Genomic DNA, 43,354 nt, shown 5'->3' on the forward strand with positions numbered 1-43,354 from the left:
GAGCGGGGGCGGGACGCCCGGCGCGGTCGGTGAGCGCCTTTTCCATCCGGCTGAGCGCCCGCTCGATGCGGCCGATGGCGAGGCTGGCTTCGTCGAGTTCCATGAAGCAAGGCGTAGCAGCGCAATATTGCGCCCTCAAGCGCGCATTTCTTGCCCCCAAAGGTTTGACTCCGGTTGACTCTGCGGCATCCCCCCGCAAAGGGCTGTCCCCACCGAATCCGGCCACCCACCCATGTTTTTCCGGGGGACTTATGACATTGCCCGAACGTCAGCTCGCCAACGCGATCCGCGCGCTTGCGATGGACGCCGTACAAGCCGCGAACAGCGGCCATCCGGGGATGCCGATGGGCATGGCCGACGTCGCGACGGTCCTCTATTCGGACTATCTGCGCTTCGACCCGACCGACCCGCACTGGCCCGATCGCGACCGATTCGTCCTGTCGGCGGGCCATGGTTCGATGCTCGCTTATGCGACGCTGCACCTCGCGGGCTATGCGCGCCCGACGATCGACGACATCCGCAATTTCCGCCAGCTCACCAGCCCGTGCGCCGGCCACCCCGAGAATTTCGAGCTCGAAGGCGTCGAGACGACGACCGGCCCGCTGGGACAGGGGCTCGCGACCGCGGTCGGCATGGCGATCGCCGAGCGCCACCTCAATTCGCTCTATGGCGACGATCTGGTCAATCACCGCACCTGGGTGATCGCGGGCGACGGCTGCCTGATGGAGGGCATCAATCATGAGGCCATCGGGCTTGCGGGCCACCTCGGCCTCGGCCGCATGATCGTGCTGTGGGATGACAACAAGATCACCATCGACGGCTCGACCGACCTCTCGACCAGCGAGGACGTCAAGGCGCGCTACGAGGCGACCGGTTGGCACGTCGAAAGCTGCGACGGGCATGACCCCGCCGACATCCGTCGCGCGATCGACGCCGCGCTTGCCGACGACCGCCCGTCGCTGATCGCGTGCCGCACGCTGATCGGCTTCGGCGCGCCGAACAAGCAGGGGACCTCGGCCACCCACGGCTCACCGCTCGGCGCCGACGAAGTTGCGGCGGCGCGCGAAAATCTGGGCTGGACCTACGAACCCTTCGACATTCCCGCTGACATCGCTGCTGCATGGGCGGCGTTCGGCGAGGAGGGCAAGAAGTGTCACAATCTGTGGAAGCTTCGCCTTGCAAATGACGAAAAGAAAGATGAATTTGCGGCGCGCGTCGCGGGCGATGTGACCCCGGGCGCGGCGTTCGATGCTTACCTCAAGGGCCTCGTTGCCGAGCCGCCGAAGGTCGCGACGCGCAAGGCGTCGGAGAACACGCTCACTGCGCTCACCGCCGATATCGCCGCGATGTTGGGCGGCAGCGCCGACCTGACCGGTTCGAATAACACCAAAACATCGTCGACCAAGCCGCTGACCAAGAACGATTATTCCGGCCGCTATATCTATTACGGCATCCGCGAGTTCGGCATGGCGGCGGCGATGAACGGCATGGCGCTGCACGGCGGGGTGATCCCCTATGGCGGCACCTTCCTGGTCTTCGCCGACTATTGCCGCGCCGCGATCCGCCTGTCGGCGCTGCAGCAGCAGCGCGTCGTCTATGTGATGACGCACGACAGCATCGGGCTCGGCGAGGACGGCCCGACGCACCAGCCGATCGAGCATCTCCAGTCGCTGCGCGCGATGCCCAACCTGCTTGTCATGCGCCCCGCCGACGCGGTCGAGACCGCCGAATGCTGGGCGCTGGCGCTGGCGCAGACGGATCGCCCGTCGCTGCTCGCGCTGACCCGCCAGAACCTGCCGCCGCTGCGTCATGACGTCACGGAAAATCTTTGTGCCAAAGGCGGTTATCGTCTTCGCGAGGCTTCGGCCGCGCGCAAGGTCGTGCTCGTCGCGACGGGCTCCGAAGTGTCGCTCGCGGTCGAGATCGCCGACAAGCTCGAGGCCGCCGGCCATGGCGCAGACGTCGTCTCGATGGTCTCGACCGAGCTGTTCGACGAACAGGATGGCGCCTATCAGGACGCGATCCTGCCGCGCGATGCGCTGATCGTCTCGATCGAGGCGGGAACGACCTTCGGCTGGGAACGCTATACCGGCCGCGACGGCCTGCGCTTCGGCATCGACAGCTTCGGCGCCTCGGCCCCGATTGAAGACCTATTCAAGCATTTCGGCCTTACCGCCGATGCTATCACCCCCCAGATCCTGGCAAAGCTCGGCAATTAAGGACCGGCTTACCCCACGCAGAAAGGACTTTTCGACATGGCAGTGAAGGTTGCAATCAACGGTTTCGGGCGCATCGGCCGCAATGTGGCCCGCGCCATCCTCGAACGGACCGACCACGACCTCGAACTGGTGTCGATCAACGATCTCGCCGACGCCAAGGCGAACGCCCGCCTGTTCCAGCGCGATTCGGTCCATGGCCCGTTCAACGGCAGTGTCGAAGTCGACGGCAACGACCTGATCGTCAACGGCAAGCGCATCCAGGTGACCGCCGAGCGCGACCCCGCCAAGCTGCCGCATGCCGTCAACGGCATCGACATCGCGCTCGAATGCACGGGCTTTTTCACCGATCGCAAGGGCGGCCAGGCGCATCTCGACGCCGGCGCCAAGCGCGTCCTGATCTCGGCCCCGGCCAAGGAAGTCGACCTGACCGTCGTCTATGGCGTGAACCACGACAAGATCGGCGCCGAGCATGTGATCGTCTCGAACGCGTCGTGCACCACCAACTGCCTCGCGCCGATGGCGAAGGTGCTGCACGAAAAGATCGGCATCGAGCGGGGCCTGATGACCACGATCCACGCCTACACCAACGACCAGAAGATCCTCGACCAGATCCACTCGGATCCGCGCCGTGCCCGCGCAGCCGCGATGTCGATGATCCCGACCAGCACCGGTGCGGCGGTTGCCGTCGGCCTCGTCCTGCCCGAACTCAAGGGCAAGCTGGACGGTTCGTCGATCCGCGTCCCGACCCCGAACGTCTCGGTCGTCGACCTGACCTTCACGCCCAGCCGCGACACGACCGCGGAAGAAGTCAACAAGCTGCTGAAGGAAGCCGCAGAGGGCGAGCTCAAGGGCGTGCTCGGCTTCACCGACGAGCCGCTGGTCTCGATCGATTTCAACCACGACGCGCACAGCTCGACGATCGACAGCCTCGAAACCGCCGTCATCGACGGCAAGCTGGTGCGCGTGCTCAGCTGGTACGACAATGAATGGGGCTTCTCGAACCGCATGATCGACACCGCGGGCGTGATCGCCAAGTTCCTCTGAACCAAAGGAAAGCAGCGATGACCGCGTTCAAGACCCTCGACGACATCGGCGACGTCACCGGCAAGAAGGTGCTGGTGCGCGTCGACCTCAATGTCCCGATGATCGACGGCGCGGTCGGCGACAAGACGCGGATCGAGGCGGCGATGCCGACGATCCGCGAATTGTCCGACAAGGGCGCGATCGTCCTGCTGCTCGCGCATTTCGGCCGACCGAGGGGCGCGAAGAACCCGACGCAATCGCTCAGCCTCGTCATGGGCGGGGTCGAGGATGTGCTGGGCCATTCGGTGATGTTCATCCCCGAAGCGATCGGCGAGGGCGCCAAGGCGGGCGTCGCGGTGCTTGCTGCGGGCGACGTCGCGGTGCTCGAAAACACCCGCTTCTACCCCGGCGAGGAAAAGAACGACCCGGCCTTTGCCGACGCGCTCGCCGAAGTCGGCGACCTCTATGTCAACGACGCCTTTTCGGCCGCGCACCGCGCGCATGGCTCGACCGAGGGCATCGCGCACCGCCTGCCCGCCTATGCCGGCCGCGCGATGGAGGCCGAACTCAAGGCGCTCGACGCCGCGCTCGGCAATCCGGTGCATCCGGTCGCCGCGGTGGTCGGCGGCGCCAAGGTTTCGTCGAAGATCGACGTACTCCGCAATCTCGTCGGCCAGGTCGATCATCTGATCATCGGCGGCGGTATGGCGAACACCTTCCTCGCCGCGCGCGGGGTCGATGTCGGCAAGTCCTTGTGCGAGCATGACCTGGTCGAGACCGCCAACGCGATCTTCGACGCCGCCGACACGGCGGGTTGCACCATCCATCTGCCCTATGACGTCGTGGTGGCAAAGCAGTTCGCCGCCAATCCGCCGACGCGCACGGTCAACGTCCACGAAGTCGCCGCCGACGAGATGATCCTCGACATCGGCCCCGCCGCGACCGAAGCGCTCGCCGACGTGCTCAAGAACTGCCGCACGCTCGTGTGGAACGGCCCGCTCGGTGCGTTCGAGACTCCGCCGTTCGACACCGCGACCGTCGCGCTCGCGAAGACCGCCGCGGCGCTGACCCGCAGCGGCACCTTGACCTCGGTCGCGGGCGGCGGCGACACCGTCGCGGCGCTCAATCACGCGGGCGCGGCCGCCGACTTCACCTTCGTCTCGACCGCGGGCGGCGCCTTCCTCGAATGGATGGAAGGCAAGCCGCTCCCCGGCGTGGACGCGCTCCGCCGATGAGCGCGCAGCTCGTCGGCCTCTTCGATACCCCGATCGTCGTCGACGACCTGCCGGACGCGGCCGCGGTCAATGCCGCGCTCAAACCCCTGATTCTCGCGCGGCGCGCCGAACGCCCCGGGGTGACGATCTCGAACATCGGCGGCTGGCAGTCCGAGCATGACGTCGCCGACTGGGGCGGCGAGCCGGTGCAGCATCTGCTGCGCCATATCTTCGCGCTCGCCGACGCGCATTGCGTCGATATCGCCTCGCCCGGCGCGCCGCGGCATCGCTGGGCCACCGACATCTGGGTCAATGTTTCGCCGCCGCAGGCGTCGAACCAGATGCACACCCATCCGGGGGCCTATTGGTCGGCGGTCTATTATGTCGACGACGGGTCCGAAAAGGGCGACGGCGCGATCGGCGGCGAACTGGTGATCGAGGATCCGCGCATGCCGACGGTGCTGATGACCATGCCGAATCTGCGGCTGCGCAGCGCGAACGGGTCGGTGCACGAACCCCAGCTCAAGATGAAGGTACGCAGCGGGCGAATCATCATGTTCCCGTCGTGGCTCAGCCACGGCGTCGTTCCGCATCAAGGGGTTGGCGACCGGATTTCGATCGCGGTCAACCTCGCCGCGGTGCCGCGCAACCCCGCCTGAGCGGACGCGGCGCGAGCGGATTGCATCCGGCACGCCGGGCCGCTATGCGCGCCGCCACATACGTATGCAAAGCCACGGAGATGTTATGACCGCCAACGCCGCCATGCTCGACCAGATCAAATCGGGGCAGGGTTTCATCGCCGCGCTCGACCAGAGCGGCGGCTCGACGCCCAAGGCGCTGAAGGGTTATGGCATCGAGGGCGACGCCTTTTCCAACGACGAGGAAATGTTCGGGCTGATCCACGACATGCGCTCGCGGATCATTACGTCGCCCTGCTTCAACGGGCAGAAGGTCATCGGCGCGATCCTGTTCGAGCGGACGATGGACGGCGACGCCGGCGGCAAGCCGGTGCCGGCCTTGCTCTGGGAGCGCGGCGTGGTACCCTTCCTCAAGGTCGACAAGGGGCTCGAGGACGAAGCCGACGGCGTCCAGCTGATGAAGGCCAACCCGGGTATCGACGACCTCTGCGCGCGCGCGGTCGCCAAGGGCGTGTTCGGCACCAAGATGCGCAGCGTGATCAACCTCGCCAACGAAGCCGGCGTGAAGGCGATCGTCGCACAGCAGTTCGCCGAAGCCGCGCGCATCGCTGCGCACGGCCTCGTGCCGATCATCGAACCCGAAGTGAACATCAAGAGCGCCGAGCGCGACGCCGCCGACCGCCTGCTCCTCAAGGAAACCCTTGCCGCGCTCGACGCCTGGACCGGCGCGCCGGTGATGCTCAAGCTGTCGCTGCCGACCGAGGCGGGCCTGTTCCAGCCGCTCGTCGACCATCCCAAGGTGCTGCGCGTCGTCGCGTTGTCGGGCGGCTTCGCGCGCCCCGAGGCCTGCGTCGAACTCGCCAAGAACCCCGGCATCATCGCGAGCTTCAGCCGCGCTTTGCTCGAGGATTTGCGCCACCAGATGAGCGACGATGAGTTCAACGCCTCGCTGGGCGGCGCGATCGACGAAATTCATGCGGCCTCCGTGGCCTGACGTGATGGGAGAGAGGTGGCAAGCCGTCGACGATTATATCGCCGGCCACTTGCTCGGCGCCGACGACGCGCTTGCCGCCGCTCTCGCGAATAACGAAGCCCAAGGCCTGCCGCCGATCGACGTGTCGCCGGCGCAGGGCAAGATGCTCTTCCTGCTCGCGCAGATGGCGGGCGCGCGGCGCATCCTCGAAGTCGGCACGCTCGGCGGTTATTCGACGATCTGGCTGGCGCGTGCGCTTCCTGCAGATGGCCGGCTGGTCACGCTCGAACTGGAGCCGCATCACGCCGCGGTCGCGCGCGAAAATCTGGAGCGGGCTGGGGTGTCGGACAAGGTCGACATCCTTACCGGCCCGGCAGCCGACAGCCTTGCCGCGATGGCGGCGGGCGAGCCGTTCGACTTCGTTTTCATCGACGCCGACAAGCAGAGCAACGCGCTTTACGTTGCTGAAGCGATCCGCCTCGGACGCTCCGGCACGACGATCATCGTCGACAATGTGGTGCGCGAGGGCGGAGTGCTCGACTCGAACAGCGCCGACGAACGCATCGTCGGCACCCGCGCGCTGTTCGAGATGCTGAGCACCGACCCGCGGCTCGACGCAACGGCGGTGCAGACCGTGGGAGCCAAGGGCTGGGACGGCTTTGTGCTGGCATGGGTGCGCTGAAGAAGCCTCAAAAGCCTATTCGAATATGTGAACATCCGCAGGAATACGGCGAAGCGAAATTTGATATGCCGCAGTCGGGATATCGGCGCCATTTTGCCGTTTGGGCTTGATGGCGGCCACGGCAATGGCATCGTCGCCCCACCGCTTCATTCCGCCCGGGCGGACATCGAGCCAAGCAACCTCTCCGTCCCGCTCGACCAATAGCCGCACGATTGCATCGGGCACGATCGGACAACCAGATATCGGATCTTCGACGCACCGCTCGTCCTTCAGGACGGCGAGCGGCGTCACCTTGATCGGGCCGAGCTGAACCGATTGGTTCAGTCTCGCCAATGCTGCATCCATGGCCTTTTCCGCCGCGAAGGCCGGTTGGGCGCAAAAGATGGCGAGAGCGCCGAGCGCCAGTCCGATCGGTTTCATCGGCTGAATGTCCGACTATTCCAGCCAAACGCAAGCAGCTTGTTACAGTCCCCCGTCGAACCGGAAGCTGAACCGATAGTCGGACGGCTTCAGCGTCACGTCGGTCATCTTCTCCGGCCGTACCGACTCCAGCCGGATCGTGCCGTCCGCCAGCGGCGTCGATTCGCCCAGCGTCACCTCGAACGGCTGTTTCTCGCCATTGCCGCGCCACCAGATCATCTTCACGCGCACGCGTCCCGCCCAGATGCAGCGCGCGTTCATCGGGCAGCGGCTGTCTTCCAGCACCTCGACCGGCTGGACGATCGGGCCGTCCACCATCGCGCGCTGGCCGAGGCCGACGTCGCGGCCGTCCTGCAAGGGCGTCGAAGCACCAGTGGCGGCGCAGGCGGAAAGGGCGAGGGCGAAACCCAGCGAAAGGGCGGCGAGCGATGTCGAGTTCTGCATTTGCGGGCAGCTAGCCGCGTCGCTATGAACCCGCCATGACCCAAGACACAAGCGTCCCGTGCCAGCTCTATCTCATTTCGCCGCTCGACGTGGGCGGCGATTTTCCCGCCCGGCTGGAAGAAGCGTTGAGCGCCGCGCCGGTCGCGGCGTTCCAGTTCCGCGTCAAGGAGCTCGACCAGCATGATGCCGCGCGGCTCGCCGAGCCTCTGCAGGCAATCTGCGCCGCGCACGACACCGCCTTCATCGTCAACGACGATGTCGCGCTCGCCAAGCGCCTCGGCGCCGACGGCGTGCATCTCGGGCAGGGCGACGGCGACCCCAAGGAAGCGCGCCGCATCCTCGGTGCCGATGCCCAGATCGGCGTGACCTGTCACGCCAGCCGCCACCTTGCGATGGAAGCGGGCGAGGCGGGGGCCGACTATGTCGCCTTCGGCGCCTTCTTTCCGACGACTACCAAGACCGTCGAGCACCACGCCGACCCCGAAATCCTGCGCTGGTGGCAGAGCATGTTCGAGCTGCCCTGCGTGGCGATCGGCGGCATCACCGTCGACAATGCGGCCGAGCTTGTCGAAGCCGGCGCCGACTTCCTCGCGGTGTCGGGCGGAGTCTGGGCCTATCCCGAAGGGCCCGCCGCCGCGATCAAGCGGTTCGAAAAGCTGCTCGCGGGGTGAACCGCATCGCGTTCCGGGCGTTGGGTGACCAAATCCAACTACAGGAATTGCCGATGAAATTTTCGACCCTGCTCTGCGCCGCCGCCTTGCTGCCGCTCGCCGCCTGCGGCGACGGCATCGGCTCGGGCGACGCCGAAAAGTCCGCCGAAACCACGCCGAAGCGGCCCGAATGGGCCGGCGACGGCATGACGTCACGCGACGGCGAGGCGGCGAAGGACGATGTGCCGCGCCCCGAAATGCAGCTGCAGGTCGTGCTCGACCGCCTCGGCTTCTCGCCCGGCGTCATCGACGGCAAGCTGGGGCCGTCGACGACCAATGCGCTGAAGGGCTTTCAAGAAGCGAAGGGGATTACCGTCACCGGCGACTGGGACGAGGCGACCAAGGCCGCGCTGGCCGAGTGGAATGCGATCCCCGCGACGCGCATGGTGACCGTTCCCGAAAGCTACGCCGCGGGCAGCTATGCGCCGCTCCCCGAAAAGCCCGCCGAGCAGGCGAAGTTGGCGGCGATGGGCTATGCGAGCCTGCTCGAAAAACTCGCCGAGCGTTTCCACACCACGCCCGAGGTGCTGAAGGCGCTCAACCCCGAACTCGATGCTGCCGCCGACCCGGCCGCGGGCACGATCGCCCCGACGCCGACGATCAAGGCGGGCGCCACGCTCCGCGTGCCCAATGTCGGCGCCGACGCGGTCGTCGCGGCCGATATCGACAACAAGGCCTGGCTCGAAACGCTCGCCTCGCTCGGCGTCGGGACGACCCAGCCCAAGGCGGGCAGGCTCGAGGTGTCGAAGAAGGCCGGCACGATGAAGGTCTTCGACGCCGGCGGCAAATTGATCGCGATGTTCACCGTGACCACCGGTTCGGCTCACGACCCGCTGCCGATCGGCAGCTGGAAGGTGCGCGGCGTCGGGCGCAATCCCGATTATGCCTTCGACCCCGCGCTGCTCCGCGGTGTGCCCGCGAGCGAAGGCAAGCATCGCCTGCCGCCGGGACCCAACAGCCCGGTGGGCGTCGTGTGGATCGACCTCGACAAGGAACATTATGGCCTGCACGGCACCCCCGAGCCGCAGAATATCGGGCGCAGCGAGAGCAATGGCTGCGTAAGGCTGACCAATTGGGATGCGGCGCGGCTCGCGCAGATGGTCGCGCCGGGCACGAAGGTGGACTTCGTCGCCTGATGCGCTGGCAGGCCGCCATCAAGCTGATGCTGTGGACGGCGCTGGTCAGCGCGATCCTGACTTCGCTCTACTGGATCACGGCCTATGACCTGCTCGATAGGCCAGCGACCGCGTCGACCAGCGGCTCGGAGTGGCGTCCCGAAGAAGCGGCCGACCGGCGCACCGGTCTTGCCATCGCCATTCCGGTGCAGGGCATCAAGCCGTCCGAACTGATCAACAGCTGGGACCAGAGCCGCGCCGAGGGCCGCCTGCACCGCGCGATCGATATTCCCGCGCCCGTCGGCACCCCGGTACTCGCGGCGATGGATGGCCGGATCGAGAAGCTGTTCAATTCGGATCGCGGCGGGCTGACGATCTACCAGCGCGCCGACGATGGCCGCCTGATGCTCTATTATGCCCATCTGCAGGCCTATCGCCGCGGCCTTACCGAAGGGCAGGTGGTGACGCGCGGACAGGTGATCGCGACGGTGGGCGCCAGCGGCAACGCCGACCCCGCTTTCCCGCACCTGCATTTCCAGATGCTGGAAACGACGCCGGGCAGCGCTTGGAACGCCGGCGAGCCGATCAATCCCTATCCGTTGCTCGCGGGGAAGAGACGAGCGCCTTAAGTTCAAGAAATACGTCGCCCCCGCGAAGGCGGGGGCCGCTATAGTCGTCGCGTAAGGCCGCCGGCGGCCCCCGCCTTCGCGGGAGCGACGAAGTTTCAGTCCTCAGCCGGGCGGGTGGTCGAGCGGATCGAGGCCGGATTTCGTCGCGGGGTGCTCGCGCATGGCGCACGGCGGATCGCCCTCGCTCCGCCAACCGAAGAGCCCGGCACAGGGCGCCGCGCGGCGGGGGAGGGGTTTGCGTTGGCGCCGGGAGGGGCGCAGCTCGTCTGAAAGTTTCCACGTCATCATGGCCGCTCCTCTGCCATCGCCGCGCGGCGCCTTATTGGATCGTTGCGTCAAAAGGCGCGCAGCCCGTCGCTTTTGGCGTTTCGGTCCAACACCGATCGCTTCGTGGCTTTTCGCTTGCGCTTGGGCCGCCGCCCCGCAACACAGCGACCGGGGAGATTGTTGATGACCGATACCACCACGCCGACCACCCGCGGGCGCGAACTGACGCTGCGCGCGATCCTGCTCGGCGGCCTGCTCACCTTGATGTTCACCGCGGCGAACGTCTATCTCGGGCTCAAGGTCGGGCTGACCTTCGCGACCTCGATCCCCGCGGCGGTGATCTCGATGGCGCTGCTGCGCTATATGGCGGGCTCGACGATACTCGAGAATAATATCGTCCAGACGATCGCCAGCGCCGCGGGCACGCTCGCGGCGATCATCTTCGTGCTCCCCGGCCTCGTGATGGTCGGTTACTGGCAGGGTTTCCCGCTGCTCGAGACCACCGCGATCACGATGCTCGGCGGCATCCTCGGGGTCCTCTTTTCGGTCCCGCTGCGCCGCGCGCTCGTCGTCGACTCGGACCTGCCCTATCCCGAAGGCCGAGCCGCTGCCGAAGTGCTGCAGGTCGGCGCCGCCAGCGCCGAGGGCGCGGCCGAGAATAAGGCCGGTTTATCCGCCCTGCTGTGGAATTCGATCGTCGCCGCGGGTTTCACCCTGCTCACCCAGATGAAGCTCGCGGGCGCCGAGGTCGCGCGCTGGTTCGCGGTCGGCAGCGGCGCGACCGGCATCGCGGGCGGGCTCGCCTTCGCCTTGTTCGGTGTCGGCCACCTCGTCGGCCTGTCGGTCGGCATGGCGCAGCTCGTCGGGCTGGTCACCGGCTGGTGGGTGCTGCTCCCGATCCTGACCCAGGGCGGTCCCGGCGATGCCGAGACGCTCGCCAACACCGTCTTCCGTGCCGACGTCCGCTTCTTCGGCGCCGGGGTGATCGCGGTCGCGGCGATCTGGACGCTCGTCAAGATCGCCGGCCCGGTGCTCGGCGGCATCCGCTCGGCGATGGCGGCCAGCCGCGCGCGGCAGGGCGGGCAGGCGCTGGCGATCGAGGAACAGGATATGTCGATCGCCTGGGTGTTCGGCGGGTCGCTGTTCCTGATGCTGCCGATCGGCGTACTGCTCTGGTCCGAGCTCGCGGGCGGTCCGCTCGCCGCGGCTTCGATCCCGCTGATCGCGGGCGCGATCCTGTTCATCATCATCGTCGGGCTGATGATCGCCTCGGTCACCGGTTATATGGCGGGCCTCATCGGCGCGTCGAATTCGCCGGTGTCGGGCATCGGCATCCTCGCGATCATCGCATCGTCCTTGCTCCTCCTCGGCCTGCTCGGTCGCGGCGGCGGCGAGGCCGAGGTCAGCGCGATGGTGGCCTATGCGCTGATCGTCACCGGACTCGTCTTCGGCATCGCGACGATCTCGAACGACAATCTCCAGGATCTCAAGACCGGCCAGCTCGTCGGCGCGACGCCGTGGAAGCAGCAGGTCGCGCTGATCATCGGCGTGATCTTCGGCTCGATCGTCGTGCCGCCGGTGCTCAATGTGCTCAACGAGACCGTCGGCTTCGTCGGCGCGCCCGGTGCCGGACCCAACGCGCTCGCGGCGCCGCAGGCGGGGCTGATCTCGTCGCTCGCGCAGGGCGTGCTCGGCGGCGACCTCAACTGGACGATGCTCGGTTACGGCGCGCTCGCCGGCATCGGCTTCATCCTCGTCGACGAACTGCTCGGCCGCGCGGGCAAGCTGCGGCTTCCTCCGCTCGCGATCGGCATCGGCATCTACCTGCCGATGGCGGTGATCCTGCCCGTGGTGATCGGCGCGGTCGGCGGCTGGTTCTACGACCGCTGGGCGTCGCGGCGCCCGAACGCCAGCTTCGCGCACCGCATGGGCGTGCTGACGGCGACAGGGATGATCGTCGGCGAGAGCCTGTTCGGGGTCTTCTACGCCGGCGCGGTCTATGCAACCGACAATGACGCGCCGCTTGCGGTCGTCGGCGACGGCTATGCGCCCTATGCACCGTGGGTCGGGCTGATCCTGTTCGCCGTGCTCGCGTGGCACAGCTACAAGCGCACGCGCGACATGGTGACCGCGACGCCCTGACTTGCCCTTTGTCGCACCCGCGGCTAAAGGCGCGCTCCTGTGACCGGCGTGCCGATGCGCGCCGGCGGCTCTTTCCATCCTTGAACTAGCGAGTGTGCGCGATGAAAATCACCGGCGTTGAAATCCGTCCCGGCAATATTATCGAATATGAAGGTGGCATCTGGAAGGTCACCAAGATCCAGCACACCCAGCCGGGCAAGGGCGGCGCCTATATGCAGGTCGAAGCCAAGAATCTGATCGACGGCCGCAAGCTCAACAACCGCTTCCGCAGCGCCGACACGGTCGAAAAGGTCCGCCTCGACACCAAGGATTTCCAGTTCCTCTACGCCGAGGGCGACGATCTGGTGTTCATGGACAAGGACAGCTTCGAACAGATCAACATCGGCAAGGATGTCGTCGGCGAAGCGCATGAATTCCTGCAGGACGGCATGGACGTCGTGCTGGAGCTTTGGGAAGAGCGCCCGATCTCGGTCGAACTCCCCGAAACGATCGAAGCGACGATCGTCGAAGCCGATGCCGTGGTGAAGGGCCAGACGGCGTCGTCGTCGTACAAGCCCGCGATCCTCGACAATGGCGTGCGCGTGATGGTGCCCCCGCACATCACCAGCGGCACCCGCATCGTCGTGCACGTCTACGACCGCGAATATGTCCGCCGCGCGGACTAACTAGATTCCCCTCCCGCTTGCGGGAGGGGTTAGGGGAGGGCTTGTCGAGGGACGGGCCGCTCCTGGTATGAAACATTCCCTCCCCCGACCCCTCCCGCAAGCGGGAGGGGGGAGTAAAGACAATGGCCGTATCGGGCATCATCACCGTCATGGAACGCGCCGCGCGCAAGGCGGGCGCCAAGCTGCGCCGCGACTTCGGCGAGGTCGAGCATCTGCAGGTCTCGCAAAAGGGCCCCGCGGATTTCGTCTCGAAGGCCGACCAGGCCGCCGAGCGCACCCTCTATGACGAGCTGACCCGCGACCGTCCGGGCTGGGGCTTCCTGATGGAGGAAGCCGGCGAAATCGAAGGTGAGCCCGGCAAGCCGCGCTTCATCATCGACCCGCTCGACGGCACCTCGAACTTCCTCCACGCGATTCCGCATTTCGCGATCTCGATCGCGGTGCAGGAACCCAAGCTCGGCGGCGGTTGGGGCGACGTCACCTCGGCGCTCATCTATCACCCGGTGACCGACGAAAGCTATTGGGCCGAGCGCGGCCGCGGCGCCTGGTTGCACGATCGCCGCCTGCGCGTCTCGTCGCGCCGCCACCTCAACGAATGCCTGATCGCCACCGGTATCCCCTTCATGGGCCATGGCAATATGGCGCAGTGGAGCCGCGTGTTCGGCGCGGTCGCCCCCGAAGTCGCCGGCATCCGCCGCTTCGGCGCCGCCAGCCTCGACCTCGCCTGGGTCGCCGCGGGCCGCTATGACGGTTTCTGGGAAAGCGACCTCAATATCTGGGACGTCGCCGCGGGCATCCTGCTCGTGCGCGAGGCCGGCGGCTTCGTCAGCGATTTCCGCGGCGGCGACCGCGCGATCGAGCGCAGCGAATTTATCGCGGGCAGCGCCGCGGTGCATTCGAAGCTGCAGAAACTCGTTGCGGGCGCGCTCCGCAACGCCTGATCCTCAGCCGCCGAGGCTGTCCTTCAGGAACGCCACCACCTGCGGCCAGGCGTCGGCGCGCGCTTTTGCATTGGCCGCGGGATCGCCGCCGCCGCGCGCATCCTCGCGCGGTTCGGCCGATCCGCCCGCGAGATCGTGCCCGGCCTCGGGATAGAGCAAGGCCCGCGTCGTCAGCCCCGCCGCTTCGCGCGACGCGACGATATTGCGCGCCATCCGCCCCGAATTCCAGAGCTTGTCCCGGTCGCCCGCGACGAGCATCAGCGCGCCCTTGTAATGCTCGACCGGGATGCGCGCCGCGGCTTCGAGATCGGGATGGTCGGCGCGGCCATTTTCATGGATCGCCAGCAGGTCGGCCTTGCCCGGACCCGCGAGCAGCCCTTCGACGAAGCCGCGATAGGGCATGAAGGGGAGAGGCTTGCCGTCGGCGGCAAAGGACGAGCGCGTCCCCTCGGCCTCGACGGTTTCGAGGCCCCAGCCCTCCCACACCAGGTCCGACGGCGCATAGGCGACCACTGCGTCGATCCACGCATGGCGGCTCGCGGCGATGAGCGCGAATTCGGACCCCTTCGATCCGGCAAACAGCCCGAAGCGTTCGGCATCGACGCCGGGCATCGCCGCGACCGCAGCGCGGAGCTCGGCAAGCTGGTCGATCCGGATGTCGACGAAGCTGCCGGGCAGGTCGGGGAACTCCGGCGGCGGGCCATAATTGCCCCAGTTCGGCGAATAATAGGGCAGGCTGACCGCGGCATAGCCGAGCTCGGCGAGGATCGGCCCGAAGCGCTTGCCCGCGCCGTCGCCGCCCTCGGCCCCCGGCAGGATCACGACCACCGGGCGTCGCTCGGCGCCGGCCAGGCGATAGAGGCGCGCGCGCGGAAAGCCCGCGATCGGCGCCTCTTCGATCGCATCCTGCTTCGCCGGCGTGGGCGTCTCGGCCGCCGCGGTGACCGGCGCAGTCAGCGCCAGCATCATGAATGTCAAAATCGCGCGAACCATGTCTGCCCCTGCATATCTGCCACTGTATCAGTGTAGTAATACAGAGAGGCTTGTGCAAGAACCCTGTTTGCGGGCCAGCTGCGCCCGGCTTATTCGTAAATGAAGTCCGAAAAGACCGACATCAGCTCGTCCCACAGCTCGATATTGTCGAGGAACAGCGCGCGCGGCATGCCGCCCGCAGCCATGTTGAAGTCCATGCGCAGCCCGGCGTCGCCGTTGGTCTCCATCACCCCGCGCCCGTAGCGGCGGTCGAGGTTGAACTGGTTCATCTTTTCGATCGTCGCGCTGCTGCCGCTATAGAGCGTGTGGAGCTGCAGCGAGCTGCATTTCACGCCGTCGGTGCAGCCGTAGAAATAGATGGTGAATTTGGCGCCGTCGCCGAACTGCGTCTGCAGTACCGGATTCTTGTCTTCGTCGGTTTCCTGCGTCACCGGCATGCCGCGGCTCTTGAGCGCGGCGGTGATCGCCGCCGGGTCGGCGGACATGGTCTGCGCGGCGGCGGGCGCCGCGGCGAAGAGCGCGGCGGTGAAGGCGAGCGCGGACAGGCTTTTGATCGGCAACATGAAATTCCCCCCAGATGGTGCGACCCGATCGCTCCGGATCATATGGCAGCGTTCAGTCCTTGGCTAGCGGTCCCCGCGGCATTTCATTCGCCGCGCACGAAGACGCGATAGCTGTCCATCAGCCCGGTCCAGGTGTTGAGCAATTCGCCGACATTCTCGCGCGGCAGCCCTCGGAAATCGAGGTCGACGTCCATCGCCAGCACCGGATCGCCCTCCTCGTCGCGATAGGCGCGCGCGAATCTCTTGTCGCGGTTCCACTCGTTGATCTTTTCGAGCGGGACCTGCTTGGCGTCGGTGAAGCCGAAGAAGAATTGCAGCGTCTTGCAATTCTTGCCGTCGGTGCAGTTCATGAACGCCGCGACGAACAGCTCGCCGTTACGCCGCGCCTTGATGAAGGGCGGCTCGCCCGCGGGGGTGTCGATCTCGGCCTGCCAGCCCTGCGACTCGATGAGCGCGGCGATCGTCTTGGGCGACCTGGCGTCGATCAGCTCGGCGCTCGCCGGCGATGCCAGCGCCAGCGCGAGCCCCGCGGCGCAATATCCAGCCATTTTCCGCATATTCGCCCCCGTTTCGCACACCGCGCAGTGCGGCGCTTTCCCGACCCCTTCGGCGGTCTATCACGCCCATCGCCGATGCCGCCAGCGCGGGCTGTGGCTTTGGTCACAAAAGAGACCATTTTTCCTGCCCGCGGCGCTTGCGAGGCGCGCCCGGCTGGCCTAAAGCGCCCGCAACCAAAGGGCGCCCAAGCGCCCCAAAAAGACTGCGAGCTCCCATGGTCGATCTGACGCAATATCTGCCGATCCTGATCTTTCTGTTCGTCGCCGTCGGGCTTTCGGCGGCGTTCGTGTTCCTGCCGATGGGCGTCTCGCGCCTGACCGGCGCGCACCGGCCCGATCCGGCGAAGCTGACCGAATATGAATGCGGCTTCCCCGCCTTCGAGGATGCGCGCAGCCAGTTCGACGTGCGCTTCTATCTCGTCGCCATCCTCTTCATCATCTTCGACCTCGAAGCGGCCTTCCTCTTTCCCTGGGCGGTCAGCCTCGAGGAAATCGGCTGGGCAGGCTGGGCCACGATGATGATTTTCCTCGCCGAACTCGCGCTCGGCCTTGTTTATGCATGGAAGAAAGGGGCGCTGGATTGGGAATGAGCAATTCGAGCATCCTGATGCCCGGCCAGATGCCGGTGCCCGCGGGGACCAACCCCGACCAGGGCTTTTTCGACGACCTCAACAGCGAGGTCGGCGACAAGGGCTTTCTGGTCACCTCGACCGAGGACCTGTTCAACTGGGCGCGCACCGGCTCGCTCTGGTGGATGACCTTCGGGCTCGCCTGCTGCGCGGTCGAGATGATCCACGTCAACATGCCGCGCTACGACATGGAGCGCTTCGGGGTCGCGCCGCGCGCCTCGCCGCGCCAGTCGGACGTGATGATCGTCGCGGGCACGCTCTGCAACAAGATGGCGCCTGCGCTGCGCCGGGTCTACGACCAGATGTCGAACCCGAAATATGTCATCTCGATGGGCAGCTGCGCCAATGGCGGCGGCTATTATCATTATAGCTACAGTGTCGTGCGCGGCTGCGACCGCATCGTGCCTGTGGATATCTATGTCCCCGGCTGCCCGCCGACCGCCGAGGCCCTGCTCTATGGCGTGATGCAATTGCAGCGGAAGATCCGCCGCACCGGGACGATCGAACGCTGATGGGCCATCCTGCACCTCTGGTCGCCCCGCAGTCGGGCCTCGCCGCCGCGCTCAACAAGCTGCTCGGCAAGGACCTGCTGGCGCACGATTTCGCCGCCGACGAGGACAGCATCACGGTCGATCGCGACGCGATAGCGGCGGTGATGATCGCGCTGCGCGACAATCTCGAATATCAGCAGATGATGGAGATCGCCGGGGTCGACTATCCCGAGCGCGCCGAGCGTTTCGAGGTCGTCTATCACCTCTTGAGCGTCACCAGGAACCACCGCCTGCGCGTCCGCGTCACCACCGACGAGGCGACCCCGGTCCCGACGATCGTGCCCGTGTGGCCGAATGCCGGCTGGCTCGAGCGCGAAGTGTTCGACATGTATGGCGTGCTCTTCGCGGGCAACCCCGACCTCCGCCGCATCCTGACCGACTATGGTTTCCAGGGGCATCCGCAGCGCAAGGACTTCCCGCTGACCGGCTATACCGAGCTGCGCTACAGCGAAGAGGACAAGCGCGTGGTCTATGAGCCGGTGAAGCTGGCGCAGGATTTCCGCAACTTCGACTTCCTCTCGCCCTGGGAAGGCGCCGATTATGTGCTGCCCGGCGACGAAAAGGCCGGCGGCACCGGCGAAGCGCCGGGCAAGGGCGCGCCGACGCCGCTGACCGCGAAAGAGGTCAAGGCCGCCGACGACAAGGCGAAGGCCCCGCCGCCGCCGACTCCCAAGACCACGGAAAAACCCGAGCAGACCGGGGCAGGGGCCAAGGCGAACATCAAGGCAGCCAAGACCAGCCGCGACGGTGCGAAGGCCAAGCCGGCGACCAAGCCCGCCAAGACCCCGGCGACCGAAAAGGCGCCCGCCAAACCCCGCGCCCCGCGCAAGCCTAAAGGAGGCGACGCATGACCGACTCTCCTCAGGTCAAGCACCACGGCAGCGATATGTTCGAGGGCTATCCGGTCGATACCGCCGATACCGCGGGCGACCAGACCGTCACCAACTACACGATCAACTTCGGCCCGCAGCACCCCGCGGCGCACGGCGTGTTGCGCATGGTGATGGAGCTCGACGGCGAGATCATCGAGCGCGTCGACCCGCACGTCGGCCTGCTCCACCGCGGCACCGAAAAGCTGATCGAGTATAAGACCTATCTGCAGGCTTTGCCCTATTTCGACCGGCTCGACTATTGCTCGCCGCTCGGCATGGAGCACTCGTACGTGCTCGCGATCGAGAAATTGCTCGATCTCGAGGTGCCGGCGCGTGCGCAATATCTCCGCACCCTGTTCGCCGAGCTGACGCGCATCTGCAATCACATGCTCAACATCGGGTCGCACGTCATGGACGTCGGCGCGATGACGCCGAACCTGTGGATTTTCGAGCTGCGCGAGGATTGCCTCAACTTCTTCGAACGCGCCTCGGGTGCGCGCATGCACAGCGCGTACTTCCGCCCCGGCGGCGTTCATCAGGACGTGCCGGAGAAGCTGCTCGTCGACATCGGCGAATGGTGCGACAAGCGCCTGCCCGAACTCTTCGGCGACGCGATGAGCCTCGTCATCGACAACCGCATCTTCAAGCAGCGCAACGTCGATATCGCGACGGTGAGCAAGGAAGACGCGCTCGCCTGGGGCTTCTCGGGCCCGATGATCCGCGGCAGCGGCATCGCGTGGGACCTGCGCAAGTCGCAGCCCTATGACGCCTATGCCAAGATGGACTTCGACGTGCCCGTCGGCACCCGCGGCGACTGCTACGACCGCTTTATGGTGCGCGTCGAGGAAGTCTATCAGTCGGCGAAGATCATCAAGCAGTGCCTGCGCGACATGCCCACCGGCCCGATCGCCAGCCTCGACCGCAAGGTCGTCCCGCCCAAGCGCGGCGAGATGAAGCAGTCGATGGAATCGCTGATCCATCACTTCAAGCTCTACACCGAGGGCTTCCACGTCCCCGCGGGCGAGGTCTATGTCGCGACCGAAAGCCCCAAGGGCGAATTCGGCGTCTATCTGGTCAGCGACGGCACCAACAAGCCGTACCGCTGCAAGATCCGCCCGACCGCGTTCAGCCATCTCCAGGCGATGGATTTCATGTGCAAGGGCCATATGCTCGCCGACACCACCGCGATCATCGGCGCGATCGACGTCGTGTTCGGGGAGTGCGACCGGTGAGGATGCTGAACGTCGCGAGAATCATCGTCGCAATAGGATTGGCTGCATATTTGATTGCCAAATATGCCTTCGACGCCGCCGGATTGGATGCGTATCGCGACACTCTCTGGGTGGCTATCATCGCCGTTATCCTGCTCGACTGGATATCGGTCCGCAGAAGGAAAGAAGCGTCTCATGGCTGACGCACCCCAAATCCCCGACGAGGCCGAAGTCCGCGCGCGCTGGGGCGCGTTCGCCTGGACCGCCGAAAATGCCGAGCAGGCAAAGACCGTCATCGCGCGCTACCCCGCGGGGCGCCAGCGTTCGGCGGTGATGCCTTTGCTCGACCTCGCGCAGCGCCAGGTCGGCGCCGAGACGAACACCCAGGGCTGGCTGCCCGTGCCGGTGATCGAATATGTCGCGGCGCAGCTCGATATGCCCTTCATCCGCGCCTATGAGGTCGCGACCTTCTATACCATGTACAATATGGCGCCGGTGGGCCGCTATCATGTGCAGGTCTGCGGCACGACGCCGTGCCTGCTGCGCGGCTCGGACGATGTGATGGCGGCGTGCAAGAACCGCGGCATGGCCAAGGGCAAGACCACCCCCGACGGGCTGTTCACGCTGACCGAGGTCGAGTGCATGGGGACCTGCACCAACGCGCCGATGGTCCAGATCAACGACGATAATTACGAAGACCTCGATTTCGATCGCATGGCCGCAATCCTCGACGCGCTCGCCGCGGGCGAGACGCCGAAGGCGGGAACGCAGATCCCCGGGCGTCACACCAGCGAGCCCGAGGGCGGCCCGACGACGCTCGTCGAAATGGTGTCGGCGAACCACGACTACCGGAAGGAATGGTGAGATGACCCAGAAGGACATCATCCTCATCCTCGCGGTGATCGGCGCCTTCGCGGTGCTCGGTTTCGTGCTGCGGCTGGCTTTCGCCTTGCTCTTTCCGCTGCTCCTCATCGGGCTCGGCGTGATTATCTATCTGGTGCTCCAGAAAAATAGTGGGAGCCGCTAGATGCTCGCCGACAAGGATCGCATTTTCACCAATATCTACGGCTTCCAGCCGTGGAACCTGAAGTCGGCGCAGATGCGCGGCGACTGGGACAAGACCAAGGACCTGATGAAGCGCGGCCAGGACGCGATCATCGAGGAGATCAAGGCGTCGGGTCTGCGCGGCCGCGGCGGTGCGGGCTTCCCAACGGGGCTCAAATGGTCGTTCATGCCGAAGGAGCCGCGCGCCGACCGCCCGAGCTTCCTCGTCATCAACGCCGACGAATCCGAACCGGGCTCGTGCAAGGACCGCGAGATCATCCGCCACGATCCGCACAAGCTGATCGAAGGCGCGCTGATCGCGGGTTACGCGATGCGCGCGCGTGCGGCCTATATCTACATCCGCGGCGAGTTCATCCGCGAGGCCGAGACGCTCTTCGCAGCGGTGCAGGAGGCCTATGACGCCGGCCTGCTCGGCAAGAATGCCGCCAAGTCGGGCTATGATTTCGACGTCTTCGTCCACCGCGGCGCCGGCGCGTACATCTGCGGCGAAGAAACCGCGATGATCGAAAGCCTCGAGGGCAAGAAGGGCCAGCCGCGCCTGAAACCGCCGTTCCCGGCGGGTGCGGGCCTCTATGGCTGCCCGACCACCGTGAACAACGTGGAGTCGATCGCGGTTGTCCCGACGATCCTGCGCCGCGGCGCCGGCTGGTTCTCCAGCTTCGGGCGCGAGAACAACAAGGGCACCAAGCTCTTCCAGATCAGCGGCCATGTGAACAAGCCCTGCGTCGTCGAGGAAGAGATGAGCATAACCTTCCGCGAACTGATCGACAGGCATTGCGGCGGCATCCGCGGCGGCTGGGACAATCTGCTCGCGGTGATCCCCGGCGGTTCGTCGGTCCCGCTGGTTCCGGCGGCCGAGATCATGGACTGCCCGATGGATTTCGACGGATTGAAAGCCGTCGGATCGGGCCTCGGCACCGCTGCTGCCATCGTGATGGACAAGTCGACCGACGTCGTCCAGGCGATCAGCCGCATCAGCTATTTCTACAAGCACGAGAGCTGCGGCCAGTGCACGCCGTGCCGCGAGGGCACCGGCTGGATGTGGCGCGTGATGGAGCGCCTGCGCACCGGCGACGCCGACATCAGCGAGATCGATACGCTCTACGACGTGACCAAGCAGGTCGAGGGCCACACCATCTGCGCGCTCGGCGACGCCGCGGCCTGGCCGATCCAGGGCCTGATCAAGCATTTCCGCCCCGAACTCGAACGTCGTATCCGCGACAATGGCGCGCTGGAGGCGGCGGAATGAAATTCGCCGCGCCGTTCCTTGCCTTTGCGGTCATCGCCGCAGCGACCGTGCCGACCGATGCGTCGGCGCAGCGCACCGGCACGCGTATCGGCAAGACCGCGACCAAATATGATACGAACGAGACCATGGCGCTGGTCACGGCGTGCATGGCGGAGCGGCGCAACGCGATCTCGCGCGAGATTCTCTCGACCTTGCCCGGCACCGACGCCGAATATCGCGTGATGCTGCGCAGCGAGGGGCCGCTCGGCATCTGCATGGACGACGAGCGTTTCGTGCTCGACGGCAAGAAGCTCGAATTCACCGGACGGGCGCTGCGGCCGTCGCTCGGAGTCGCGGTCGCGCGCGGGCTGATTGCCGGCACGGGCGGCAAGGCGTCGGTTCGGGCGAGCGAGAAGCCCTGGTTCGCCGAAGCGCTCGACGCGCTGCCCGATGACGAAACGCTCGATGCCCCGCTGCTCGCGCTGTTCGAAATGGGAGACTGCCTCGTCAGCCGCGAAAGCGCGGGCGCGATCGAACTGGTCGTGTCCGAACCCGGCAAGGGCGGGCAGGGGCCGGCGATGCGCAAGCTGATTCCGCACCTGTCGCACTGCGTGGTGGCGGGTCAGGAGATCGAAATCACGCCGGAGGTGCTGCGCTTCGCCGTGGCCGAGCCGATCGTCCATCGTTTTCAGCCGGTTGTCGAAGTGGGAGCTACGCAATGATCACGCTTGCATTTGCCCTTCTTGCTGCAGCGCAGGCGCCGCAGAACAGCAACCCGTCGGTGACCCCGCCGTCGAGCATGGGTCGCTGGGACGAACACCGCAAACTTCGCGAAAAGATGGACCGGCAGGACGAGACGCGCGCGGCTTCGGCGCAGCGGCTGGTGCCCAAGCAGCAGGTCATGAACGATTTCGCCGCCTGCATCTGGCGTCAGTCGCCCGATCGTGCGCGCGCCGCGCTCGGCACCGCGATCGACACTCCGGCGGAGCGCGCCGCGCTCGTTTCGGTCGCCGCGTTCGATTCCTGCAGCGATGCACCGTATATCAGCGGTCATAGCGGCGAGTTCCGCGGCGCCCTGGCCGAGAGCGCAATCCACGCCGACCAGGGCCGCCGGGCGCGGCTCGGTGCACTGGCTCCCGTTGCCGCGACCCGCGTGCCCATCGCAAAGGGCCGCAGCTTCGTCGCCAGCTTTTCGAGCTGCATCGCTTCGGCCGACCCCGCCGGGTCGCTCGCGCTGCTCGGCACGGCGCTCGGCTCGCCCGAAGAGGTTGCCGCCATTCGGGCGATGGGCACCGCCTTGTCGGACTGCATGCCCGAGGGCGCGAAATATGGCGTCGACGTGCGCGACGTGCGCAATCACATCGCCGACGCATTGTATCGAATGAGTGAGGTGCCGGGTGCCTAAAGTTACCGTTGATGGCGTAGAACTCGACGTCCCGCAGGGCGCGACCGTCCTGCAGGCGTGCGAGCTGGCGGGGAAGGAAATCCCGCGCTTCTGCTATCACGAACGTCTGTCGATCGCGGGCAATTGCCGCATGTGCCTGGTCGAGGTCGCTCCGGGCCCGCCGAAGCCGCAGGCGAGCTGCGCGCTGCCCGCCGCCGAGGGCCAGATCATCAAGACCGACAGCCCGATGGTGAAGAAGGCGCGCGAAGGGGTGATGGAGTTCCTGCTCATCAACCACCCGCTCGACTGCCCGATCTGCGACCAGGGCGGCGAGTGCGACCTGCAGGACCAGTCGGTCGCCTATGGCCGCGGCGCGACGCGCTATGACGAGAACAAGCGCGCGGTGACCGAGAAATATATGGGCCCCATCGTCAAGACGGTGATGACCCGCTGCATCCAGTGCACGCGCTGCGTCCGCTTCGCGGAGGAAGTCGCGGGCGTCGAGGATATCGGCGCGATCTATCGCGGCGAGAATATGCAGATCACGAGCTATCTCGAAAACGCCGTGCAGAGCGAACTGTCGGGCAATGTCGTCGACCTCTGCCCGGTCGGCGCGCTGACCAGCAAGCCCTACGCGTTCGAGGCGCGGCCGTGGGAACTCACCAAGACGCTCGGCATCGACATGATGGATGCGGTCGGCACCAACGTCCGCATCGACGCGCGCGGGCGCCAGGTGCTGCGCGTGCTGCCGCGTGTGAACGACGATGTGAACGAGGAATGGGCGAGCGACAAGACGCGCCACCACGTCGACGGCCTGGTCCGCCGCCGCCTCGATCGCCCTTATGTGCGCAAGGACGGGGCGCTCGTCGAAGCAAGCTGGGCCGAGGCCTTTGCCGCGATCAAGGCGGTGAACGCGGGTTCGTCGATCGCCGCCATCGCCGGCGACCTCGCCGATTGCGAGACGATGTTCGCGGCCAAGGCGCTGGTGACCGCGCTCGGCGGCAGCTTGCTCGAAGGGCGCCAGACCGGGCTCGATTACGACGTCACCAGCCTGTCGGCGGTCAATTTCAACACGACGATCGCCGAGGCCGAAAATGCCGACGTGATCCTGCTCGTCGGCACGAATCTGCGCTGGGAAGCGCCGCTGATCAACACGCGCGTCCGCAAGGCGGTGTGGAAGAAGGGCGCCAAGGTCTTCGCCATCGGCCCCGAAACCGACCTCACCTACAAGACCGAATGGCTCGGCGACGACGCGTCGCTCGTCGCGAAGCTGCCGGCGCATGTCACCGACGCGCTGAAGGGCGCGGAGCGGCCGATGCTGGTCTTCGGCGGCGGCGCGCTGTCGGTGCCCGGCGTCCACGGCGCGGGCCTTGCGCTCGCCAAGGCCGTCGATGCCGTCAAGGACGGCTGGAACGGCTATAATGTCGTGCATTTCTCGGCCGCGCGCATGGGTTCGCTGATGCTCGGCTACGGCCTGCCCGGCGGGATCAAGGACGTCATCGCGGCCAAGCCGAAGCTCGCCTTCTTCCTTGGCGCCGACGAGGTCGATTTCGCGGCGCTGCCCGGGACCTTCAAAGTCTATGTCGGCCACCATGGCGATAAAGGTGCGCACGCGGCCGACGCCATCCTGCCGGCGGCGGCGTGGACCGAAAAGGACTTCACCACGGTCAACACCGAGGGCCGCGTCCAGCGCAGCGACAAGGCGGTGTTCGCCCCGGGCGACGCGCGCGAGGACTGGAGCATTTTCAGGGCTTTGGCCGACGCGCTCGGCGTCAGTCTCGGCTTCGACAGCTTTGCCGAATGCCGCGCCGCGATGATCGCCGCGGTGCCTGCGCTGGGTATTGAAGGTCTCGCCGATTACGGCTGGACGGTACCCAAGCTGCCGACCAAGCCCGAGGCGCGGACGATCCCGTCGCCGATCAAGGATTTCTACCTCACCAACGCCATCTGCCGCGCGTCGCCGACGATGCAGCGCTGCTCGGAAGAGCTGATCCATGGCGTGGATTTTGCGGAGGCCGCGGAATGACCCCGGTACATGCGATTGCGTCCATCCTGTTCGTCGGGATGGGCTATTCGGTCTGGCGGGGTTTCAACCCCAAGGGCAAGTCGGACAAGCCCGGCCCGCATAACGGCTGGCGCAACCAGGACGGCACGAAGAAATGACCGAGGCCTTCATCTCCTGGGGCATGGACCCGACCTGGGCGTGGGGCGTCGCGACGATCGCGGGCATCCTGCTCATCGCGCTGCCGCTGATGCTCGCGGTCGCGATGATCATCTATGCCGACCGCAAGATCTGGGCGGCGATCGCGCTGCGCCGCGGCCCGAACGTCGTCGGCCCCTTCGGCCTGCTCCAGTCGTTCGCTGACGGCCTGAAGGTGTTCCTGCAGGAAACGATCATCCCGACGTCGGCCAACCGCGGTCTGTTCCTGATCGCGCCGATCATCACCTTCACCGTCGCGCTGATGGCGTGGGCGGTGATCCCGTTCAATTCGGGCGCGGTGCTCGCCGACATCAACGTCGGGCTGCTCTACATCCTCGCGATCTCGTCGCTCGGCGTCTATGGCGTCATCCTGTCGGGCTGGGCGTCGAACTCGAAATATCCCTTCTTTTCCGCGCTCCGCGCCTCGGCGCAGATGATCAGCTATGAAGTGTCGATCGGGTTCATCCTGATCGGCGTCGTGCTCTATGCCGACAGCTTCAACATGAACGCGATCGTGAAAGCGCAGGAAGGTCACGGCTTCGGCATCGTCAACGCCTTCGGCTTCAACCTTTTGCTCTTCCCGCTCGCGGTGATGTTCCTGATCTCGGCGCTCGCCGAAACCGCGCGCGCGCCGTTCGACCTGACCGAGGCCGAGAGCGAGCTCGTCGCGGGTTACCAGACCGAATATTCGTCGATGAGCTTCGCGCTCTTCTGGCTCGGCGAATATGCCAACGTCCTGCTGATGTGCACGCTCAACGCGGTGCTCTTCTGGGGCGGCTGGCTGCCGCCGCTCAACATCGACCTGATCCCCTGGTTCGACGTCCCGGGCGTGATCTGGCTGTTCGCGAAGATCCTCTTCTTCTTCTTCGTGTTCAGCTGGGTGAAGGCGACCGTGCCGCGATACCGCTACGACCAGCTGATGCGGCTGGGCTGGAAGGTCTTCCTGCCGATCTCGCTGATCTGGATCTTCCTGATCTCGGGCTGGCTGATGCTGACGAGGTATGCGGCGTGAGCATCGCGGCTGCCTCTTTCCTTGCCGTCGTGCTGAATTGCACAGGGACCGTATCGTCGGCGCCGCTGTGGTCGGAGTCGGCGAGCGAGTTCCAGTTGATCGTGGAGCCCGGCGACTTCTTTGGCGTCAAAGGCCCGTTCGAGAACGCCTTCGACGATCGCAAGGTGTCGGGAGCCGCGGACGGCAGTCGCACGCTCACCGCCAGGCTGCCGGATTCTCCCGGAGCAACCTTCTCGGGGCGCCTCGGTAGCCTTTACGAAGAGAGCCCGTTCGTCTGGCAGGTCGTTGAAATCACATCCAAGGATGGTCGCGGCACACTTCAAATCGAAGGTAAGGCGACCTGCAAGTCGGACAATCAAGTGAGCGCGCAATGAGTAGCATCGCCCATCTCGTCAAAAGCTTCACCTTGTGGGAGTTCGTGAAGGCGCACGCCCTCACGCTCAAATATTTCTTCAAGCCCAAGGCGACGATCAACTATCCGTTCGAGAAGAACCCGCTGTCGCCGCGTTTCCGCGGCGAGCATGCGCTGCGCCGTTATCCCAACGGCGAGGAACGTTGCATCGCGTGTAAGCTCTGCGAAGCGGTGTGCCCGGCGCAGGCAATCACGATCGAGGCAGAGCCGCGCGACGACGGGTCGCGGCGCACGACGCGCTACGACATCGACATGACCAAGTGCATCTATTGCGGCTTCTGCCAGGAAGCGTGCCCGGTCGATGCGATCGTCGAGGGGCCGAACTTCGAATTCGCGACCGAAACGCGCGAGGAACTGCTCTATGACAAGGCCAAATTGCTCGCCAATGGCGACAAATGGGAACGCGCGATCGCGGCGAATCTTGCCGTCGACGCGCCCTATCGATAAGGGCGCGCGCACATGATTCAGGTCGCTGCTTTCTGGCTCTTCGCCACCCTCGTGATCGCTTCGGCGGCGATGGTGATCTTTGCCCGCAACCCGGTCCACAGCGTGATGTGGCTGATCCTCGCCTTCTTCAACGCGGCGGGGCTGATGCTGCTCGCGGGGGCCGAGTTCATCGCGATGCTGCTCGTCATCGTCTATGTCGGTGCGGTCGCGGTGCTGTTCCTCTTCGTCGTGATGATGCTCGACATCGATTTCGCCGAGCTGCGCGCGGGTTTCGTGCGCTACCTGCCCTTGGGTGCGCTCGTCGCGATCATCCTTGCGGCCGAGCTGGTCTTCGCGGTCGGCGCGTGGAGCGCGGGGGGCATCGACCTCGCCGCGCGCGCCGCGCCCGCGGTGACCGACAAGAGCAATATCCAGCAGATCGGCGAACTGCTCTACACGAAATATATCTTCCTGTTCGAGGCGGCAGGCATCGTCCTGCTCGTCGCGATGATCGGCGCGATCGTGCTGACCCACCGCAGCCGCGGCGGCGTGCGCACCCAGAATATCTCGGCGCAGAACCAGCGCCGGCCCGAGGATGCGACGCGCCTCGTCGATCCGGGCGTCGGGCAGGGGGTCCAGCTGTGATTTCGGTCGGCCATTATCTCGCCGTTTCGGCGGTGCTGTTCACGCTCGGCGTGCTCGGCATCTTCATCAACCGCAAGAATATCATCGTCATCCTGATGGCGATCGAGCTCATCCTGCTCGCGGTGAACATCAATCTCGTCGCGTTCAGCGCGGCGCTGGGCGACCTCGTGGGCCAGGTGTTCTCGATGTTCGTGCTGACCGTCGCCGCGGGCGAAGCGGCGATCGGCCTTGCCATTCTCGTGATCTATTTCCGCGGCCGCGGCACCATTGCGGTCGATGACGCCAACCGGATGAAGGGGTGAGCCGGTGATTCAGGCGATCGTTTTCCTGCCGCTGCTCGCGGCACTTGTCGCAGGGCTCGGCCAGCGGGCCATCGGGCCCTTCGCGTCGAAGCTGGTCACCACCGGCGCGCTGTTCACCAGCTGCGCCCTGAGCTGGCCGATCTTCCTGTCCTTCGTGTTCGGCACGGGGCAGGCCGAGGTCGTGACCGTGCTCCACTGGGTCAGCTCGGGCGCGCTCGAGTTCAACTGGGAGTTGCGCGTCGACACGCTGACCGCGGTGATGCTCGTCGTCATCACCACGGTGTCGGCGCTCGTCCACCTCTATAGCTGGGGCTATATGGAGGAGGATCCGGACCAGCCGCGCTTCTTCGCCTATCTCTCGCTCTTCACCTTCGCGATGCTGATGCTCGTGACCGCGAACAACCTCGTCCAGATGTTCTTCGGCTGGGAAGGCGTCGGTCTCGCGTCGTACCTGCTCATCGGTTTCTGGTACAAGAAGCCGAGCGCCAATGCCGCCGCGATCAAGGCGTTCGTCGTCAACCGCGTGGGTGACTTGGGTTTCATGCTCGGCATCTTCGGCACCTTCCTCGTCTTCGGCACCGTCTCGATCCCCGCGATCCTCGACGCCGCGCCGGGCATGGCGGGTTCGTCGATCACCTTCCTCGGCATGCGCCTCGACACGATGACGATCCTCTGCCTGCTGCTGTTCATCGGCGCGATGGGCAAGTCGGCGCAGCTCGGGCTGCACACCTGGCTTCCCGACGCGATGGAGGGTCCGACCCCGGTGTCGGCGCTGATTCACGCCGCGACGATGGTCACCGCGGGCGTCTTCATGGTCTGCCGCCTGTCGCCGATGTTCGAAACCGCGCCGATCGCGCTCGGCGTCGTTACCTTCGTCGGCGCCGCGACCTGCTTCTTCGCCGCGACGGTCGGCACGACGCAGTGGGACATCAAGCGCGTCATCGCCTATTCGACCTGCTCGCAGCTCGGCTACATGTTCTTCGCTGCGGGCGTCGGCGCTTATGGCGCTGCGATGTTCCACCTGTTCACCCACGCCTTCTTCAAGGCCTTGCTGTTCCTTGGCGCGGGTTCGGTCATCCACTCGATGCACCACGAACAGGACATGCGCTATTATGGCGGCCTGCGTAAGCATATCCCGATCACCTTCTGGGCGATGACGCTGGGCACGCTGGCGATCACCGGCGTCGGTATCGCGGGCGTCGCGGGTTTCGCGGGTTTCCACTCGAAGGACGGCATCCTCGAAGCGGCCTTCGCTGCCGGCGGCGGCGGCACGATCGCCTTCTGGGTCGGTATCTTCGCCGCGCTGCTGACGAGCTTCTATTCGTGGCGCCTGGTCTTCCTGACCTTCTACGGCAAGCCGCGCTGGGAGCAGAGCGAGCATATCCAGCACGCCGTCCACGATCATCACCACGACGATCATCCGGCCGACGAACATGCCGCCGACGAGCATGCGCATCACCACCACGACGCGCACGGCGACGGCACCGCGGGCTATCACCCGCACGAAAGCCCGGTCACGATGCTGATCCCGCTGATCGTCCTTTCGATCGGCGCGGTCGCTGCGGGTTTCGTCTTCGCGCATCCGTTCATCTATGCCGAGGAAGGCGCCAAATTCTGGGCCGGCAGCATGCTCGCGTTCGACGAACATCTGATGCACGCCGCGCACGAGGTGCCGACCTGGGTCAAATGGACGCCGTTCACGGTGATGGCGATCGGGCTGTTCCTCGCGTGGAACAGCTATATCCGCAACACCACGCTGCCGGGGCGCTTCGTGGCGCAGTTCAAGCTGCTCCACCAGTTCCTCTACAACAAATGGTATTTCGACGAGCTGTACAACGTTCTCTTCGTCAAGCCGGCCTTCGCGATCGGCCGCTTCTTCTGGAAGCGCGGCGATGAGCAGACCATCGACCGCTTCGGTCCCGATGGCGCGGCGACGCTCGTCGCAGGGGGAACGCGGCTCGCGGTGCGGCTGCAATCGGGTTATGTTTATGGATATGCGTTCGTGATGCTGCTCGGGCTTGTCGGCCTCGCCAGCTGGGCCATGGTGAATTTCCTGTGAGCGGGTTTCCTTTCCTCTCGCTGCTGCTGGCGATCCCCGCGATCGCGGCCGTCGCCTGCCTGTTCGTCGGCGACCGCAACGCGAAGTTCGTCGCGCTCGGCGCCACGCTCGTCAATTTCGCGCTCAGCCTCGTCATGTGGTCGCAGTTCGATATCGGCGGCGCGCAATGGCAGTTCCAGGAACGCAGCGAAGGCCTGTTCGGCCCGTTCGACTGGGCGCTCGGCATCGACGGCCTCGCGCTGCTGCTGATCGTGCTCAGCACCTTCCTGATGCCGCTCTGCATCCTCGCGAGCTGGGAGGCGATCACCAAGCGCGTCGGGCTCTACATGGCGATGTTCCTCGCGATGGAAGTGGTGATGATCGGCGTCTTCGCGGCGCAGGACCTGCTGCTTTTCTACATCTTCTTCGAGGCCGGCCTGATCCCGATGTATTTCATCATCGGCATCTGGGGCGGCGCGAACCGCAAATATGCGGCGTTCAAATTCTTCCTCTACACGCTGCTCGGCTCGGTGCTGATGCTCATCGCGATGATCGCGATGATCGCGGAGGCCGGCACGACCGACATCCCGACGCTGATGAGCTACAACTTCCCGGTCGACATGCAGACCTGGCTGTGGCTCGCCTTCTTCGCCAGCCTCGCGGTCAAGATGCCGATGTGGCCGGTGCACACCTGGCTGCCCGACGCGCACGTCCAGGCGCCGACGGCGGGCTCGATGATCCTGGCGGGCGTGCTCCTGAAGATGGGCGGCTATGGCTTCGTGCGCTTCATGATGCCGATGTTCCCCGAGGCGTCGGCGCAGCTGATGTGGATCGTCTTTGCGCTGTCGATGGTCGCGGTGGTCTACACCAGCCTCGTCGCGCTGGTGCAGAGCGACATGAAGAAGCTGATCGCCTATTCGTCGGTCGCGCACATGGCGATCGTCACCGCGGGCCTGTTCGCCTTCAACCAGCAGGGCATCGAGGGCGCGATGATCGTCATGCTCAGCCACGGCGTCGTCTCGGCCGCGCTCTTCTTCTGCGTCGGCGTGATCTACGACCGGCTGCACACGCGCGAGATCGACCGTTACGGCGGGCTCGCGGTGAACATGCCGGCCTATGCTTTGTTCTTCATGCTGTTCACCATGGCGTCGATCGGCCTGCCGGGTACCAGCGGCTTTGTCGGCGAATTCCTGAGCATCGCGGGTATCTATGAAGCCTCCAGTTGGGTCGCCTTCGTGTGCACCACCGGCATCATCCTCGGCGCCGCGTACATGCTCTATCTCTACCGCCGGATCGTGTTCGGCGAACTGACCAAGGACGATGTGAAGGCGATGCCCGATCTCAACCCCCGCGAATGGGCGATCATGGCGCCGCTGGCCGCCGTGGCCCTGTGGATGGGCGTCTATCCCGAAAGCTTCCTCGCGCCGATGCGCGGCGACGTGACCACCGTGGTCGCGCGCCTCGCCCCGGCCAAGCCCGCGGGCGACGCGCATGTCAGCGCGGGCAAGCCCAAGGCGGCCGAAAAGCATGGCGAAGGCCATGAGGTGCCCGCCGGCGAAGCGCATCATGCGGGAGGCAGCCAATGACCGCCGATCTCGCCCTCATCTGGCCCGAACTGATCCTGACGATCGGCGGGCTGGTCACGCTGATGCTCGGCACCTTCCTCGGCGATCGCCAGGTCGGACTCTACCAGCTCGCCGCGCTGCTGACGCTAGGCGCCGCGGCGGTCGCCGTGGTCGCGCTGTTCGGCACCCACGCCACGGTCTTCTCGAACACGCTGTCGGTCGATGCCTTCGGCGGCTTCGCCAAGCTGATCATCTACGGCGCCAGCGCCGTGTCGATCCTCGTCGCGCCGCGCTTCTTCACGACCGGCATGCGCGCCGAATATCCGGTACTGATCCTCTTCGCCGCGCTCGGCATGGGGATCATGGCCTCGGCGCGCGACTTGATGACGCTCTATGTCGGGCTCGAGCTCAACAGCCTGGCCGCCTATGTTCTGGCCAGCTTCATGCGCACCGACGAACGGTCGAGCGAGGCGGGGCTCAAATATTTCGTCCTCGGCGCGCTCGCCTCGGGCATGCTGCTCTACGGCATCTCCTTGCTCTACGGCTTTGCCGGCAGCACCGATTTCGCGACCATCGCCACGCGCGTGGGCGGCGAGCTCAACATCGGGCTGATCTTCGGCATTGTCTTCGTGCTCGCGGGCCTCGGCTTCAAGGTCAGCGCGGTGCCCTTCCACATGTGGACCCCCGACGTCTATGAAGGCGCGCCGACCCCGGTCACCGCCTTCTTCGCCAGCGCCCCCAAGGTCGCGGCGATGGCGCTGATGACGCGCGTCGTCGTCGACGCGATGGGCCCTGCCGTCGGCGCCTGGCAGCAGATCGTGATCTTCCTCGCGCTCGCCTCGATCATCCTCGGCGCGGTCGGCGCGATCGGGCAGAAGAACATCAAGCGCCTGCTCGCCTATTCGTCGATCAACAATGTCGGCTTCATGCTCATCGGCCTCGCCGCGGGAACGCAGCTCGGCGTGCAGGCGGTGCTGACCTACCTGCTCGTCTATGTCGTGACCACGCTCGGCGCCTTCCTCGTCGTGCTCCAGCTGCGCGACGCCGACGGCAACCAGATCGAGAGCATCCCCGCGCTCGCCGGCCTGTCGGAGCGCCGCCCCGGCCTCGCCGCGGCGATGGCGGTGTTCATGTACAGCCTCGCGGGTATCCCGCCGCTGTTCGGCTTCTGGCCGAAATATCTGGCCTTCCAGGCCGCGGTGAACGCCAACCTCGTGCCGCTCGCGGTCGCGGGCATCGTCGCCTCGGTGATCGGCGCTTATTATTACATCATGATCATCAAGACGATGTACTTCGACGACAAGTCGGAGGTCGAGATCAGCGGCGGCGGCAACATCGTCGAGGGCACGATCATGACCGTCAGCGCCTTGTGGCTGTCGATCGTCGGCTACCTCTTCATTCCCATGCTCGGTGCCGCGTCGGCGGCCGCCGCGGCGGTGCTCTTCTGATCCCGCCGATCGAGCGGATCGCGGAGACAGGTTCGACCAACGCCGACCTGCTGGCGCGGCTGGCCAGCAGCGAGTTTGTCGGCGAAGGGCATTGGCTCGTCGCCGAGCGCCAGAGTGCGGGCCGCGGCCGCCTCGGGCGGGCATGGGGTGACGGGCAGGGCAATTTCATGGGCTCGACCGTCGTCCGCCTCACGGCGAGCGATCCGTCGCCGGCGACCTTGGCGCTCGTCGTTGCGGTGGCGCTGGCCAAGGTGGTGGCGATTTTCGCGCCTTCGGTCCCACTCCAGCTGAAATGGCCCAACGACCTGCTCGTCGAAGGCGCGAAATGCGCGGGCATCCTGCTCGAACGCCATGGCGACTGCGTGGTCGTCGGGATCGGCGTCAATCTGGCGTCTGCGCCCGACCTGCCTGATCGCCCGACCTTTGCCTTTGCCGATGCCGGCGTTGCCATCGACCGCGACCGCTTCGCGGACGCCTTGGCCGTCGCGATGATGGACGCCTTGTGGATCTGGCGGCAGGAAGGCGTGGGCAGCATCGTCCGCGCGTGGTTACCGCTCGGCCACCCCGTCGGCACGCCGCTGCGCGTGTCCGAACAGGGCGTCGACGGCTTTTTCGACGGCCTAGCGCCCGACGGCGCGCTGCGCTTGCGCCGCGAGGGCGGCGAGACCATGTTGGTACATGCCGGGGACGTCGAGCTACGCCGCCCGGTGGGTGAGGGGAAGTAGCCATGCTGCTCGCGATCGACGTCGGCAACACCAACGCCAAATTCGCTTTGTTCGACGGGCAGGCCTTGCTCGCGCGCTGGCGCATCGCGACCGACGACCGCCGCACCGCCGACGAATATATGGTCTGGCTCGACCAGCTGATGCGCATCGAAGAGCAGGACCGCAGCGCAGTCGACGCGGTGATCATCTCGACCGTCGTCCCGCGCGCGCTCCACAATCTCCAGCTGCTCGCGCATAAATATTTCGGCGTCGACGCGCTCGTCGCGGGCCGCGCGCCGGTCAGCTGGGGCATCGCCTTGAAGGTGGACGAACCGCAGTCGGTCGGCGCCGACCGCGCGGTCAACGCCATCTCGGCGCAGGCGATCGAGCCCGGCAGGGACAAGCTCGTCATCAGCTTCGGCACCGCGACGACGCTCGACCATATCGGGCCCGACGGCGCCTATCTCGGCGGCATCATCGCCCCCGGCGTCAACCTGTCGCTCGAAGCCCTCGTCGCCGCCGCCGCCAAGTTGCCGCGCATCGCGATCGAGGCACCTGCGACGACCAGCGTCATCGGCCGCACCACCGAAAGCCAGATGCTGATCGGCGTCTATTGGGGCTATGTCGCGATGATCGAAGGCCTCATCGCGCGCATGAAGGCCGAGATCGCCAAGCCGCTCACCGTCATCGCCACGGGCGGGCTCGCGACCCTGTTCGACAAGCAGGGCCATCTCTTCGACCGCATCGACCCCGATTTGACCCTCAACGGCCTGATGCACCTCTACAATCAACGGACAACAACATGACGACTCCCGGCAAGGAGCTTCTTTTCCTCGCGCTCGGCGGTTCGGGCGAGATCGGCATGAACGCCAATCTCTACGGCTGCGACGGCAAATGGATCATGCTCGACCTCGGCGTGACCTTCGGCACGCACGACTATCCCGGCATCGACATCATCATGCCCGACCTCGAATTCATCGAGGACCGCAAGAAGGACCTGCTCGGCATCGTCCTGACCCACGGGCATGAGGATCATATCGGCGCCTTGCCTTATCTTGCCGCCGAACTCGGCGTGCCGCTCTACGCCAACCGCTTCACCGCGGGCCTCATCGCGCACAAGCTCGCCGAAGAGGGGCTTCAGAACGAAGTCACGATCAAGACCGTCGATATCGACGCCGAATTCCAGCTCGGCCCCTTCGGCATCCGCCTGATGCCGCTCGCGCACTCGATCCTCGAGATGAGCGCCGCGGTGATCGACACGCCCTACGGCCGTGTCTTCCACACCGGCGACTGGAAGCTCGACGACGATCCGGTGCTCGGCACCCCCTCGACCGCCGCGGCGCTCACCGCGCTCGGCGACGAGGGCATCGACGTCCTCGTCGGCGATTCGACCAACGCCTTCAACCCCGAGGCCTCGGGCAGCGAGGGCGGGCTGATGGACGGGCTGCTGAGCGCCGTCGGCGCCGCGAAGGGCCGGGTGATCGTCACCACCTTCGCCTCGAACGCCGCGCGCCTCAAGACGCTGGGCGAGGTCGCGAAGGCGACGGGGCGCAGCCTCTGCGTCGCCGGGCGCTCGCTCGACCGCATCCTCGGCGTCGCGCGCTCGGTCGGCTATTTGAAGGATTTCCCCGCCACGGTCGATTTCGACGAGGCGATGCGGCTGCCGCGCGACCAGGTCATGGTGATCGCGACGGGCGGGCAGGGCGAACCGCGTGCCGCGCTCGCGCGCATGGCCGCCGACATCCACCAGATCAAGCTCGAGCCCGGCGACACCGTCGTCTTCTCGTCGAAGCAGATCCCGGGCAACGAGGTCGCGATCGGCCGCATCATGAACCAGCTTGCCGCCAAGGACGTGCTGACCGTGACCGAAAAGCAGGCGCATATCCACGTCAGCGGCCACCCCGGCCAGCCCGAACTCGCCGCGCTCTACGGCTGGCTGCGGCCGAAGCTCGTCGTGCCGGTGCATGGCGAAATCCGCCATATGCACGAACAGGCGCGCTTCGCGCTCGAACGGGGGGTGCCCGACGCGCTGATCCAGGAAAATGGCGACCTCGTGCGCCTCGCGCCGGGTCCCGCGAAGATCGTCGAGCGCGTCCGCTCGGGCCGCCTGATCCTCGACGGCGACGTGATCCTCCCGGCGGACGGCGCGACGATGGGCGAGCGGCGCAAGCTGTCGATCAACGGCCATATCACCGTCGCGGTGATCTTCACCGCCGGCAAATTCACCGAAAGCGCGGTCAGCTATCGCGGCGTGCCCGTCGAGGACGACCGCGAAGCCTTTGTCGACGAGATGCGCGAAGCCGCCGAAATGGCCGCGCTCGCGCCCTCGAAGGATGTCGAGAAGATGCGCGAGGCGATCCGCCTCGGCGTCCGCCGCATCGCGACCGACTGGACCGGCAAGAAGCCGGTGGTCGACGTCATGCTGATCGACCTGTAGGGAGCGGCCCCATGAAATGGACCTCGGCGCTCGCCATCTACCTGCTCTTCTGGGCGTTCAGCACCTTCTTCGTGCTCCCCTTCCACGGCCGCCGCGTCGAGGACGACAATGAGCCGCTGATCGCCGGCCAGGACCACGGCGCCCCGGCACGCTTCCGCCCCGGCCGCATCCTGCTGCAGATGACGATCGTCGCGACGATCGCTTTCGTCATCTACTACGTCGCCTATGTGAACGGCTGGGCCGACCCCGACGTGCTCGGCGGGCGGGCGTAGGCTACTTTCGCGTTTCCTTGCAGGCATTCACTTTGAGCTGCGGATCAAATCGACATTTGTGTCCGCACTCATAGTCGCCTTGTTCAGCGGCACCCGTTGCGCGAAGCCTATCTATTGCGGCGCGCTGGCACAGCTCGAACGTTTTAAATCCCTCGATAGTCTCGAATTTGGATAGATCGTCAGCATCGGAATAGATGAAAGCATCCCACTGATCTGGCCGATCGTCAGCGCAGCCAGCCAGAGCAAAAACTGCCGCCAGCAAAAATGCCCTCACCCTCGGCTACCCCCGCAAACGATCGATCGCCTGCGCCAGCGCCACATAAAGCTTGCCGATATCCGACGACAGCAATGTCACGCTGATCGCCGATCCGTCGCGCGTGTTCATCAGCAGGCGCAGCATCGCCTCGAAATCGTGGATGAACTGGTTGACCGAGGCGTGGAAGCCGTCGTCATTCTGATAGACGCGCAGGATTTCCTTCGCCTCGCTATTCTCGACCAGCTTGACCGCGCGCCGCGCAAAGACGCCGCGGTCGCCCTTGAGATAGGCGTCCCACGCGGTGTCGCTGACCTCGCTCGACAATATCTTGGTGAGGTCGATCGCGGTCGATTTGAGCGACTCGGTAAGCAGCCCGACCTGCTTCGCCAGCGAATCGCGGTCCGACGCGGCGATCGCCGCTTCGGCCTCGGCGGCGCGCGCCTCGACGCTCGCGCTGGTGTCCATGATCGTGATCAGCTGGCGCATCAGCCGGTCGGTGGCGTTGTTCGCCGCCGCGACCGCGCGCTCGGAGGCTTCGCCGATCGCGTCGAGCTGCGCCATGATCTCGGTCCGGAACGCCGCGTCGATCGCCTCGGTCGCGGTCGACTGCATCGCCTCGCGCGCGCCTTCGACGAGCCGTTCGAGCGTCGCCTGCGCCTGGCTCGCCGCCGAATCGGCGGTCTGGCGCACCTCGCCCAGCGTCGCGATCATCTTCGCGCCGCCCTGTTCGGCGAACTGGTCGGCGCCGTCGCGGAGTTTCGCGAGCGATGCCTCGGCCTCGGCGAGCGAGGCGGTGATCCGCTCGACCAGCGCGCGCTGGCTGTCGGCATGATCCGACATCTGCGTCTCGTTCGATGCGAGCGTCGCCTGCACAGCGTTGACGTGCGACAGCGTCGACTGCGCGACCAGCTCCGATGCCTCAAGCAGCGGTTTGAGGTCGGCGAGCGACGATTTGGTCGCCTTGCCATGCGCCGCCATGCGGTCGATCGCGTGCGGCAGAGTCTCGTCCATCTCGCGCGTCACCGCGTCGAGCGCGAGCAGCAAGGATTCGGCATGCCCGACCAGCTGCTGCGCCGATGCATTGCCCTTCGTCACCTGCTCGGCAAAGGCGCCGAGCTGCGCCTTGGTATCGCTGATCGCGCGCCCGATGACGTCGGCGCGTCCCGCGATCGTCGCGTCGAGCGTCGCGAGGCTTTGCTCGATCGCGCCGACATGCCCCGAAATCCGCGTCGCCAGCTCCTCGCTCGCGACGCCATGCGCGGCAAGCTGCGCGCCGATATCGTCGCCCGCGCTGCGCGCGACCGCCAGCCGGTCGTCGAGCTGCCCGGCAGAATCCGCCACGCCGTCGCGGAACGCCTGCCAGGTCTCGCCCAGCCGCGCGCTCATCGCCTCGACCGTCGCGGTCAGTTCGTGGTGCAGCGCCGCCGCGGTCTGCGTCACCTGTGCCAGCGTCGTTTCGTGCGCGCCGGTCACCTGCGCCGATGCCGCGAGCAATTCGGTCTCGGCCTGCTTCGTCCGCGCTTCGAGCGAGCCGATCGCGGCGTCGAGCATCGCCGCCGACGTCTCGCCGGTCTCGGCCGCCTTCACCGCTTCCTCGGCGAGCGCCGCAAGCTTGGCTTCCAGGCTCGCGCCCTGCTGGTGCGCGACGAGCCCGGCCTCGCGGAAATTGCCCGCGAGCCGCTGCGCGACGTCGTCGATCCGCGGCAGCCCGGCGAGCAGCCCGTCCATCCGCTGCATCGCGACATCGCCCGAGCGCGCAAGCTGGTCGTGCGCATTGGCGATCACCGAAGCATTGGTGGCGAGCTTGTCGCTGCTCTCGGTCAACCGCGCAACGGTGTCGAGCCCCAGCTGCTGGACGATATTCGCCTGCTCGGCGAGCTGGCGCTGCGCATCGGCGATATGCAGTCCCAAGGAATGCATCGACTGGTTGAGCTGCGCATTCTCTTCGCGCAGCGCCGCGGTAACGCGCGCGAACCGCGCCTGCTCGGACCGGCTCGAGCGCAGCAGCGCCATCCACAGCACGGTGAGCAGCGTCAGCGGCATCGCGATCGTCGCGATCACGCCGGGCCATTCGGCCGTCGCCGGCGCGCGGGCGAAATTTTCGGTCGCCGCCATCGCCGCAAAAACGGTCCAGCCGATCCCGAGCAGGATGAGCAGGGCAGGGGCGACACGGTCGCGAAAGGTCGAGGGGCTCGCCGTCTCTTCCTCGACGCCGTCGGCATCGTCGAGCGCGCTCCGGTCGAGCCAGTCGCGTTCGGCGCGCGCGGGCGCGGGGTCGGGCGCCGCCGCCTCGATGGGCGCTGCGCTCGCGGCCTCGGGCTCCGCCGATTGGCCTTCCTGGTCTCCGTTCGCCGCGGAATCCCGCCACAAACCGACGATCTTCTTGTCCCCCGTCATCCTGCCATCATAGCATCAAATGCCCGCCACGAAACGGAAACTTAACCACGGCGTGACAAGGCTGTGGAATGTCCTTCGACAGTGGCCCCCTCGACCGGTATCTGACCGCAGCGATCGGCGACGACGCGGCGATGGCGGCCGACCTGCGCAACGCCTTCACCGGCAGCGCGCGCGATCTCGCCGACCTGATGCGCCGCGCGCGTTGCGACGCCAATTGGAACGTCGCGGCGCTTCGCCTGAAGGGCCTCGCCGCGACCTTCGGCATCATCCCGCTGATCCAGCTCGCCGAAGCGGCGATGGCGGGCGCACCGGGCGATCCGGCAGTGCTGCGCGACATCAACCGGGCGATCGACGAAGTCGCCTGACCGTGACCTGATTGGCACCCCGCGGCACCGGTTCAATCGCCGTTCAGCCGCCTCGCACCATAGCAAATTTCAACACCCCGTCTTGCCTTGGCAACGCTAGAGGTTTAGCCGCGTTTTCCGACAGCGGCTTCCCATGGCATGCCCGGAACGCGGGGCCGAATCGAAGGAGAGATTTCAGATGTTGACCCGTTTTCGCTCGATGCCCGCGACGGCGCTCGCCGCCGTGCTCGGCTGCGCGCTGATGGCGACCGCCGCCGTTCCCGCCGCGGCGCAGGACAAGCCCAAGAAGGAAAAGAAGGGCAAGAAGGAAGAAGAGGCCGCGAAGGGGGTTTCGATCACCCCCAGCAAGGCCTTCGGCCCGGTGGTGAAGAAGATCCAGGACGCCGCGAACCTCAAGGACGCCGCGGCGCTCCAGGCCGCGCTGGCCGAGGGCGAGCCGCAGGCGACCACGCCCGAGGACAAATATTGGATCGGCCACTTCACGCTCCAGCTCGGCATCCTGAACAAGGACAAGGCGACGCAGGGCAAGGGCCTCGAGACGATGCTCGCGTCGGGCAAGACCCCGCCCGAGAGCGCCGCGCTCTATAATTATTACACCGGCAGCTTCGCCTATGACGAAAAGAACTATGCCAAGGCGATCGAGCGGCTCGAGGCGGCGAAGGCCGGCGGGGCGAAGGAAGCCCAGCTGCCGACGCTGCTGATGGACAGCTATCTCGCCAGCGGCCAGGTCGACAAGGGCATCACCCTCGCCAAGGAAGCGATCGAGGCGACCCGTGCCGCGGGCCAGCGCCCGTCGGACGAGCTCTACGTGCGTCCGATCCGCGCGCTGCAGGCCGCGAACCGCAACGAAGAAGTGCTCGACATGATGACGCTGCGCATGCGCGACTATCCGCAGCCGCAGGTGTGGCGCCAGACCCTGTTCATCCTGCTGCAGCAGACCGGCGAGAACAAGGAAGTCGCGCTCGACACGCTGCGCCTGATGCGCGCGACGAATTCGATGCTCCAGCGCCCCGAATATCTCGAATATGCGTCGCTCGCCACCGAAGCCGCGCTGCCGGGCGAGGTCGTGTCGGTGATCAAGGTGGGCAAGGCCGCCAAGGTCATCCCCGACAAGGACGCCAAGTTCGACGAGATCGCCAAGACGCAGGGCGATCGCATCGGCGACGAGGAAACGACGCTGACGGCCTATGCCGCCAAGCCCACGACCTTGTCCGATCCGAAGCGCGCCGGTGCGACCGGCGACGTGATGGTCGGCTATGGCCGCTACGCCGACGCCGTGAAGCTGTACGACGCCGCGCTCGCGGCGGGCGGCGACAAGGAACTCTGGACCTATCGCAAGGGCGTCGCCCAGGCGCTCGCCGGCGATAGCGCGGGCGCGAAGGCGACCCTCGCGACGATCACCGGCCCGCGCAAGCGCCTCGCGCAGCTTTGGACGGTCAAGATCGACACGCCGGCTGCTGCTCCGGCCGCAGCGGCGGCCCCGGCGGCGCCGACGACCTGATCCGTTCGATCCGCTATCGAGAAGGGCGCCGTCCGCAAGGACCGGCGCCCTTTTTCGTGGCCGGAAGCGACGCGGACTGCGGTCGGGCGCCGGCCTAGGAGGTCTCGCCCTGGTCCTCCGCCGCGGGCTTTTCCTTCAGGATCAGATAGCGATAGACGCCGATCGCGTTGATGATCAGCAGCGCGATATTCTGCCACCCGATGCCTTCGCTGTCGGGTTGCAGGAACCCCCACAGGATCAACGCGATGCTGCTCGTCACGAACACCACGAACGCCCAGCCGGTCCAGCGCCGCCCGAGGTTCAACGACACCACCAGTGCCGCCAGCGTCGCCGCGCCCGCGCCATAATATTGCAGTCCGGTCAGGATCGCTTCATTCAAACCCATGCTCCGATCAAGGCCAGCACCCCCGACCCGGCGAGGAAGGGCCAGATGATGTGCCGTCCCCCGGTACACGCGGCGTTGACCAGTCCGGTTCCCACCCAGCCGACACCGATCACGACGATCAGCCCGCGCGGCGTACCCGGCCAGGCGACGGTCGCCGCCGACAGCAGCATCAGCACCGCCATCGCGTGCCAGGCGAAGCGGAACACCTTGCGCGGCAGGTCGGCGAGCAAAATGCCGCGCTTGATGCGCAGCAGTGGCTGGATCAGCCGTTTCTCGCCGAGAATCGAATGGGTGAGGGCGGACAGCGTCATCGCCGCCGCGGCAAGCCACAGCCAGTTCATGTCCGGATCGCTCCGGCGCCTTCAGCCCCCATATTCCCCCCTCGATTGAAACCTTAACCCGCGCCTATCAGTTCGCGGCCGATCAGCATGCGCCGAATCTCGTTCGTCCCGGCGCCGATATCGAGCAGCTTGGCATCGCGCCAGTAGCGCTCGACCGGCCAGTCCTTGGTGTAGCCCGCACCGCCCAGCGCCTGGATCGCTTCGCCCGCGACCTTCACCGCATTTTCGCTCGCGAGCAGGATGCAGCCCGCAGCGTCGAAGCGCGTCGTCTGCCCCGCGTCGCACGCCTTGGCGACGTTGTAGACATAGGAGCGCGCCGACTGGAGCATCACATACATGTCGGCGACCTTCGCCTGCATCAGCTGGAAGCTGCCGATCGGCTTGCCGAACTGCTTGCGGTCGCGGACATAGGGAATGACCGTGTCGAGGCACGCCTGCATGATCCCGAGCTGGAGCCCCGCGAGCACGACGCGCTCATAGTCGAGCCCCGACATCAGCACGCCGACCCCGCCATTTTCGGGACCCATCACCTGTTCCTCGGGGATTTCGCAATCGTCGAACACCAGCTCGGCGGTCGGCGAGCCGCGCATGCCGACCTTGTCGATCTTCTGCCCGATCGAAAACCCCGGCATGTCCTTTTCGATCAGGAAAGCGGTGATGCCGCGCGACCCGGCTTCGGGCGACGTCTTGGCATAGACGACGAGCGTATCGGCACAGGTCGCATTGGTGATCCAGAATTTCGTGCCGTTGAGCACATAGCCGCCCTGGACCTTCTCGGCCTTCAGCTTCATCGACACGACGTCGCTGCCCGCGCCCGCCTCCGACATCGCGAGGCTGCCGACATGTTCGCCGCTGATCAGCTTGGGGAGATATTTGGCCTTCTGCTCGGCATTGCCCCAGCGGCGGATCTGGTTGACGCACAGGTTCGAATGCGCGCCATAGCTGAGCCCGATCGCTCCGGATGCCCGCGACACTTCCTCGACCGCGATCACATGCTCGAGGTAGCCGAGCCCCAGCCCGCCGAACTCCTCCTCCACGGTGATGCCGTGCAGCCCGAGTTCGCCCATCTGCGTCCACAATTCGTCGCGCGGGAACCAGTCCTCGGCGTCGGCGTGCGCGGCGAGCGGCGCGATCTGTTCGTCGGCGAAGCGGGCGGTCGTTTCGCGGATCATCTCGGCATTTTCGCCGAGCGCGAAGTCGAAATCGGGGGTGGCGCGCATAAGTTCCTCTATTCTCTTGTCGGTTGCGACTAGCAGGAAGGTGCCGCAAACAGAAGGGGATGCACAAGACAGACTATTATGCCGAAAAGCCCATAGTGCTTGCCTGACGCCCTGCGCGGCGGCAATGGGCAGGCCATGACGAGCGATATGACGCATCTGGACCGCCTGGAGGCGGAGAGCATTCACATCATGCGCGAGGTGATGGCGGACGCGGCGAAGCCGGTGATGCTGTACAGTGTGGGCAAGGACAGCGCGGTGATGCTGCATCTGGCGCGGAAGGCTTTCTATCCGTC

Annotated in this window: 49 protein-coding genes; 39 read left to right on the forward strand and 10 right to left on the reverse strand. The window is 66.2% G+C overall.

Annotated features, from left to right (window positions below; all coding sequences use genetic code 11):
* Nucleotides 1–251 precede the first annotated feature (251 nt).
* The 6 genes from tkt to ATE62_RS18855 all read left to right on the forward strand — a co-directional run bounded on the left by tkt (nucleotide 252) and on the right by ATE62_RS18855 (nucleotide 6,749).
* The gene (gene tkt, locus ATE62_RS18830; protein ID WP_058809083.1) at nucleotides 252–2,219 is read left to right on the forward strand and encodes a transketolase; all 1,968 of its coding nucleotides are present in this window, start codon (nucleotides 252–254) and stop codon (nucleotides 2,217–2,219) included.
* Between the two features lie 36 nt (nucleotides 2,220–2,255).
* Nucleotides 2,256–3,263 (forward strand): type I glyceraldehyde-3-phosphate dehydrogenase, encoded by a 1,008-nt coding sequence (gene gap / locus ATE62_RS18835; protein WP_058809084.1) that lies wholly within the window; start codon nucleotides 2,256–2,258, stop codon nucleotides 3,261–3,263.
* A 17-nt stretch (nucleotides 3,264–3,280) separates the two neighbouring features.
* Nucleotides 3,281–4,477 carry a phosphoglycerate kinase gene (locus ATE62_RS18840; RefSeq protein ID WP_058809085.1) on the forward strand — a complete coding sequence of 399 codons (1,197 nt, stop codon included), beginning with the start codon at nucleotides 3,281–3,283 and terminating at the stop codon, nucleotides 4,475–4,477.
* On the forward strand, nucleotides 4,474–5,115 hold the full coding sequence (locus ATE62_RS18845; RefSeq protein ID WP_058809086.1) for a TIGR02466 family protein: 642 nt from the start codon (nucleotides 4,474–4,476) through the stop codon (nucleotides 5,113–5,115). The genes ATE62_RS18840 and ATE62_RS18845 overlap by 4 nt, the downstream gene beginning before the upstream one ends.
* Before the next feature lie 103 nt (nucleotides 5,116–5,218).
* A complete protein-coding gene (locus tag ATE62_RS18850; RefSeq protein ID WP_058809121.1) occupies nucleotides 5,219–6,088 on the forward strand; it encodes a fructose bisphosphate aldolase in 870 nt (289 codons plus the stop codon).
* 4 nt (nucleotides 6,089–6,092) lie between these two features.
* The gene (locus tag ATE62_RS18855) at nucleotides 6,093–6,749 is read left to right on the forward strand and encodes an O-methyltransferase (RefSeq protein ID WP_058809087.1); all 657 of its coding nucleotides are present in this window, start codon (nucleotides 6,093–6,095) and stop codon (nucleotides 6,747–6,749) included.
* A 15-nt stretch (nucleotides 6,750–6,764) separates the two neighbouring features.
* Here the strand turns inward: ATE62_RS18855 and ATE62_RS18860 are convergent, their stop codons facing one another.
* A complete protein-coding gene (locus ATE62_RS18860; RefSeq protein WP_058809088.1) occupies nucleotides 6,765–7,169 on the reverse strand; it encodes a hypothetical protein in 405 nt (134 codons plus the stop codon).
* A 42-nt stretch (nucleotides 7,170–7,211) separates the two neighbouring features.
* The gene (locus ATE62_RS18865) at nucleotides 7,212–7,613 is read right to left on the reverse strand and encodes a hypothetical protein (RefSeq protein WP_231736316.1); all 402 of its coding nucleotides are present in this window, start codon (nucleotides 7,611–7,613) and stop codon (nucleotides 7,212–7,214) included.
* Between the two features lie 35 nt (nucleotides 7,614–7,648).
* On the opposite strand from ATE62_RS18865, the gene thiE reads away from it, so the two are divergent.
* The 6 genes from thiE to ATE62_RS18895 all read left to right on the forward strand — a co-directional run bounded on the left by thiE (nucleotide 7,649) and on the right by ATE62_RS18895 (nucleotide 14,082).
* On the forward strand, nucleotides 7,649–8,284 hold the full coding sequence (gene thiE, locus ATE62_RS18870) for a thiamine phosphate synthase (protein ID WP_058809089.1): 636 nt from the start codon (nucleotides 7,649–7,651) through the stop codon (nucleotides 8,282–8,284).
* A 53-nt stretch (nucleotides 8,285–8,337) separates the two neighbouring features.
* On the forward strand, nucleotides 8,338–9,459 hold the full coding sequence (locus ATE62_RS18875; protein ID WP_058809090.1) for a L,D-transpeptidase family protein: 1,122 nt from the start codon (nucleotides 8,338–8,340) through the stop codon (nucleotides 9,457–9,459).
* Complete coding sequence (locus ATE62_RS18880; RefSeq protein ID WP_058809091.1) at nucleotides 9,459–10,067, forward strand: M23 family metallopeptidase; 609 nt, start codon at nucleotides 9,459–9,461, stop codon at nucleotides 10,065–10,067. Before ATE62_RS18875 ends, ATE62_RS18880 begins: the two co-directional genes overlap by 1 nt.
* A 450-nt stretch (nucleotides 10,068–10,517) precedes the next feature.
* Nucleotides 10,518–12,476, forward strand: a complete 1,959-nt coding sequence (locus tag ATE62_RS18885) for an OPT family oligopeptide transporter (RefSeq protein ID WP_058809092.1) — start codon at nucleotides 10,518–10,520, stop codon at nucleotides 12,474–12,476.
* Nucleotides 12,477–12,577: 101 nt separating this feature from the next.
* The gene (efp, locus tag ATE62_RS18890; protein WP_054587901.1) at nucleotides 12,578–13,141 is read left to right on the forward strand and encodes an elongation factor P; all 564 of its coding nucleotides are present in this window, start codon (nucleotides 12,578–12,580) and stop codon (nucleotides 13,139–13,141) included.
* Between the two features lie 122 nt (nucleotides 13,142–13,263).
* Entirely contained in the window at nucleotides 13,264–14,082 is an 819-nt protein-coding gene (locus ATE62_RS18895) for an inositol monophosphatase family protein (RefSeq protein WP_058809093.1), read from the forward strand.
* A 3-nt stretch (nucleotides 14,083–14,085) separates the two neighbouring features.
* Here the strand turns inward: ATE62_RS18895 and ATE62_RS18900 are convergent, their stop codons facing one another.
* The 3 genes from ATE62_RS18900 to ATE62_RS18910 form a co-directional block, all read right to left on the reverse strand.
* Entirely contained in the window at nucleotides 14,086–15,051 is a 966-nt protein-coding gene (locus ATE62_RS18900; RefSeq protein ID WP_197412024.1) for an acyl-CoA thioester hydrolase/BAAT C-terminal domain-containing protein, read from the reverse strand.
* A 113-nt stretch (nucleotides 15,052–15,164) separates the two neighbouring features.
* The gene (locus tag ATE62_RS18905) at nucleotides 15,165–15,638 is read right to left on the reverse strand and encodes a YbjN domain-containing protein (protein ID WP_058809095.1); all 474 of its coding nucleotides are present in this window, start codon (nucleotides 15,636–15,638) and stop codon (nucleotides 15,165–15,167) included.
* An 83-nt stretch (nucleotides 15,639–15,721) separates the two neighbouring features.
* The gene (locus ATE62_RS18910; protein ID WP_058809096.1) at nucleotides 15,722–16,195 is read right to left on the reverse strand and encodes a YbjN domain-containing protein; all 474 of its coding nucleotides are present in this window, start codon (nucleotides 16,193–16,195) and stop codon (nucleotides 15,722–15,724) included.
* A 215-nt stretch (nucleotides 16,196–16,410) separates the two neighbouring features.
* On the opposite strand from ATE62_RS18910, the gene ATE62_RS18915 reads away from it, so the two are divergent.
* From ATE62_RS18915 to ATE62_RS19020, 24 genes are read left to right on the forward strand one after another with little or no spacing between them, the layout of a single operon-like run.
* Nucleotides 16,411–16,785, forward strand: coding sequence for an NADH-quinone oxidoreductase subunit A (locus tag ATE62_RS18915; RefSeq protein WP_058809097.1), 375 nt, complete (start codon nucleotides 16,411–16,413; stop codon nucleotides 16,783–16,785).
* The gene (locus tag ATE62_RS18920) at nucleotides 16,782–17,336 is read left to right on the forward strand and encodes a NuoB/complex I 20 kDa subunit family protein (RefSeq protein ID WP_231736317.1); all 555 of its coding nucleotides are present in this window, start codon (nucleotides 16,782–16,784) and stop codon (nucleotides 17,334–17,336) included. Before ATE62_RS18915 ends, ATE62_RS18920 begins: the two co-directional genes overlap by 4 nt.
* Complete coding sequence (locus ATE62_RS18925; protein ID WP_058809098.1) at nucleotides 17,336–18,226, forward strand: NADH-quinone oxidoreductase subunit C; 891 nt, start codon at nucleotides 17,336–17,338, stop codon at nucleotides 18,224–18,226. Before ATE62_RS18920 ends, ATE62_RS18925 begins: the two co-directional genes overlap by 1 nt.
* Nucleotides 18,227–18,261: 35 nt before the next feature.
* Entirely contained in the window at nucleotides 18,262–19,479 is a 1,218-nt protein-coding gene (locus ATE62_RS18930) for an NADH-quinone oxidoreductase subunit D (RefSeq protein ID WP_197411714.1), read from the forward strand.
* Nucleotides 19,476–19,661: a hypothetical protein gene (locus ATE62_RS18935; protein WP_156420601.1), complete on the forward strand. Its 186-nt coding sequence runs from the start codon at nucleotides 19,476–19,478 to the stop codon at nucleotides 19,659–19,661. Before ATE62_RS18930 ends, ATE62_RS18935 begins: the two co-directional genes overlap by 4 nt.
* A complete protein-coding gene (locus ATE62_RS18940; protein WP_058809101.1) occupies nucleotides 19,654–20,322 on the forward strand; it encodes a complex I 24 kDa subunit family protein in 669 nt (222 codons plus the stop codon). The genes ATE62_RS18935 and ATE62_RS18940 overlap by 8 nt, the downstream gene beginning before the upstream one ends.
* A 1-nt stretch (nucleotide 20,323) precedes the next feature.
* The gene (locus tag ATE62_RS23410) at nucleotides 20,324–20,485 is read left to right on the forward strand and encodes a hypothetical protein (RefSeq protein WP_156420602.1); all 162 of its coding nucleotides are present in this window, start codon (nucleotides 20,324–20,326) and stop codon (nucleotides 20,483–20,485) included.
* Entirely contained in the window at nucleotides 20,486–21,772 is a 1,287-nt protein-coding gene (gene nuoF, locus ATE62_RS18945; RefSeq protein WP_058809102.1) for an NADH-quinone oxidoreductase subunit NuoF, read from the forward strand.
* Complete coding sequence (locus ATE62_RS18950; RefSeq protein ID WP_058809103.1) at nucleotides 21,769–22,473, forward strand: hypothetical protein; 705 nt, start codon at nucleotides 21,769–21,771, stop codon at nucleotides 22,471–22,473. Before nuoF ends, ATE62_RS18950 begins: the two co-directional genes overlap by 4 nt.
* Nucleotides 22,470–23,156, forward strand: a complete 687-nt coding sequence (locus ATE62_RS18955) for a hypothetical protein (RefSeq protein WP_058809104.1) — start codon at nucleotides 22,470–22,472, stop codon at nucleotides 23,154–23,156. The genes ATE62_RS18950 and ATE62_RS18955 overlap by 4 nt, the downstream gene beginning before the upstream one ends.
* Complete coding sequence (gene nuoG / locus ATE62_RS18960; protein WP_058809105.1) at nucleotides 23,149–25,161, forward strand: NADH-quinone oxidoreductase subunit NuoG; 2,013 nt, start codon at nucleotides 23,149–23,151, stop codon at nucleotides 25,159–25,161. Before ATE62_RS18955 ends, nuoG begins: the two co-directional genes overlap by 8 nt.
* Nucleotides 25,158–25,298, forward strand: coding sequence for a hypothetical protein (locus tag ATE62_RS23415; protein ID WP_156420603.1), 141 nt, complete (start codon nucleotides 25,158–25,160; stop codon nucleotides 25,296–25,298). The genes nuoG and ATE62_RS23415 overlap by 4 nt, the downstream gene beginning before the upstream one ends.
* Nucleotides 25,295–26,347 carry an NADH-quinone oxidoreductase subunit NuoH gene (gene nuoH / locus ATE62_RS18965; RefSeq protein WP_058809106.1) on the forward strand — a complete coding sequence of 351 codons (1,053 nt, stop codon included), beginning with the start codon at nucleotides 25,295–25,297 and terminating at the stop codon, nucleotides 26,345–26,347. The genes ATE62_RS23415 and nuoH overlap by 4 nt, the downstream gene beginning before the upstream one ends.
* Nucleotides 26,344–26,721: a hypothetical protein gene (locus ATE62_RS18970; protein ID WP_058809107.1), complete on the forward strand. Its 378-nt coding sequence runs from the start codon at nucleotides 26,344–26,346 to the stop codon at nucleotides 26,719–26,721. Before nuoH ends, ATE62_RS18970 begins: the two co-directional genes overlap by 4 nt.
* The gene (nuoI, locus tag ATE62_RS18975) at nucleotides 26,718–27,206 is read left to right on the forward strand and encodes an NADH-quinone oxidoreductase subunit NuoI (RefSeq protein ID WP_058809108.1); all 489 of its coding nucleotides are present in this window, start codon (nucleotides 26,718–26,720) and stop codon (nucleotides 27,204–27,206) included. The genes ATE62_RS18970 and nuoI overlap by 4 nt, the downstream gene beginning before the upstream one ends.
* A 12-nt stretch (nucleotides 27,207–27,218) precedes the next feature.
* Nucleotides 27,219–27,830, forward strand: a complete 612-nt coding sequence (locus ATE62_RS18980; protein ID WP_058809109.1) for an NADH-quinone oxidoreductase subunit J — start codon at nucleotides 27,219–27,221, stop codon at nucleotides 27,828–27,830.
* On the forward strand, nucleotides 27,827–28,132 hold the full coding sequence (gene nuoK, locus ATE62_RS18985) for an NADH-quinone oxidoreductase subunit NuoK (protein WP_003051614.1): 306 nt from the start codon (nucleotides 27,827–27,829) through the stop codon (nucleotides 28,130–28,132). The genes ATE62_RS18980 and nuoK overlap by 4 nt, the downstream gene beginning before the upstream one ends.
* Before the next feature lie 4 nt (nucleotides 28,133–28,136).
* Nucleotides 28,137–30,191: an NADH-quinone oxidoreductase subunit L gene (gene nuoL / locus ATE62_RS18990; RefSeq protein WP_058809110.1), complete on the forward strand. Its 2,055-nt coding sequence runs from the start codon at nucleotides 28,137–28,139 to the stop codon at nucleotides 30,189–30,191.
* The gene (locus tag ATE62_RS18995; protein ID WP_058809111.1) at nucleotides 30,188–31,756 is read left to right on the forward strand and encodes an NADH-quinone oxidoreductase subunit M; all 1,569 of its coding nucleotides are present in this window, start codon (nucleotides 30,188–30,190) and stop codon (nucleotides 31,754–31,756) included. Before nuoL ends, ATE62_RS18995 begins: the two co-directional genes overlap by 4 nt.
* Nucleotides 31,753–33,183, forward strand: a complete 1,431-nt coding sequence (gene nuoN / locus ATE62_RS19000) for an NADH-quinone oxidoreductase subunit NuoN (RefSeq protein ID WP_058809112.1) — start codon at nucleotides 31,753–31,755, stop codon at nucleotides 33,181–33,183. The genes ATE62_RS18995 and nuoN overlap by 4 nt, the downstream gene beginning before the upstream one ends.
* Nucleotides 33,105–33,908, forward strand: coding sequence for a biotin--[acetyl-CoA-carboxylase] ligase (locus ATE62_RS19005; protein ID WP_082662900.1), 804 nt, complete (start codon nucleotides 33,105–33,107; stop codon nucleotides 33,906–33,908). Before nuoN ends, ATE62_RS19005 begins: the two co-directional genes overlap by 79 nt.
* A gap of 2 nt (nucleotides 33,909–33,910) precedes the next feature.
* Nucleotides 33,911–34,693, forward strand: a complete 783-nt coding sequence (locus tag ATE62_RS19010) for a type III pantothenate kinase (protein ID WP_058809113.1) — start codon at nucleotides 33,911–33,913, stop codon at nucleotides 34,691–34,693.
* Nucleotides 34,690–36,324, forward strand: a complete 1,635-nt coding sequence (locus ATE62_RS19015; RefSeq protein WP_058809114.1) for a ribonuclease J — start codon at nucleotides 34,690–34,692, stop codon at nucleotides 36,322–36,324. The genes ATE62_RS19010 and ATE62_RS19015 overlap by 4 nt, the downstream gene beginning before the upstream one ends.
* A gap of 11 nt (nucleotides 36,325–36,335) precedes the next feature.
* Nucleotides 36,336–36,596, forward strand: coding sequence for a DUF1467 family protein (locus ATE62_RS19020; protein WP_058809115.1), 261 nt, complete (start codon nucleotides 36,336–36,338; stop codon nucleotides 36,594–36,596).
* A 1-nt stretch (nucleotide 36,597) separates the two neighbouring features.
* On the opposite strand, the gene ATE62_RS23420 is transcribed toward ATE62_RS19020, so the two are convergent.
* Both ATE62_RS23420 and ATE62_RS19025 read right to left on the reverse strand, forming a co-directional pair.
* Entirely contained in the window at nucleotides 36,598–36,870 is a 273-nt protein-coding gene (locus ATE62_RS23420) for a hypothetical protein (protein WP_156420604.1), read from the reverse strand.
* 6 nt (nucleotides 36,871–36,876) lie between these two features.
* Nucleotides 36,877–39,249 carry a hypothetical protein gene (locus ATE62_RS19025; RefSeq protein ID WP_058809116.1) on the reverse strand — a complete coding sequence of 791 codons (2,373 nt, stop codon included), beginning with the start codon at nucleotides 39,247–39,249 and terminating at the stop codon, nucleotides 36,877–36,879.
* Between the two features lie 68 nt (nucleotides 39,250–39,317).
* Here ATE62_RS19025 and ATE62_RS19030 point away from each other — a divergent pair, with 68 nt between their 5' ends.
* Together ATE62_RS19030 and ATE62_RS19035 are read left to right on the forward strand one after the other, a co-directional pair.
* A complete protein-coding gene (locus ATE62_RS19030; protein ID WP_058809117.1) occupies nucleotides 39,318–39,614 on the forward strand; it encodes a hypothetical protein in 297 nt (98 codons plus the stop codon).
* Between the two features lie 178 nt (nucleotides 39,615–39,792).
* Nucleotides 39,793–41,115 (forward strand): hypothetical protein, encoded by a 1,323-nt coding sequence (locus ATE62_RS19035; protein ID WP_058809118.1) that lies wholly within the window; start codon nucleotides 39,793–39,795, stop codon nucleotides 41,113–41,115.
* Between the two features lie 94 nt (nucleotides 41,116–41,209).
* Here the strand turns inward: ATE62_RS19035 and ATE62_RS19040 are convergent, their stop codons facing one another.
* The 3 genes from ATE62_RS19040 to ATE62_RS19050 are packed head-to-tail and all read right to left on the reverse strand — an operon-like array spanning nucleotide 41,210 to nucleotide 43,061.
* Nucleotides 41,210–41,494 carry a hypothetical protein gene (locus tag ATE62_RS19040; protein WP_058809125.1) on the reverse strand — a complete coding sequence of 95 codons (285 nt, stop codon included), beginning with the start codon at nucleotides 41,492–41,494 and terminating at the stop codon, nucleotides 41,210–41,212.
* The gene (locus ATE62_RS19045) at nucleotides 41,491–41,841 is read right to left on the reverse strand and encodes a hypothetical protein (protein ID WP_058809119.1); all 351 of its coding nucleotides are present in this window, start codon (nucleotides 41,839–41,841) and stop codon (nucleotides 41,491–41,493) included. The genes ATE62_RS19040 and ATE62_RS19045 overlap by 4 nt, the downstream gene beginning before the upstream one ends.
* A gap of 53 nt (nucleotides 41,842–41,894) precedes the next feature.
* Nucleotides 41,895–43,061 carry an isovaleryl-CoA dehydrogenase gene (locus tag ATE62_RS19050; protein WP_058809120.1) on the reverse strand — a complete coding sequence of 389 codons (1,167 nt, stop codon included), beginning with the start codon at nucleotides 43,059–43,061 and terminating at the stop codon, nucleotides 41,895–41,897.
* A gap of 135 nt (nucleotides 43,062–43,196) precedes the next feature.
* Here ATE62_RS19050 and ATE62_RS23010 point away from each other — a divergent pair.
* Nucleotides 43,197–43,354 (forward strand): phosphoadenosine phosphosulfate reductase domain-containing protein (locus ATE62_RS23010; RefSeq protein ID WP_156422292.1); only part of this gene is annotated, 158 nt, incomplete at its 3' end.

It is taken from the genome of Sphingopyxis sp. HIX (assembly GCF_001468285.1).
Classification (GTDB): Bacteria; Pseudomonadota; Alphaproteobacteria; order Sphingomonadales; family Sphingomonadaceae; genus Sphingopyxis.

Excerpts from the sequence above, each read along its gene's own strand:
- nuoH (WP_058809106.1), top strand. The coding sequence starts at position 25,295 with ATGACCGAGGCCTTCATCTCCTGGGGCATGGACCCGACCTGGGCGTGG.
- thiE (WP_058809089.1), top strand. The coding sequence starts at position 7,649 with ATGACCCAAGACACAAGCGTCCCGTGCCAGCTCTATCTCATTTCGCCG.
- ATE62_RS18905 (WP_058809095.1), bottom strand. The coding sequence starts at position 15,638 with ATGTTGCCGATCAAAAGCCTGTCCGCGCTCGCCTTCACCGCCGCGCTC.
- ATE62_RS18915 (WP_058809097.1), top strand. The coding sequence starts at position 16,411 with ATGGTCGATCTGACGCAATATCTGCCGATCCTGATCTTTCTGTTCGTC.
- gap (WP_058809084.1), top strand. The coding sequence starts at position 2,256 with ATGGCAGTGAAGGTTGCAATCAACGGTTTCGGGCGCATCGGCCGCAAT.
- efp (WP_054587901.1), top strand. The coding sequence starts at position 12,578 with ATGAAAATCACCGGCGTTGAAATCCGTCCCGGCAATATTATCGAATAT.
- ATE62_RS18845 (WP_058809086.1), top strand. The coding sequence starts at position 4,474 with ATGAGCGCGCAGCTCGTCGGCCTCTTCGATACCCCGATCGTCGTCGAC.
- nuoF (WP_058809102.1), top strand. The coding sequence starts at position 20,486 with ATGCTCGCCGACAAGGATCGCATTTTCACCAATATCTACGGCTTCCAG.
- ATE62_RS23410 (WP_156420602.1), top strand. The coding sequence starts at position 20,324 with ATGACCCAGAAGGACATCATCCTCATCCTCGCGGTGATCGGCGCCTTC.
- ATE62_RS18900 (WP_197412024.1), bottom strand. The coding sequence starts at position 15,051 with ATGATGCTGGCGCTGACTGCGCCGGTCACCGCGGCGGCCGAGACGCCC.
- ATE62_RS18950 (WP_058809103.1), top strand. The coding sequence starts at position 21,769 with ATGAAATTCGCCGCGCCGTTCCTTGCCTTTGCGGTCATCGCCGCAGCG.
- nuoN (WP_058809112.1), top strand. The coding sequence starts at position 31,753 with ATGACCGCCGATCTCGCCCTCATCTGGCCCGAACTGATCCTGACGATC.
- ATE62_RS18930 (WP_197411714.1), top strand. The coding sequence starts at position 18,262 with ATGTTCGAGGGCTATCCGGTCGATACCGCCGATACCGCGGGCGACCAG.
- ATE62_RS18895 (WP_058809093.1), top strand. The coding sequence starts at position 13,264 with ATGGCCGTATCGGGCATCATCACCGTCATGGAACGCGCCGCGCGCAAG.
- nuoI (WP_058809108.1), top strand. The coding sequence starts at position 26,718 with ATGAGTAGCATCGCCCATCTCGTCAAAAGCTTCACCTTGTGGGAGTTC.
- ATE62_RS18920 (WP_231736317.1), top strand. The coding sequence starts at position 16,782 with ATGAGCAATTCGAGCATCCTGATGCCCGGCCAGATGCCGGTGCCCGCG.
- ATE62_RS19050 (WP_058809120.1), bottom strand. The coding sequence starts at position 43,061 with ATGCGCGCCACCCCCGATTTCGACTTCGCGCTCGGCGAAAATGCCGAG.
- ATE62_RS18855 (WP_058809087.1), top strand. The coding sequence starts at position 6,093 with ATGGGAGAGAGGTGGCAAGCCGTCGACGATTATATCGCCGGCCACTTG.
- ATE62_RS19045 (WP_058809119.1), bottom strand. The coding sequence starts at position 41,841 with ATGAACTGGCTGTGGCTTGCCGCGGCGGCGATGACGCTGTCCGCCCTC.
- ATE62_RS18880 (WP_058809091.1), top strand. The coding sequence starts at position 9,459 with ATGCGCTGGCAGGCCGCCATCAAGCTGATGCTGTGGACGGCGCTGGTC.
- ATE62_RS18865 (WP_231736316.1), bottom strand. The coding sequence starts at position 7,613 with ATGCAGAACTCGACATCGCTCGCCGCCCTTTCGCTGGGTTTCGCCCTC.
- ATE62_RS19025 (WP_058809116.1), bottom strand. The coding sequence starts at position 39,249 with ATGACGGGGGACAAGAAGATCGTCGGTTTGTGGCGGGATTCCGCGGCG.
- ATE62_RS18980 (WP_058809109.1), top strand. The coding sequence starts at position 27,219 with ATGATTCAGGTCGCTGCTTTCTGGCTCTTCGCCACCCTCGTGATCGCT.
- ATE62_RS18940 (WP_058809101.1), top strand. The coding sequence starts at position 19,654 with ATGGCTGACGCACCCCAAATCCCCGACGAGGCCGAAGTCCGCGCGCGC.
- ATE62_RS18875 (WP_058809090.1), top strand. The coding sequence starts at position 8,338 with ATGAAATTTTCGACCCTGCTCTGCGCCGCCGCCTTGCTGCCGCTCGCC.
- ATE62_RS19015 (WP_058809114.1), top strand. The coding sequence starts at position 34,690 with ATGACGACTCCCGGCAAGGAGCTTCTTTTCCTCGCGCTCGGCGGTTCG.
- tkt (WP_058809083.1), top strand. The coding sequence starts at position 252 with ATGACATTGCCCGAACGTCAGCTCGCCAACGCGATCCGCGCGCTTGCG.
- ATE62_RS18925 (WP_058809098.1), top strand. The coding sequence starts at position 17,336 with ATGGGCCATCCTGCACCTCTGGTCGCCCCGCAGTCGGGCCTCGCCGCC.
- ATE62_RS23415 (WP_156420603.1), top strand. The coding sequence starts at position 25,158 with ATGACCCCGGTACATGCGATTGCGTCCATCCTGTTCGTCGGGATGGGC.
- ATE62_RS19020 (WP_058809115.1), top strand. The coding sequence starts at position 36,336 with ATGAAATGGACCTCGGCGCTCGCCATCTACCTGCTCTTCTGGGCGTTC.
- ATE62_RS18955 (WP_058809104.1), top strand. The coding sequence starts at position 22,470 with ATGATCACGCTTGCATTTGCCCTTCTTGCTGCAGCGCAGGCGCCGCAG.
- ATE62_RS19035 (WP_058809118.1), top strand. The coding sequence starts at position 39,793 with ATGTTGACCCGTTTTCGCTCGATGCCCGCGACGGCGCTCGCCGCCGTG.
- ATE62_RS19030 (WP_058809117.1), top strand. The coding sequence starts at position 39,318 with ATGTCCTTCGACAGTGGCCCCCTCGACCGGTATCTGACCGCAGCGATC.
- ATE62_RS18850 (WP_058809121.1), top strand. The coding sequence starts at position 5,219 with ATGCTCGACCAGATCAAATCGGGGCAGGGTTTCATCGCCGCGCTCGAC.
- ATE62_RS18860 (WP_058809088.1), bottom strand. The coding sequence starts at position 7,169 with ATGAAACCGATCGGACTGGCGCTCGGCGCTCTCGCCATCTTTTGCGCC.
- ATE62_RS18885 (WP_058809092.1), top strand. The coding sequence starts at position 10,518 with ATGACCGATACCACCACGCCGACCACCCGCGGGCGCGAACTGACGCTG.
- ATE62_RS18910 (WP_058809096.1), bottom strand. The coding sequence starts at position 16,195 with ATGCGGAAAATGGCTGGATATTGCGCCGCGGGGCTCGCGCTGGCGCTG.
- ATE62_RS18840 (WP_058809085.1), top strand. The coding sequence starts at position 3,281 with ATGACCGCGTTCAAGACCCTCGACGACATCGGCGACGTCACCGGCAAG.
- ATE62_RS19010 (WP_058809113.1), top strand. The coding sequence starts at position 33,911 with ATGCTGCTCGCGATCGACGTCGGCAACACCAACGCCAAATTCGCTTTG.